The following is a 56,788-nucleotide window of genomic DNA, read 5'->3' on the forward strand; positions in this document are numbered from 1 at the left end:
CGACCGACCCTCTTGACCATCCGGCAACATTACGTTGCATATGCGTAGCGAATTTGAGCGGGTGAAGGTCACACTAGTCGGGCTATTTCGCCCTCACCATAGGACTCTCGTCCCATACGGAAAAGGACGGGGTGTCCGAATCGACACCCCGTCCCCACCCCGCCCCACGATCAGGCGGGTTCCACGACGAGGCGTGCCTCGATTTCCTTTACGCGGGCCGTGTCCGCGTCAACGGATTCCTGACTCGGGCCGCCGAGAACGACCCAACCCAGGCTGGTGAACAGGTCCTCCGTGCAAGGCACCCGCTCGCCGTCGCGGTACGGCAGGCCCAGCCGGTGGAAGGTGGGCAGTTCACGGACCGCGTCCAGGGCCCCGACGTTGCGCAGGATCCCCTCGCGCGGGCTGGACAGCCACACCACGCGCACGGGCCGCACGATCTCGTACCCGGGGGTGAACGTGCCGTCCAGGTGGTGGCGCACCGTGCGGTCGATCTGGCAGTCCCCGGTGGCCAGCCGCGCCGACCACTGCAGACAGCTTCCGGCCAGCCGCGCGGCCGTCTCGATCAGCCGCGGGCCGTCGACCGTCAGCATGACCTCCGTGTGCGTGCAGCCGTTGCGGACGCCCACCGCCTCCGCCACCTGATGGGTGTACTCGCCCAGCAGCGTCGCGATCGGGTCCTGTGGGGCCAGGTAGTCGACCGCGTCGTAGATGCCGATCCGGTCGTTCTTGGCCGACTTGCTGTAACGGCTGACGGATACCAGACCGAAGTTCCCGTCGACGGAGTACGTGTCGACGATGTACTCCGTCCCTTCCGCGAACTCCTGCACCAGGACGGTGTCGTTGCGGATGTCGAATCGGTTGACCGAGCCGAGGAGGCGGTCGAAGTAGGGTCGCCAGTCCTCTCCCGTACCGACCTTGTGCACGTCGTCCGTCCCGCCGCTGCGCCGGGGCTTGAGCACCAGCGGCCGGCCGTCGAGCCCGTTGTCCCGGATCCACGCGGCGACTTCTTCCGGGTCGGCGGTGGCGATCTGGCGCAGGTGCGGGATTCCGGCGGCCGCGACCGCCTCGCCCATGGGCCATTTGTCCCGGCGGGCCTCGGACAGGTCGAACACGTTGCCCGTGCCCGGCATCAGTTCCTCGATCAGCGCGTCGACCAGCATCACCGCGGACTCGTTGCCCGGGACGATGGCGACCGGGTCGTAGCCCTTCACCGTCCGGACGAGCTCCTGGAAGTCCCCGTCGTGGTGGTGCGTCCGGAAGAAGGCATCCGGATTCCACGTCCGCCGGTAGGAGTTCAGCGGACCCGGCGTGCTCAGTACGGCCACCGGTTCGACGTCTCGTTCGCGGAAGGCGTTCGCGTACTCGGCCGCGCCGGAGTACGGGTCGACGAGGATCGCGTAGCGGGGCATTGGTTTCCTCCAAAGTAGTGCGGGGGCGCCGCGTGCCTCACGTGGCGACGGTGGTCTGCGCGCCGAGGTCCTCGGCGGACCCCGCGCCGCTGTCCGGACCCTTTCGCGGCGGCGTGCGGTCGGCGGCGCCGACGGGGCGCACGCCCAGCCACGCCGCGCCGACCGCGAGCAGGCCGAGGGCCCCGCACCCGAGCCACAGGCCGTCTCCGAACCGGTTCCAGAGCATGACGCCGAGGAACGGCCCCACCGCGGTGCCGAGTCCGTACAGGGAGTTCGACGCGCCCAGGTAGCGGCCGCGCAGCTCCGGCGGTCCGGCCTGGGCCGGGTAGGCGAAGAAGAGGGTCGGATAGCCCACTATCTCGCCGAGCGACCAGACGAGGGTCGCGATCACCAGCGCCGTGATGCCCCAGGGCAGTGCGTACAGGCTCATCCCGATGCCGGTGAGGGCCACACCGGCGATCACCGCGATCCTGGCCGGCCAGCGCTGCACCACCTTGGCGATCAGCAGCTCGCACGTGATGACGAGAGCGCCGTTGAGCGCGACCATCGCCGCGTACACGCCGGTGTTCAGCCCGAGGTGCTTGACCGTCAGCGGGAGGGTCGACACGTACTGGATGTAGATCACGGAGCTCACGAACATCGCGAGCAGGAACAACAGGTAGCGGCCGTCCGTCAGCACCGCGCGGTAGCTCGGTTTGCGCCCCGCGCCGCCGGCTCCCGGGGCGTCCGTCGTGCCCTCGTGCCCGGCCGTCTCCGCCGCCTGGTGGCGGGGCAGCGTCACCCCGGCCACCGTCGCGAAGACCAGGATCGCCGCGGCCTCGCCCCAGAACAGGAAGTCCCACGACACCTGGACCAGGGCCGCACCCAGCAGCGGGGCCGCCGTCGTGCCGAGGTTGATCGCCAGCCTGACCATGGCAAAGATCATGACCTGGCGTTCGGCCGGGATGAGCTGGCTGATCATGCTGGTGGACGCGGGACGGTACGCCTGGCTCAGCGCGCCGCCCACGCCGATGATCGCCAGGATCGCCGGGTAGCTGTCCAGGTAGAGGACCGCGGGGAGCAGCACCGCCGAGCTGACCAGCGTCGACATGATGGTCAGCCGGGGACCGACCCGGTCGGACATCCAGCCGCCGGTCAGCACGCCCAGTACCGTCCCCGCGCCGTAGACGCCGAGGGCGAGGCCGGCCTCGGTGGCGGAGAAGCCGCGCTGCGTCATGTACAGCACCATGAAAACCTGGATGAAACCGCCGAGTCTGTTCACCGCGGTGCCGACGAGCAGGGACTTCACCGCTGTCGGTGACTCCCGCCAGACCGTCTTGACGCCGACGTGCACGGGCTTCGCCTCCGGCCCCGGCTTCGGCTCGGTCTCGTCCACCGCGGGGGGAGAATCGCTGCTTGCCATGGGAATCACTCTGCGGCGGGGCGGCCGGGCGCGACAGTGGCCAGACTGACGTCCGTCCACGAATTCCTGCCACGTGCCGTCATCCGGCATCTCCCGGCTTCGCGTCGGCGAGTCCGGTGAGCGCCTGGCCGAAGACCTCGCGCGCCCGTCGGGTGACCTGCCCGCGCCACGTCGCGTCGTCCGCCGGGCAGAACGCCGCGCGCATGAGCTGCTTCAGCTCGGAGCGGACCGCTTCGGCGGGGGCGTGGTGCCGGTGCAGCCAGGCGTCCGCGCACAGCGCGAGCAGCACTTCCGGGCCCGGCCGGGTGCCGAACTCCAAGGTGATGGCCGTCAGCCGCCCGGTGGGCCCCAGGCCGTCGGCGACCGCGCTCGCGGTGTTGCCCACGATGGGCGTGGACGAGGAGGTGCCCAGCTCGGAGGCGGTGAGCGCGTCCCCGTACCAGCGCCGGGCGCGCTGGTACGCGTCGGCGTCCCGGCCGCCGCGGAAGATGGGCTCGCCGACCCCGCGCTCACCGAGCCCGGTGTGCAGGTCGATGTAGGCGACGTGCGCGGCGCCGGCGATCTGTTCGGCGACGACCGCCTCGAACACCCGGCGGGACCAGGTGGGCCGCGAGCCGCCGTAGAACAGGCCGTCGGGGTGCCGGTACTGGCCCCGGGTCACGGCCTCCTGGAGGGTCTGCGGGCCGAGCCGGTCGCGAAGGGCCGTCAGGTTCGCCACCGACTCGCGCGGGGAGAAGGCGGCGGGCTCGGGCGGCACCAGGGTGGTGTGGACGGCGTCGTAGGCGTCGTTGTGCGGCGGGGCCCCGTGGTCGACGAAGTTCCGGTTGAGGTCGACCTCGTCCTCGTTGACGCGGCGCAGGTACGCGAAGCCGTAGGGATTGAGGGCGTGGACGAGCAGCACACCGGTCCCGGGCCCGGCCGCCCGCGCCAACCCCTCGCGCAGCAGGATTCCGGTCTGACAGGCGGAGCCGCAGAAGCCCTCGACGCCGTGCGTCCCGGAGACGGTCACCAACAGCTTCCCCGGGGCGGCCGGACCCACGTAGGCGGTGTCGACACAGAGGTCACCGCCGTCGGGCCCGCGGTGGCCGGCCAGGGTGTACGTCTTCAGCCGGGCGCCGGCCGCTTCGGCGGCACGCAGGAAGTCGGCGCGGGCCCGCGCGTAGTCGGCGGGAAAGGCGTCTGTCATGGCGGTCTCGCGTTCCTGGAGTGCCGATACGGGGTACGGGCTCGGAGCCGCGAGCCGCGAGCCGCGAGCCGCGAGCCGCGAGCTGCGAGCCACGGGCAGCGCGCGGCGGGAGGGGCGGCGGGTGAGGGGCGGCGCCCGGCGGGGCTCAGTCGCGTCCCGAGGGAAGCGGCAGGCCCAGGGCCGTGAGGATCGCGTGCGCCCCGTCCCGCGTCGGGGCGTGCAGCAGGCACAGCACCCGGTCGCCCGGGGCCGCGTGCCGCTCGAAGTAGGCGTTCGCCTCGGGAACGTAGCTGGTGGGTCGTTCCCGATAGAGGTCGCGCGGCCGGCCGATGCCCCGGATGACGCCTCGGGCGACGTCGAAGGGGGCGCCGGGCGCGAGCACCGCGGCGACCTCGGCCGCGAGCGCCGCCTGGCTGTCGTCCTCGCCGGCCAGGTCCGGGTACATGTCGATGTCCGGGTGCCCGCTGAACGCCGACATCGCGCAGTGCACCACGGGGTTGTACGTCTTGAGCGCGATCACTTCGGGGAACGGGCGGCCCTCGGCCAGCAGCCGGGCGAAGTGGACCGACCAACTCTGGCCGAAGACGGGGCCGTTGCGGTACGCGTCGCCAACGAACTGGATCATGACGTGCAGGCACGAGCGCCCCGAAGGGATCTCCGCCCAGTGGGAGGTCAGCAGGGAGACGACGCGATCGCGCTCCCGATCCACGCCGACCACTATGTAGTCGGCCTCGGTCAACATGTCACGGCGGAAGGTGAACAGCTGACGGGCCTGCAGGCCGGGCATCGTCTCCACCAGGCCGTCCACGATCCACTTCTCGGTCTCGCCCGGCAGTTCCCGGCCGGGCGGCAGGGCCGTCACCTCGACTCCCCGTCGCCCGTCCCGCCGGGCGGCCCCGTCGTCGTCCGGCACGGACGTCCCCGCTCAGACGTCGGCCGAGGTGGGCAGCGGGATCTGGTCCTCCGTACGGCCGAGCACGGTGAGCTGGTGCAACTCGACGAAGTACAGCTTCCAGAGCCAGTACACGTGGTTGAGGTGCTCGACCACCTTCTGCTCGTCCGCGTCCGTGGTGACCAGGGTGGACATCACCCGCCACACGAAGTCGTCGTGGTCGTCGTCGAGGTCGGTGTTGACGTGGGCGCGGGCGCCCTTGACGTTCTCCTGGCCGAGGACGCTCTCCAGGTTGTCCAGCCATTCGGGCTGGGTGCGCGTGGTCACGTACTCCACGAAGTAGACGCTGGTGATCAGCGCGAGCGGGCTGTCCTCGAACTCCATGCCGTACTGGAGGTATCCGGTGAGCAGCTTGGTGGAGAGCATCGGCTCGGTGGAGTAGATCTGGTCCTTGGTGACGCCGACCTTGGCGAGGTCCGCGGCGAACAGCCGGTCGTGCAGCATCTCGTCGTCGGTGTAGTGGGCCCACGCCTTGGCCTGCACCGGGTCGACCTTGGTGAAGTACTTGATGGCCAGCGCGTCGATGGTCCGCTTGCGGCGCAGCCGCAGGATGGTCTCGATGTTGTGGCGCTTGTAGTAGTCCAGGTTGAGTTCGGCGGCGCTCTTCTGGTGTTGGGCGAAGGGCACCGTCTCGTAGAAGTCCTTGATGAAGGTGTCGAGGATCGCGTCGACCCGCTTGCGCAGTTCGGGGTTGACCGTCATGGCTTTCTTCCCTCCTGTGGGGTCAGTGACAGCCGCAACTCGCGCTGGACACGCGCCGCATCCGGCCGCGGCGCACCGCTTTGCGGGCGCCGAGTACGGCGGTTCCGTCCGATGTGAGCAGTGAGCTGCGGGGACAGAGGAAGGCCAGGGCGAAGCGGGTGGCCGGGGTGATCCCCAGCCCGAGGTTGACCACGCCGGCCGTGGCTCCGTACACCTCGTTGGGTCCGCAGTTCGCCGGGACGACCTCTGTGGTGGTGTTGATCCCGAAGCCGAGTTCCCAGATGACGCGGTAACGCGGATCGTCGGTGAGGAGCCTGTCCAGCTCCGCGGCGGCCGGCGCGGCCCCCGGGGTCTGCGGGGTGACGCCCTCGATGCTCCCGGCGGTGACGTGGAGCGTCACGGGGTGCGAGACGAGGGGGGAGAGCGCTTCGAACAGCCGCTGCTGCTCGGGGCCGTCGGCGGGATCCGCGTGCCGGTGGACGATCGGCCACCCGCGGAGCGTCAGGTCCCCGTGGAGACCGAGCAGCCGGGCGTCCGGCTCGAAGGTGGTGATCTCCGCGGCGGTCACGCTCAGTTTGCCGGACGGGAAGATCTGTTGGTCGCCCGGCTCCAGGACGCCCGCCTGCTGGTTCCAGACGCACTCGCCGACCGTGTGGTCGAACTCGGCTTCCGTGCCCGCGGCGTCGTCGACGATCGTCAGCCGCTCGCTGTCACCGACGAGGTCGAAGAACTCCTCCGCCACCGCCGCCTGTCGGGCGATGTCGGTCGTGGCCGCCGTGCGCAGGAAGGTGCGGACGTGCTCGTCACTGAGCGGGGTGGATCCGGCGGGCAGCACGGCCAGCTTGCGCGCTCCCAGCTCCCCCGGTGTCGGCGAGTCCAGGAAGCGGCCCGGGCAGACGGCCAGGACGTGCGCGTCCGGCGGGACGTTGTCGGCCATCAGGGCGCCCAGGCGCGTCCCGCGCGGCAGGGTGAGCCGGTCCACGCGGGCGTACCCGTCGCCGGGGAGCAGCGAGACGGGCTCGCCGCCGTCCTCGCCCGTGATCAGACAGAACGTCTCGACCGGCTCGCCGAATTGACCGAAGTCGGTTGTGGTGGGATTCAGCGGTGACACGGGCGCACTCCCTGGTGAAAGACGACGAGAACCCCGTGGCGGGGCATTCGCGTGCCCCGCCACGGGTCGGTACTCAGCCCAGGAGCGTGCCCAGGTAGTTGCGGTTCTTCTGCACCTTGATCTTCTTCATGACAGTCACCTCCTGTTGAATGGATTTCTTGTGTTCACCCCGTACGGTCCGACGGTCGAAGCCGCTGCTCTGCGGTGACGACCCTCTCCACCGTGGGGTGGTCCGGGTGGCCGATCAGCGCCAGTCCATTGCTGGTGAGGACGCGCGTGTCGGGCGAAATGATGTCCAGGTGGTATTGGGTGTACGGGGTGAGCCCGAGGCCGTAGTGGAGACAGCCTTCCGTGCCGCCGTACACCTCGTTCATGGCGTGGTTGCCGGGCAGGATGTCGAGGGAGGTGTTGAGGGCGTGGCCGATCTCCCACACGATCCGGTAGCGGGAGTCCACCGCGAACATCTGCTCCAGCATGTCCACGGCCGGTGCGGCTCCGGCGTCCAGCGCCTCCAGGCGCGTGATCCTGCCGTCCTCGACCGTGGCCTTGATGGCGTGGTCACGCATGGTCCAGAGCCGCGCGTGGATGCGGGCCTGGTCGGCCCGCGAGAAGGACGGGGTGCCGTTGTGCAGGATCGGGTAGCCGCGTAGCGTGATCTCGCCTTCCAGCGGGAGTTTGAGGGCCTCGTCGAACTCCCTGATCTCCACCGGCAGCACGCTGATCTCGCCGGACGGCACGATCTGCTGGTCGCCCCAATCGAGCGGGCCGGCCTGCTGGTTCCACACGAGACCGTCGCGGAGGTGATCGAGCACGGCGCGGGTACCGTGGACGGGGTCGGCGTACACGAGGTGCTCGGCCTCTTCGGCGAGCTCGAAGAACGTGTCGCAGAAGGCCGCCTGATCGACCGACGAGGTGCGCTCCATGACACCGAGGAAGTGCCGGATCTCGTCGAGGGTGGTGGGCGTCGAGTTGCAGGCCATGCCCATGATCTTCCGCTGTCCGACGAGTTCGGGATCCGGGGACGCGAAGAACCTGTGGGGCGAGACGACCAGGATGTGGGCGGGTTCCGGGATTCGCTTTTCGAGGAGGTCCTCGAAACGGTCGCCCTGGCCCATCGGAATCGTGAGGTAATTCTTGTACGCAGCGGATTCCACTATCTCGAACCGGTCCACCAACTCCGGGTTCGTGACCAGACAGAACGTGCTTCCGGCGGCCTCGCCGAACTGGCTGAAGCGCCCGGGATCTATGGAAATCCGTGTCACGATCACTCCCGTCATGGCCTGTGCGACTTTCCCTCGCCGTGGTCACCACTGTGGCTTTCGGGAGCTACCGCGCGCCATAGGACCTTTGTCCCTGGGAAATCCGCCGCGGCGATCGGGATCTCCGGACACGACCGAGTGAGCACGACACCCACCGCCCCGCGACGACCGCGACGATCTCCGAGGACAAGGAAGTGGCCGACCACATGCCCCGTCCCAGGTCCGGCCCCGTGCCCGATCCCGTACCCGGGTCCGTCCCCGCCGGGCCGATCCTGATGGCCGACCCCCGCGTGGCGGCGATCCGGTCACCTCATCCGACGAGGTACTCGTCGACCTGCGCCACCGGCCGCCCGACTTCCGGCAGCGCTACTTCACCGCCTACCGCGACCGGCTGCGGGACCTGCGTCCCGATCTGGACGAGACCGCACTGCACTTGCCGCCAGTCGGTGGACGGTGACCGCTACCGGGCCCCGCGCACGGGCCGCGGCAGCGCCCCGTAACGGGCCGGTCCACCGCCCGCCGGACCCCGCCGCCCGCACCGCGCGCCCAGGAACATGACGGGACGGTCTGCGGGGCGCTGCCCCGCAGACCGTCCTGGCTGTCCCGGTTGTGGCGGGGCGGGAGGGGCCGTGCCCGACGGTACGGGCGTCACGAAACCCGCCGGCCACGTCACGTGAACCCCTTTGGCTGCGGCGGACGTACGTCGGAGCGGCAGGCTTGCCGTCCTTCGGGGGACGATCAGCTGTTGAGCACCGGAATGATCTGCTCGCCGTACGTGTCGATGACGTGCTCCCTGGCGTCGTGCATGGCGTAGACGGCGAACTGGTCGACGCCCAGGCTTCGGAGGGCGCGGAGTTTGTCGATGTGGGCCTCCACGGGGCCCAACAGGCAGAAGCGGTCGACGATCTCGTCCGGGACGAAGTCGGTGGACGGGTTGCCGGCGCGGCCGTGGTGGCTGTAGTCGTAGCCGCCCCGGGCCTTGATGTACTCGGTGAGGGCGTCCGGGACCATCGAGGAGTGTTCGCCGTAGCGGGTGACGAGGTCCGCGACGTGGTTGCCGACCATGCCGCCGAACCAGCGGCACTGGTCGCGGGCGTGGGCCAGGTCGTCGCCGACGTACGCCGGCGCCGCCACGCAGATGGTGATCGAATCCGGGTCGCGGCCCGCCCGGGCGGCGGCCTCCCGGACCGCCTTGACCATCCACTCGGTGAGGTAGGGGTCCGCCAGCTGAAGGATGAAGCCGTCGGCCTTCTCGCCCGCCAGCGCCAGGGCCTTCGGCCCGTACGCCGCCATCCAGACGGGGAGCTTCCCGTCGCGGATCCACGGGATGCGGAGGGGGTTGCCGTCCACCTCGGCCTCGCGGCCCTCCGCGAGGTCGCGGATCACCTCGATGGCTTCCCCCAGCCGGGCCAGGGTGTTGGGCTTGCGACCCGCGACGCGCATCGCCGAGTCACCGCGCCCGATCCCGCACACGGTGCGATTGCCGTACATGTCGTTGAGGGTGGCGAAGGTGGAAGCGGTCACCTCCCAGGTTCGGGTGCCCGGGTTGGTGACCATCGGGCCCACGTGGAGCTTCTGCGTGTTGGCGAGGATCTGGCTGTAGATGACGAACGGCTCCTGCCACAGCACGGCGGAGTCGAAGGTCCAGCCGTAGCGGAAGCCGCCCCGTTCGGCCCGTTTCATCAGGCTGATGACCTGGGAGGCGGGCGGGTCTGTTTGCAGGACGAGGCCGAAGTCCATCACGGCTCCTTACAGGTACTGGCAGGTCGAGCGGGGGACGAAGGCCCCGTGACCGGCCCGGCCGGTGTACTCGCGCCGGTCGATGACGAGTTCGCCGCGCGAGAGGACCGTGTCGACGCGTCCGGTGATCCGCTTGCCCTCGTACGCCGAGTAGTCCACGTTCATGTGGTGCGTCTCGGCGGAGATGACCTGCTCGGCCTGCGGATCGTAGAGGACGATGTCGGCGTCGGAGCCCGGCGCGATGGTGCCCTTCTGGGGGTAGAGGCCGAACATCCGGGCCGGGGTCGCGCAGGCGATCTCGATCCAGCGGCGGCGGGTGATGTGCCCGTCGAGGACGGCCTGGTGGAGGAGGTCCATCCGGTTCTCCACACCGGGCAGACCGTTGGGGATCTTCGAGAAGTCACCGCGGCCGAGCTCCTTCTGGCCGCGGAAGCAGAACGGGCAGTGGTCGGTGGAGACCACCTGGAGGTCGTTGGTCCGCAGGCCCCGCCACAGCGCCGCCTGGTGTTCGCGCGGTCGCAGGGGGGTGGAGCAGACGTATTTGGCGCCCTGGAAGTCGGGCTCCGCGAGGTTGTCGGTGGACAGGAACAGGTACTGCGGGCAGGTCTCCCCGAAGACCGGCAGGCCCTTGTCGCGGGCCGCGGCGAGTTCGGCGACCGCCTCCTGTGCCGAGACGTGGACGACGTACAGCGGGGAGCCGGCCACCCGGGCGAGCTGGATGGCGCGGTGGGTGGCCTCGGCTTCGAGGAGCACCTTGCGGACCTCGCCGTGGTGGCGGGGGTCCGTCTCACCGCGCGCCAGCGCCTGTTCGACGAGGACGTCGATCGCGATGCCGTTCTCCGCGTGCATCATGATCAGGCCGCCGTTTCCGGAGGCCCGCTGCATCGCGCGCAGGATCTGCCCGTCGTCGCTGTAGAAGACGCCCGGGTAGGCCATGAACAGCTTGAAGGAGGTGACGCCCTCGCCGACGAGGTGGTCCATCTCCTTGAGGGTGCCCTCGTTGACGTCGGAGAGGATCATGTGGAAGGCGTAGTCGATCGCGCACCGGCCGTCGGCCTTGTCGTACCAGGTGTCGAGCCCGGCGCGCAGGGAGCGGCCCACGTTCTGCACGGCGAAGTCGACGATGGTGGTGGTGCCGCCCCACGCGGCCGCCCGGGTGCCCGTCTCGAAGGTGTCCGAGGCGGCGGTGCCGCCGAAGGGCAGCTCCATGTGGGTATGGGCGTCGACACCGCCGGGAATGACGTACTTCCCGCTCGCGTCGATCGTGGTGTCCGCGGTCCAGGCGTCGGCGACCTGCGAACCGTGCGCCGCGAGGGCGACGACCCGGCCGTTCTCGATCAGGACGTCCGCGTGCAGTTCGTCGGCGGCCGTGACGACGAGTCCGCCGCGGATCAGGGTGCGGGTGCTCATGTACGTGTCCCTCGCTACTGGTTCAGGCCGCGCAGGGCCTGTTCGAGGATCTCGGCGCCCTCTTCCGCCTCCGCGACGGTGAGGGAGAGCGGCGGCGCGATGCGCAGCACGCTGGTGTTGTGGCCGCCGCCCTTGCCGAGCAGCAGACCTCCGGCGCGGGCGGCCTCCAGGACGGCGGCGGCCGCTTCGGGGTCGGCCTGGTCGGTGCCGGGTCTGGTCAGCTCCAGCCCGGCCATCAGGCCCCGACCGCGTACCTCCCGTACGGCGGGCACTCCGGCGGCGATGGCCCGCAACCGCTCCAGGAGCAGACCCCCGACGCGGCGGGCGTTGCCCTGGAGGTCGTGCTCCAGCAGGTAGCCGAGGTTCGCGACGCCGGCCGCCATGGTGACCGGGGAGCCGCCGAAGGTGGAGATGGAGTTCGAGTCGAGGCAGTTCATCACCTCGGAGCGGGCCACGACCCCGCCGATGGACATGCCGTTGCCGATGCCCTTGGCGAAGGTCAGGATGTCCGGCGGGCCGTTCTGGGCGTGGGCCTGCCAGCCCCAGAAGTGCTCGCCGGTGCGGCCCCAGCCGGTCTGCACCTCGTCGCTGATCCAGAGGATGCCGTGCCGGTCCAGGACCTCGCGGAACTCGCCGTAGAGGCCGTCGGGCGGGGAGGTGAACCCGCCGACGCCCTGGATGGGTTCGGCGATGAGCGCGGCCACCCCGCCGCGGGCCTGGCCCAGTACGTCTTCCAGGTCGGCGACGGCCGCCGCGGTGAACTCGGCGTCGCCGAGGTGGGCGAAGGGGCCTCGGGTGCGGACCGCGCCGTGGACGTAGTAGGTCTGGAGCGGCGAGAGGCTGGTCGGGGACCAGCCGCGGTTGCCGGTGATGGAGACGGTGGAGAACGACCTGCCGTGGTAGCTGTTGCGCATCGCCAGGATCTGGTTGGAGCGGCGGTACGTCGTCGCGAGCAGCAGGGCGGTGTCGTTGGCCTCGGTGCCCGAGGTGGTGAAGAAGACCCGGGCGTCGGGGATGCCGGAGAGGGCGGCGACCCGCTCGGCCAGCTCGACCATCGGCCGGTTCAGGTACAGGGTGGAGGAGTGGATGATCCGCCCGGCCTGTTCGGAGACGGCCTTGGTGACCTCGGGCAGGGCGTGGGCGGTCATCGTGGTGAGGATGCCGCCGAAGAAGTCCAGGTAGCGGTTGCCGTCGGCGTCCCAGACGTGGCGGCCCTCGCCATGGGTGAGCTCGATGGGCCGCTCGTAGTAGAGGGTGAGCCAGTCCGGCAGGACGGCGTGGTGGCGACTGTGCAGGGGGATCGGGTTGCTCACGGCTGTACGAGTCCTCCGTAGGCGTCGGGGCGGCGGTCGCGGTAGAAGGCCCACTGGTCGCGGACTTCCTTGATCAGGTCGAAGTCGAGGTCTCGGATGAGGAGTTCCTCCTCCTTGTCGCTCGCGGGCTCTCCGACGAACTGGCCGCGGGGATCGACGAAGTAGCTGCTGCCGTAGAAGTCGTTGTCCCCGTACTCCTCCTGGCCGATGCGGTTGATGGCCGCGATGAAGTACTCGTTCGCGACGGCCGCGGCGGGTTGTTCCAACTGCCAGAGGTAGGCGGAGAGGCCGCGGTGGGTGGCGGACGGGTTGTAGACCAACTGGGCTCCGGCGAGACCGAGTTGACGCCATCCCTCGGGGAAGTGCCGGTCGTAGCAGATGTAGACGCCGACGCGGCCGACCGCGGTGTCGAAGACGGGCCAGCCGAGGTTGCCCGGCCGGAAGTAGTACTTCTCCCAGAAGCCCTTGACCTGCGGGATGTGGTGCTTGCGGTACTTGCCGAGGTAACTGCCGTCGGCGTCGATGACGGCGGCGGTGTTGTAGTAGAAGCCCTCGGACTCCAGCTCGAAGACCGGGACGACGATCACCATGCCGGTCTCGCGGGCCAGGTCCCGCATCCTGCTGACGGTGGGGCCGTCGGGGACCGCCTCGGCCCAGCGGTAGTGCTCGGGGTCCTGGACCTGACAGAAGTAGGGGGCGTTGAAGACTTCCTGGAAGCCGATGATCTTCGCGCCCTCGGCGGCGGCCCGCCGGGCGTGTTCCTCGTGCTTGGCGATCATCGACTCGGTGTCTCCGGTCCAGGTGGCCTGGACCAGCGCGGCGCGGACGACTTGGGCCATGAGCTGCCTCCTCGCGACGGGACGCCGACTTCTACGCACGTAGACGGTGTCCGTAGGGACTAGAACGTAGGCCTCGTCACAGCGTGGGGCAAGAGCGCCGTGCGCTGTTGGAGTAGTCGATCACGTTACGTCGATACGTGATCGTTTGCGATCAGGAAGCGGGCGGGTTCAGGGCAGGGGGATCCCCGCGACGCGAAGGGCGTGGGACAGGTCCCGGTGTTTGCCCCCGGCGAGCGCGGAGGCCGCGCGGAGCAGGCGCGGGGCGAACCAGTGCGGGTCCCGCCGGGCCAGGCCGGCGGCCTCCTCGGCGGTGCGCAGTCGGACGAAGGCGGCGAGCAGCGCGTCGGCCTCCCGGTCGCGGCCGGCGGCGCCGAGGAGGAGGGCCGCCTCGGCGATCTCGGCGGTGGGGCGGCCGGCGCCTTGGCGCAGCAACGCGTCGCAGTCGCCGTCCCGCCCGGCCTCCCCGAGGGCGGCCGCGGCGGCGGCCAGCCGGTCGGGCGGGAGCGAGGCCGCCTCCCACAGCAGGGTCGCCCAGTCCGCGCCGAGCCCGGCGCGGCCCAGCTCGGCGGCGAACTCCGGCAGCAGCGGGGCGGGCCACCCGGCGGCCTCGCAGAGCAGCGCGTGCGCCTCTCCCCCGCGCCCCTGGGCCCTCAGCCCGAGGAGCCGGGCCACGGTCCGGGGCACCTCCGGGGCCGGGCCGGCGGCCCCACCCCGGGCCGGGGCCGCCGCGCCCGAACCCGCCGCGGGGCCCGAGGCCGCAGGGTCGGCGCCGGGGGGCTCGGGCGGCCCGGCCTCCGGGGTCGCGCCGGCGGGGACGAGGTGGGCGAAGCGGGCGCCACGGGGCGACGTCTCAGGGGCCCGGGGCGCCGCGTCCGGCAGCGACGGCGGCGCTTCCCCGGCCGGCGCCCCCGCGTACCGGGCGCCCCCGGCGCGGCGCCCCCCGCGCAGCCACCGCCCCTCGGGCCGCCCGACCGGATCCCCGACCGGCTCCTCGGCCCTCGGCCCCGCCACCCGGGCCCCGTCAGGCGGCTCGGCCTGCTTCGCCGCCGGTTCGGCCGTCGCGTCCCCGTACCCGTGCTCCGGCATCCCCGACGACCGGGAGGGCCGATCCACCGGCTCCCCGCGCCGGGGTGCACGCACCCCCGACGCCGAGCCGGCCGCCGCGCCCCCGTATCCGGCCCCTGGCGGCTCCGGCCGTTCCGGCACCGGCAGCGCCGAGAGGCGGGTCGTCAGGTCCTGGTGGCGGGCCGCCGCGCGGGCCGTGTCGTCCTGAAGCCACGACAGCTCCGCCGCGAGCGCGTCCGCCTCCGCCGCGTCCCGGGCCCCGTCCAGCCGCTCCGTGAGCCTCTCCAGGGCCGCCTCCGACGCCGCCCGCTGCTCGGCGGCCCGGACCAGCAGGTCCCGTAGCTCCCGCGCACCGCCCGGCGACCGGTCCCACGCGGCGGCGGCCGCGGCCCGCAGCCGGGCCGCGTACTCCACCTCACCCGGCACTGCCGCCGCGTCCAGCAGCAGCGACGCCAGCACGTCCCAGGGCGGGATCGCGGCGCCGTCCAGGCAGGCCCGCATCCCCTCGGGGTCCCGCCGCAGGAACTCCCCGTACCAACCCGATCCGGGATCCAGTCTGCGCGTCAACCCACGTAAGTATTCCGCGAGTCGTCCGATCAGCAGCGAAGTCGCCGTGTCCATGCCCGCATTGGACCGCACCCGTGTTACGGGCGGGCTACGGGAATCTCAAAGCTTGACGGCGATGCCGGTGTGCGGCCGCTTGCCGCGCCGCACCAGCGCGGCCGGCAGGTCCACCAGCCGGAACTGCCAGCCGTACTTGCGCGACATCAGCGAGCGGACCCGCCGCAGCCCCGTCTCGTCCAGCAGCCGCGCCTGCCCCTCGACCGCGACCGCGCCCTCCGGTATGCGACCGCGCACGTCGCAGACGGACACGGTGACCCGCGCGTTGCCGCGGATCCGCTTGACCTTCCACGAATCGCTGCGCGTCCACACGTACAGCTCGCCCCCGTCGGCCACCGCCCACACGGGGGTGGCGACGGGGGTGCCGTCCTTGCGGAAGGTGGTCAGACTGACGTACTTGCCCCGGCCGAGCTCCTCAACGGTCATGCCCCGACCCTAAGGCCCCTACGGACGCCCGTGCGGGTATACGACCATCGCCGAGCCCCCGCCCCGGCGGCTGGGCTCGGCCGCCGCCAGCCAGCGGCCGTCCGGGAGCCGCTGGACTCCGGTGGCGGCGCCGATCTCCGGGTTCTGCCGGAAGGTGTGACCGAGGGCCTCCAGTTGCGCGCGGACCGGACTGTTCCACAGGCCCGGTTCCAACTCGGTGGCGCTCTGGTTGCGCTGGCTGGCGCGCGGCGCGGCGATGGCGTCCTCCAGCGGCAGACCCCGGTCCAGGTGACCGAGAAGGGTCTGGAGCACGGTGGTGATGATGGTGGCGCCGCCCGGGGAGCCCACGGCGAGGACCGGCTTCCCGTCCCGCAGGACGATGGTCGGTGCGATGGACGAGCGCGGACGCTTTCCGGGGCCGGGCAGATTCGGGTCCGGGATGCCGGGGGCGGCGGGCGCGAAGGAGAAGTCGGTCAGTTCGTTGTTGAGCAGGAAGCCGCGACCCGGGACGGTGATGGCGCTGCCGCCGGTGGATTCGATGGTCAGGGTGTAGGAGACCACGTTGCCCCAGCGGTCGGCGACCGTCAGGTGGGTGGTGTTCTCGCCCTCGTACGTGGTGGGCGCGGCCTGGCCGGAGCCGCCGCACGTCGCCGGATGGCGCGGGTCGCCGGGGGCCAGGGGGCTGGTCAGGGCCCGGTCCGGCCTGATCAGGCAGGCGCGGCTGTCGGCGTACCGCTGGGAGAGCAGCTCGCGGGTGGGGACCCGCTCGGCGGCCGGGTCACCGACCCAGCGGCCCCGGTCGGCGAAGGAGATCCGGGACGCCTCGATGTAGCGGTGCAGGTACTGCGCCTCGGAGAGGCCGCGCAGGTCGGTGCCCTCCAGGATGTTCAGCGCCTCGCCGACGGTGGTCCCTCCGGAGGAGGAGGGGGCGATGCTGTAGACGTCGAGGCCCCGGTAGCGCACCTGGGTCGGGGCCTGGCGTTTGGTCGCATAGGCCCCCAGGTCCCCGGTGGTCAGGTCGCCGGGGCGGACGGTGCGGGTGGCGGTCGGGCTCACGGGGGGCTTGCGGACCGTGCGGACGATGTCCTCGGCGAGCGGGCCCCGGTAGACGGCGTCGACACCCTTGCGGCCGAGTTCGGCGTACGTGGCGGCCAGGTCCGGGTTCTTGAAGGTCGAGCCGACCACCGGCAGCGCCCCGCCGGGCAGGAACAGCTTCGCGGTGTCCGGGAAGTCCTTGAAGCGGTCCTGGTTGAGTTCGGTCTGGGCCCGGAACGTGGCGTCGACGGTGAAGCCGTCCCGGGCCAGCTTCTCGGCGGGTTTCAGGAGCTGCCCGAGCGGCCGGGTGCCCCAGGCGTCGAGTGCGCTCTTCCAGGTCGCCGGGGTGCCGGGGACGCCGACGCCCCGGCCGCTGGTCTGGCCCTCGGCGAAGGGGATGGGGACGCCGTTCTCCTGGAAGAGGGTGGCGGTCGCGGTGGCCGGGGCGGTCTCGCGGCCGTCGATGGTCTCCACCCGGTGGGAGGCGGCGTCGTAGTGGACGAAGTAACCCCCACCGCCGATCCCGGCGGAGTACGGCTCGGTGACCCCGAGCGCGGCGGCGGTGGCGACCGCCGCGTCCACCGCGTTGCCGCCCGCGCGGAGCACCGCGATACCGGCCGCCGAGGCGTCGGCGTCGACGCTGGCGACGGCCCCGCCGTAACCGACGGCGACCGGGACCTTCGCGGGGGCGCCGGCCGCCGCCGAGGGTGGCGCGGCGGCTCCGGTGGACACCAGCGCCCCGGCGAGGGCGACGAGCGCGAACTGACGTGCGGCGGGACGACGCATCCGTACCTCCAGTCGACAGCCCGTCAGATCCCCTGTGACGGGCCCGGTCCGGCACTGTAGCCTCACCGGACCCCCCACGTCAGGACCGCCCGGGGCGGGTTAACATCCGCGCCATGAACGACGACGTGCGCAACATCGTGCTCGGAGTGGTGGCCACCGCCATCAGCGGCGGCTTCGGCTGGTTCTCCCGGACGTACCTGTGGCGGCGCACGTTGCGCCGCAAACAGGCGTTCTTCGGGCTGCCCACCGGTTCGGACTGCGTGTTCGTGGTCAACCGGCAGATGGGTGGCACGGAGGGGTCGGTGCACCGCAACGACGCCTTCGCCCTGCTGGAGATATCCGCGCTGATCAAGGACTGCGCGGCGAACCTGCGGATCGTCTCCCACGACTCGGCCCGCCAGGGCTTCGGGGAGCGGGCCGAGTTCTGTGTGGGCGGCCCCGTCTCCAACGTGCGGACGGCGGCGCACCTGGCGTCCATGCTGCCGGGCGTGCGGGTGGACGTCTCCACCGAGCCGGGCCCCGACCGGGGGGTGATCCGGGTCGGCGAGGAGACGTTCCGGTGGGAGAGGGGCCAGGTGGACCACGTGCTGTTGGCCCGGCTGACGACCGGACCGGGGACCCGGCCGGTGTTCCTGATCTCCGGTCAGACCGCGATCAGCAACCAGGCGGGCGCCCGGTACCTGGCCCGCCACCACCAGGCGTTGGCGCGGAAGTACGGCAACGACTCCTTCTGCGTGGTACTGAAGGTGATCAACTCGGAGGCCTACGGCCCGGACGTGGTCGAGTTGGCGGCCGACGTCACGCGCGCGGCGCGGACACCCGCAGCGGCAGTCGCGTGATCCCGTTGATGAAGTTGGACACCAACCGGCGCGGCGGACCCGCCGGTTCGGGAGCGGGCATGAGGTCGCGCCACTCCTCGTAGAAGGTCCGCAGTTGGAGCCGGGCGAAGTGGGCGCCGAGGCAGACGTGCGGGCCGTCGCCGAAGGAGACGTGCGGATTGGGTGCCCGGCCGAGGTCGAGGCGGTCGGGGGCGGCGAAGGCGCGCTCGTCGTGGTTGGCGGAGGCGTGGAAGACCACCACCTTGTCGCCGGCGCGGATCGGCTGCCCGGCGAGTACGGTGTCGACGGCCGCGGTGCGACGGAAGCTGAGCACCGGCGGGTGGACCCGCAGGAGTTCCTCCACCGCGCGCTCGACGGGCACGTCGCCTCGGGCCAGTCGCCGGTAGGCGTCCGGGGAGCCGGCCAGGGCGAGCAGGCCGCCGGGAGCGGCGGCGCGTACGGTGTCGTTGCCGGCGACGGTCAGCAGGAAGAAGAACATCTCCAGCTCGCCGGGGGCCAATCCCGCCTCGGCGAGGGCCGTCATCACGTCGTCGCCCGGATGCGCCCTCTTGTGCGCGGCCAGTTCGCGGGCGTAGTCGAACATCTCGCCGAGCAGCGCCGGCGATCGGGGATTGAGCGGTGTCCCGTCCGGGCCGAGCGGCGGCGCGGGCACGTCTTCGGGGTCCTGGTAGCCGATGACGCGTACGGTCCACTCCAGCAGCAGGCCCCGGTCGGCGGCGGGGACGCCCAGCAGGTCGGTCAGGTTGAGCAGGGCGTACTCGTCGGTGACGGCGGTGACGAGGTCGGCGGCCCCGTCCACGGCCGCGTCGCGGGCGGCGCGCAGCAGCGTACGGGCGCGTCCGCGCACCCGGGCGGCGAAGGCGTCGACGCGGGTGGGGGTGAAGGCACGGGCGACGAGCCGGCGCAGCCTCCCGTGCTCGGGCACGTCCTGGTTGAGCATGGTGCGCCGCACGAACGGCAGGTCGGCCGGGTCGGGGTCGCGGATCTGGGTTGCGCCCAGCCAGGAGGAGTACGTGGTGTGCTCGCGCAGGACCCGTAGGGTGTCGGCGTGTCGGGTGACGGCCCAGAATCCGGGGCCGGCGGGCCAGCCGAGCACCTCCGGTTCGGGTTGCCACGCCACCGGGTGCCGCTCGCGCAGGAGCCGGTAGCGCTCGTGCGGGATGCCCGCTGCGTACAGGCGGGGGTCGAAGACGTCGGGGACGTGATCGGCGCCGCGCGCGGGTGCGTCGGTCATGGGGGCCACGGTGGCGCCCTGGGCTCCCTCCGCGCAAGGGGGCGCGGTCAGCCGCCCGGCAGTCTGCGGCGCAGGGACGCCGTCAGGTCGGTGATCTCCGTCAGGCGCATCGGCTTGGCCAGGAGGAGTACGACGAGGACGAGCACCGCGGTCCCGGCGCCGGTGGCGGCGAACCGGCCGGCCGCCTCGCAGGAGCGGGCGGCGGCGTATCCGGCGGCCGCCGCGGGCAGGCAGGCGGCCAGCAGCCGCAGGTGGGTGCCCGCGGCGGTGGCGCCGGGCCCGGTACGGCCCGGGGTGCGGGGGCCGAGCCGTCGGGCGAGGGCGAAGGCGGTGACCGCGGCGCCCGCGGTGAAGGCGACCGAGGAGGCGGCGGCCATGCCCGTCACGACCCAGCGCAGGGGCAGCACTTCGTAGGCGGCGTAGGAGAGACCCGCGTTGAGGGCGACGATGACGAGGTTGAGGAGGAACGGGGTCCGGGTGTCGGAGAGCGCGTAGAAGCCGCGCGAGAGCACGTACTGGGCGCAGAAGGCGATCAGGCCGGGTGCGAACGCGACGAGTATCCCCGCCATCACCTCGGCGTCGGCGGCCTTCACCTCGCCGTACTGGAAGACGCAGGCCGTGAGCCAGGGCGCGAGGGCCGCGAACAGGGCGGCGGCGGGCACGATGAGCGCGGCGCCGGTGCGCAGGGCGTAGGACACGTCGCGGCGGACGGCGCCGAGGTCGTCCGAGGAAGCGGCGGCGCTCATCCGGGGCATGAGCGCGGTGATCAGGGAGACGGTGACGATACCCTGCGGGACGATCCACAGCTGATAGGCGTTGGTGTAGGCGACGTAGCCCACGCCGCCGGCGATCCCCGCCCGGTCGGCGAGTTTCCCGGCGGTGGTGGAGAGCCGGGTCACGACCCAGTAGGCGAACTGGTTGCTGAGTACCAGCAGGACCAGCCAGCCGGCGTTGCGCAGCGGGCGGGCGAGGCCGCTGCCGCGCCAGTCGAACCGCGGGTGCCAGCGGAAGCCGGCGGAGCGCAGGGACGGGATCAGGGCGAGGGCCTGGATGACGATGCCCGCGGTGGTACCGATGCCGAACAGCCGGGTCTCGCCGGAGGTGAAGGCCGTGCTTCCGCCGTGCGAGAGGGCGAGGAAGAGCCCGAACACGGCGATGATCACGATGTTGTTCAGGACCGGGGTCCACATCATCGCCCCGAACCTGCCCCGGGCGTTGAGGACCTGTCCGAGCAGGGTGAAGAGGCCGTAGAAGAATATCTGCGGGAGGCAAAACCGGGCCAGGGCCACGGTGGCGTCCACCTCGGCCGGGGTGTATTCCGCGGGCGTGTACGCCGAGACGATCAGCGGGGCGGCCAGGACGGCCACGGCGGTCAGCGCGAGGAGCGCGACGGTGCAGGCGGTGAGCAGCCGGTCGGTGTACGCGACGCCGGCGTCCGGATGTTCACGGGCGGCCCGGACCAGCTCGGGCACGAAGACGGCGTTGAGCGCGCCCCCGATCAGGAGCATGTAGATGATGTTGGGGACGGTGTTGGCGACGGCGTAGCTGTCGCCGCGCACCTGGGTGCCCAGGGCCGCGAGGACGACGGCCGAGCGGACGAAGCCGGTGGCGCGGGAGACGATCGAGCCGGCCGCCATCAACGCGCCGCTGCGCTGTACCGAGGTGCTGCGCGGCGAGGTGTCACGGTCCGTTGCGTCGGTGCGTTCGGTGGGCGGCGCCGCCCCGGGGGCCGTCACCGGCCACTCGTATCGGTGTACCGGTCCATCTGGGGTTCCCCGCTCCGTAGTCGATCGGGGACGAGGTTAACCCGGACCCGCTGTTGACACGAAGTCAATCGTTACCCGTACGTAACTTACCCACGGGTTACCCACGGTAAGCCGCTCCCGTTACCGTCGGCACACTTTGTCACCGGCGCACGCGAGGAGCATCGATGCCCCGCACCACCAGCACCGCAGCAGCCGTGGCGGCCCTGCTGGCCGCAGCCGCCCTGGGCCTGTCCCCCCACCAGGCCCAGGCGGCGGCCATGGACGCAGCCACCACCCACGCCTCCGACACCTCGTCCCCGACCCCGTCCTCGTCCTCGTCCACGTCGGAGCTGCGCTTCCACGACATCCCCGGCTCCGGCGGGATCACCCTCAAGGGCAACGTCTTCACCCCGGCCGGCGCCCGGAGCGGCCGGAGCTACCCGCTGATCGTGCTGCCCACCAGCTGGGGCCTGCCGCAGATCGAATACATCGCCCAGGCCAAGCAACTGGCCGACTCCGGCTACGTCGTGGTCAGTTACACCTCCCGCGGCTTCTGGCTCTCCGGCGGGCAGATCGAGGTCGCGGGCCCGCCCGACGTCGCCGACGTCTCCGCCGTCATCGACTGGGCCCTGGCGAACACCCCCGCCGATGCCCGGCACATCGGCCTGGGCGGGGTCTCGTACGGGGCGGGCATCAGCCTGCTGGCCTCGGCCCACGACCCCCGGATCAAGGCGGTGGTCGCGCTCAGCGGCTGGGCCGACATCATCGACTCCATCTACTCCGGCCGCACCCAGCACCTCCAGGCCGCCGCTCTCCTCGGCGGCGCCGGTTACCTCACCGGCCGCCCCGGACCCGAACTCCAGGGAATCCTCGGCGACTTCCTCGGCTCGCGGCTGGACCGCGAGCCACAGATGATCGAGTGGGGCAAGGCCCGCTCGGCGACCTACCAGGTCGACCGGATCAACGCGAACGGCCCGGCCGTGATGATGGGCAACGCCTGGGGCGACACCATCTTCCCGCCCAACCAGTACGCGGACTTCTTCGAGAAGCTGACCGGCCCCAAGCGCCTGGAGTTCCGCCCGGGCGACCACGCCACCGCCGAGGCCACCGGTCTGCTCGGCCTGCCCAACGACACCTGGACCAACGCCCACCGCTGGTTCGACCGTTACCTCAAGGGCGAGCGCAACGGCGTCGACTCCGAGGCGCCCGTACAGATCAAGTCCCGCAGCGACAGCGGCTACGAGGGCTACGCCGACTGGAAGTCGGTCGGCTCGGGCGGCTCCGAGAAGCTCGCCCTCTCCGACAGCGAGCACGTGTGGGCGAACGTCGACTCCGGCGCCGACGGCGGGATCGTCTTCCTCTCCAGCGCCCTCGACCAGCTCGCCCAGGCGCCCCCGGTTGCCTCCGTCCCGCTCCTCCCCCGCGCCTTCGCCGCCGTCTGGCAGTCCCAGCGCTACGACGCCGACCGGCGCGTGCGCGGCACCGTGAAGCTGCACACCACCGTCACCCCGACCGCCGGGGACGGCACCTTCGTCGCGTACCTGTACGACGTGGGCCCGCTCGGCGTCGGCAAACTGGTCACCAACGCCCCCTACACCTTCCACGGGAAGACCCCCGGCCAGGCGTTCGGGGTGGACCTGGACCTCTTCTCCACCGCATACGACGTGCCCGCCGGGCACCGGCTCGCCGTCGTCGTCGACACCGTGGACCCGCTCTACATCGAACACAACCCGGCCGGCGCGCAGCTGACCTTCTCCTCGCCGCGCACCGATCCCTCGTACGTCTCGGTGCCGCTGCGCGAGCAGTGATCCACGGCTGCTGCCGGCCGGGCCGGTTCCGGGGGGGGTTACCGGAGCGGCGCGCCCGGCAGCAGGGTGCCCGGGTCGGCCGGGGCCACATCGACCGCCTCGGTCTTCGGGTTGCGGCTCTGTCGTCTGGCCACCCAGGTGGCGAACCAGGACAGCACCATGCACATCCCGATGTAGACCGGTGAGATGACCATCACCACCGGGATGAAGGGCAGGTCGTAGTCCAGGTTCGAGGCGATCAGCTTCCCGGCGTGCAGGAACTCCTCGTAGGTGATCAGGAAGCCGAGCGAGGTGTCCTTGAGTGCCACCACCAACTGGCTGATGATCGCCGGCAACATCGCCCGCACCGCCTGCGGCGCGAGCACGTAGCTCATCACCTGCGTCTTGCGCATGCCGAGGGCGTACGCGGCCTCCCGCTGGCCCCGCTCCACCGCGTTGACCCCCGTACGGAACACCTCGGCCAGCACCGAGCCGTTGTAGAGGGTCAGCCCGGCCACCAGCGCGGGAAGGGGCTGCACCTTGAGGGCGACGAAGATGAAGAAGATCATCACGAGTACGGGCATGGCCCGGAAGAACTCCACGAACACGGTGGCCGACCAGCGCACCGGGCGGTGCGCGGAGAGCCGTCCGGTGGCGAGCACGGCGCCCAGCGCGAGCGAGAGCACCGCGGCGTAGGCGAATGCCTTGAGGGTGTTGCCGAGGCCGGTGAGCAGCAGGTCCTGGATGCCCTCGTACTCGAAGGGCGTCCACTTGGCGGCGGTGAACTGGTGCGTGTCGAACAGCAGGTGGACGATCCAGCCGAGCAGGGCCAGGATCAGCGCGGTCGAGACCATCCCGTACAGGAGGTGTCGGCGGCGGGCCCGCGGGCCGGGGATGTCGTAGAGGGCGGTGGACTGCGTGTCCCTGTGCAGCGCGTGCGCGGTCATCGGGCGACTCCCCAGCGCTTCTCCAGCACGTTGAACAGCGCGCTGATGGACAGGGTGATGATCAGGTAGCCGACGGCGATCCAGACGAAGGTCCAGATGATGTTGTAGCCCAACTCGTTGAGGGTCTTGTAGGTGCCCAGCAGTTCGGTGACGCTGAACGCGCCGGCGATGGCGGAGTTCTTGGCGAGGGCGATCAGGGTGGAACCGATCGGCGGGATGACGGAACGGAACGCCTGGGGCAGCACCACGCCGCCCAGGGTCTGGGCGAAGGACATCCCGAGGCTGCGGGCCGCCTCGCCCTGGCCCTTGGGCACGGTGTTGATGCCCGAGCGCAGCACCTCGCAGATGAAGGCGGAGGTGTAGCAGCCGAGTGCGAGCACGGCGAACACCTGGAAGGGCAGGACCAGCCCGAAGCGGGGCAGACCCAGCAGGACGGCGAAGAACAGCAGGGTGAGCGGGGTGTTGCGCAGCACGGTCACCCAGACCGTGCCGAGGACGCGCAGGGAGCCGATGGGGGCGACCCGGAAGGAGGCCATCACGAAGCCGAGCGCGAGGGCGAGGAGGGAGGCGTAGACGGTGAGTTGCAGGGTCCCGAGGAAGCCTTCGCGGTAGACCGAGAAGTTCTGGGTCAGTACGTACATGGCGGTGCGCTCTCCCCTCAGCCCGCCGGGTAGCGGTCGATGGCGGGTGGTCGGGGGGCCGGGACGCCGGAGAGGCCGAGGGTGGCCTCGTACGCCTTCTTCCAGTTCCCGTTCTGCTCGTTCCGCGCGAGGGCGTCGTCGAGGGCGAAGCGCAGCGCGTTGTCGGAGCGCGGGACTCCGATGCCGTAGGGCTCTTCGGAGAAGGGCTTGCCGACGACCTTGAGTTCCTCGGGGACCTTGGCGGCGTAGCCGAGGAGGATCGAGTCGTCGGTGGAGACGGCGTCGACCTGGTAGGTGAGCAGGTTGTCGACGCACACCGAGTACGTGTCGTAGGCGACGAGCACCGCCTGGGGGTACTCGCGCTGGAGGCGCTGGTAGGGGGTGGAGCCGGCGGCGGAGCAGACCTTCTTGCCCGCGAGGTCGCCGGGGCCCTTGATGGCCTTCTCCTTCTTGCGGACGAGGAGCGACTGGCCGGCCATGAAGTAGGGGCCGGCGAAGCCGACCTGCTTCTTGCGGTTGGCGTTGATGGTGTAGGTGCCGACGTAGAAGTCGATCTGGCCGTTCTGGAGGGCGGTCTCGCGGTTGGCGGAGGCGATGGTCTTGAACTCGATGGTCTTGGGGTCGAAACCGAGGGAGGCCGACATCATCTTGGCGATCTCGATGTCGAATCCGGAGTAGCGACCGCTGGAGGGGTCCTTCTCCCCGAGGTACGGCTGGTCCTCCTTGGCTCCGACGACGAGGTGGCCGCGGCGCCGGGCGTCCTCCCAGGTGGGGGAATCGGGCAGCGTGAAGCCGGTGGCGACCTGGTAGACGGGCAGGGCCTCCGGTGGCGGCCCCTTCACCGGGGGGCTGCCGGACTTGCCGCAGCCGGTGGCGGCGCCGAGCAGGGCGAGCAGGGCGAGCAGGCAGGCGGGCAGGCGGGAGCCGATGAGGCGTTTCACGGGCCGTCCCCCTCAGTGCTTGAGGATCTTGGAGAGGAAGTCACGGGCCCGGTCGCTCTCGGGGGCCGTGAAGAACGCCTCCGGGGTCCGGTCCTCGATGATCTTCCCGTCGGCCATGAACACGACCCGGTTGGCCGCGGAGCGGGCGAAGCCCATCTCGTGGGTCACCACGACCATCGTCATGCCCTCGGCGGCGAGCCGGCGCATGACCTCCAGCACCTCGTTGATCATCTCGGGGTCGAGGGCGGAGGTGGGCTCGTCGAAGAGGAGGGCCTTCGGGCTCATCGCGAGGGCGCGGGCGATCGCGACCCGCTGCTGCTGGCCGCCGGACAGCTGGGCGGGGTACTTGTCGGCCTGGTCGGCGAGGCCCACCCGCTCCAGCAGTTCGCGGGAGCGTTTGTCCGCCTCCTCCCTCTTGCGCCTCCTGACCTTGATCTGCGCGAGGGACACGTTGGCGAGGACGGTTTTGTGGGCGAAGAGGTTGAAGGACTGGAAGACCATGCCGACCTCGGCCCGCAGCCCGGCGAGGTCCTTTCCCTCGGCGGGCAGCGGATGCCCGTCCAGGACGATCGTGCCCGACTCGATGGTCTCCAGCCGGTTGACGACCCGGCAGAGCGTCGACTTCCCGGAGCCGGAGGGGCCGATGACGACCACCACCTCCCCGCGGCCGACGGTGAGGTTGATGTCCCGGAGGACGTGCAGTTGCCCGTAGTACTTGTTGACGTCCCGCAGCTCGATCAAAGGATCGACGGCCATACGCTGCCCTGCCCACTTGTCGGTGTCGAGGTCAGCGCAAACTATCCAGCCTCGGAAGGGCACTTCGCCTCGACACGCCTAAAGCTGACATAAAGGGCTCCGAGATCAGCCCTCCGATGCCTCGGCGTACGCCTGGGACAGCTCCGGCGATCCCGTCACGGCCCAGGACACGCCCGACTCGACGACGTTCAGCTCCCGGCCGGATGCGAGCCGGATCACGGGCTGGCCGTTCGGCCACACCTGCCAGCGGGCCCCCGGGATGGTCCGGACGATCAGGGTCCCGAGATAGAAACCGGCGTCGTTCCCCAGCCACGGCACGGCCTCCGGGTCCCGTCGCCACCGGGGCATCAGCTGGTCCAGCGCCTCCAACGACGCCGGGCTCCCGTCGAGTTCGAGCCCGGCGGACCTCGCCTGGGCGCGCAGCATCTGGCACTCCGAGAACAGCTCGGCGACGCCCTCGGGATCGTCCGCGAGGGCGGCGGCGAGTCCCGCACCCTGTTCCGTTTCGTGCCGGCTGCGCCAGTTGGCCAGGAAAGGGATGTTCATACCGACCAGCCTCGCACCGCCGCCCCCGCCTGGCCACAGGGCGCGCAGGACCGGAATTCCGGCCGGCCGGTCAGAGCTCCAGGTCGACGACGACCGGGGCGTGGTCCGAGGCGCCCTTGCCCTTGCGCTCCTCGCGGTCGACGTAGGCGTCCTTGACGGCCTTCGTGAAGGGTTCGTTGGCGTAGACCAGGTCGATGCGCATGCCGCGGTTCTTGGGGAAGGCGAGCTGGCGGTAGTCCCAGTACGTGTACGGCCGGTCGTACTTGAGCGGTCGGGGCACCACGTCGGAGAGCCCGGCGGCCCGCAGCGCCTCCAGGGCGGCCCGCTCGGCGGGGGTGACGTGGGTCATGCCCTCGAACAGGGCCGGGTCGAACACGTCGTCGTCGGTCGGCGCCACGTTGTAGTCGCCGAGGACGGCGAACGGGCGCGGGCCCGCCGCGTCTTCCGCGACGGCCGCCGCGAGCGCGCGGAACCAGTCCAGCTTGTAGCCGTAGTGGTCGTGGGCGACCTCACGGCCGTTCGGCACGTATACCGACCACACGCGCACGCCGTCACAGGTCGCGGAGATCGCGCGGGGCTCCTCGACGCCCTCGTAGGCGGGACCGTCGGGCAGGCCCACGACCACCTCGTCCAGCCCGACCCGGGAGATCACCGCGACGCCGTTCCACCGCCCGGTGGCGTTGACCACGGCCTTGTAGCCCAGCTCGCGCAGCTCGTCGTGCGGGAACTGCTCCGCTGAGCACTTGGTCTCCTGGACGCAGAGGACGTCCGTCCCGGAGCTCTCCAGCCAGGCCAGCAGGCGCGGCAGCCGGGCGGTGATGGAGTTGACGTTGTATGTGGCGATACGCATGCCGACCAACCTACCGCCCGGCACCGACAGTCACAGGTGGGTGGCGTCCCCGGCGCCGAGCCGCCCGTGGTCGGTGCCGCCGAGGGCGCCCAGGAGGCCGTCGTAGACGGGTCGGGCCAGGTCGGCGAGGTAGGCGTCGTGGATGTCGAGGGCCCGGCGGGGCTTCACCTCGCGCAGGTAGTCGATCACCTCGCCGATCTTGTTCCAGGGCGCGTGCACCGGGAGCATCAGGGTCTCGACGGGCACCCCGGGCACGGTCAGCGCGTCCCCCGGGTGGAACAGGGAACCGTCCACGAGGTAGCCGACATTGGTGACCCGGGGGAGGTCCGGGTGGATCTCGGCGTGCAGTTCGCCGTGCACCCGGACGTCGAACCCGGCGGCTTCGAAGGCGTCACCGTGTCCGATGGTGTGCACCCGGCCCGGGTAGGCGCCGGCCAGCTTCTCCGCGACGCTGCGCAGGGTCCACAGGCCGGCCTCCGGGTTCGCGTCGAGCGCGGCGCGCAGCCGACCCTCCTCGAAGTGGTCGGGGTGCTCGTGGGTGACCAGAAGGACGTCCGCCCCCAGCCCCGCGTCGGGCTCACTGAAGACGCCCGGGTCGATGACGAGCACGCGCCCGTCCTTCTCCAGCTGGACGCACGAGTGCAGGCGCTTGGTGAGTTTCATGATCCCAGGCTATCGCCCGACGGTCCGCCGCCCCGGCTGCGGACCGGCCTACGGGACGGCGGTGGAGACGACGTACACCCGCGGGTTCCCGGGCTTGGTGAAGTCGACCGTGACGTCCCGGGTGGGGCGGGGGTCCTTTGCGTCGAGGGTGATCCCGTACCAGGTGTGCTTGGGGCTCCAGCTCCAGCCGGCCACGCGTGCGTCGCGCTCCGAGATGGACACGCCGGGCGTCAGCTTGTCCTTGCTGGTGCCGATGTCGGCGAGGAAGGTGTCGAGTTCCTGCGGGGTCAGCGAGAACTGGGTGTAGAGCCGGCTGGTGTGCCAGTTGTTGGTCTCCAGGTAGCCGACGAGCGAGGCCATCATCGGGATCGGGACCTCGTAGACGCTGCGCTGCACCGCGGACGGCCAGGCCGTGCGCACCTTGGCCGCGCCGACCGTGGCCGCCTTGTCCCGGCCGCTCTCGCGGCTCTGGTGGGCGGAGATCGCGAGGTAGCCCGCAGGGACCCCGACGAGCAGCAGGATGATGATCGCGGTGATCCAGCGGCGCCGGACCACGTGCCGGCGGTCCTCGGCCGGGTGCGCGGACGCGCCGCCCTCGTCGGGGGCGGCGGCCTGGCGGGGCAGCAGCGGTGGTGGGTTCACGACGTGGGGTCCTGCTTCTCGGGGTCCGTGGGACCGGTGACGTCGCGCAGGCCCAGCCGCGCGTAGCGCTCGTACCGCTCGACGCGCCGGCGCGTGGCCCGGCGGAAGCGGCGGGCGACGAGCCGGGCGAGGTCGGCGGCGCCGACCATGCCCGCCTCCGGGCCGAGCTGGGCCTTGGCGATCCGGGCCTCGGGGCGGTAGCCGCGGCCGGTGAGGTGGCGCCGGAAGGCGTCGCGGGCGGGGCCGATCAGCAGGTCGTCGGCGGCGCTGACGCCGCCGCCGATGACGAAGCAGGACGGGTCGAGCGCGGCGGCGAGGTTGGCGATGCCGACGCCCAGCCACTGGCCGATGTCCTGGAGCAGCTCGACGCACATGGCGTCGCCCTCGCGGGCCAGCTCGGTGATGAGCGGCCCGGTGATCTCCTGGACGTTGCCGCCGACCTTCGCGATGATGTTGTACGCGACCGGTGAGTCGGCCGCCGCCAGCTCGCGGGCCTCGCGGACCAGGGCGTTGCCGGAGCTGTACTGCTCCCAGCAGCCGCGGTTGCCGCAGGGGCAGCGGTGGCCGCCGGGTACGACCTGCATGTGCCCGAACTCGCCGGCCACCCCGTAGCGGCCGCGCTTGACCTGACCGCCTTCGAGGATGGCGCCGCCGATGCCGGTGCCCAACGTGATCATGACCAGGTGGTCCTCGCCGCGGCCGGCGCCGAAGCGCCACTCGGCCCAGGCCGCGGTGTTGGCATCGTTGTCGACCATGACCGGTACCGCGAGCCGGGACTGGAGCGCGTCGCGCAGCGGCTCGTCGCGCCAGGCCAGGTGCGGGGCGAAGAGCACACGGGAGCGGTCCGCGTCGACCCAGCCGGCCGCGCCGATGCCCACGGCGTGCACGTCGTGCCGGTCGGAGAGGTCCAGCACCAGTTCGACGATGGTGTCCTCGACGACCTTGGGGCTCTTCGACTTGTCCGGGGTCTCCGCGCGGATCTTCTCCAGGATGGCGCCGTCGGCGTCCACGACGCCTGCCATCACCTTCGTGCCGCCGATGTCGATGCCGACGGTCGGGACGCGCGGGGCGGTCAGCAGCGACCGGCGCTCACGCGTCCCGACGGTCCGCAGGACGGTGCCCCGCGCCGACCCCCGGTGGGTGAGCGTGAAGTCCCGGTACGTGCTCATCGAGTCGTGTCGTCCCTCGGGGTGCGGGTGGTGCCGGACGTGTGGTCTGGGCCTGATTCTGCCACCCGCTCCAGTTCGTGGCTCAGCTCGTCCAGCTCGGAGCCGCCCGCCATCTGCCGGGTGAGCTCGTCCAGCGTGATCGAGTCGCGGGTGTGGCTGCCCGCCATGGCTCCTCGTTTGAGGAGCACGAAACGGTCCCCGACGAGGTGGGCGTGGTGCGGGTTGTGGGTGATCAGGACCACGCCGAGACCCGCGTCACGGGCCGCGGCGACGTACTTGAGGACGACACCGGACTGTTTGACGCCGAGCGCCGCGGTGGGCTCGTCCAGGACGAGGACCTTCGCCCCGAAGTACACGGCCCGGGCGATGGCCACGCACTGGCGCTCGCCGCCGGACAGGGTGCCGATCGGCTGGTCCACGTCCCGTAGGTCGATGCCCATGCGCAGCAGCTCCGCGCGGGTGGTCTCGCGCATGAGGTCCACGTCGAGGCGGCGGAAGGGGCCGCGGCCGCGGGTGGGCTCGGAGCCGAGGAAGAAGTTCCGCCAGACGGGCATGAGCGGGACGACGGCGAGGTCCTGGTAGACGGTGGCGATGCCGCGGTCGAGGGCGGCGCGCGGGTTGGCGAGTACGGCCTCCTCACCCTCGATCTCGAAGCTGCCCGCATCGTGCCGGTGCAGCCCGGCGATGATCTTGATCAGGGTGGACTTGCCGGCGCCGTTGTCACCGAGGACACAGGTGATCTCGCCGGCGGAGACCTCCAGGGAGACGCCCTGGAGGGCGCGGATGTTGCCGTAGAACTTGCTGACGTCGGTCAGCTTCACGAGAGCGGCCACGGTCACTTCGCCTCCGCCCGCTTGCGGACCCATGCGTTGAGCAGCGTCGCGAGCAGCAGCATCGCGCCGAGGAAGAACTTGAACCAGTCGGGGTTCCACTGGGCGTAGACGATGCCGTTGCTGGTCATCCCGAAGATGAAGGCGCCGACGGCCGATCCGATGGCGGAGCCGTAACCGCCGGTCATCAGACAGCCGCCGATGACCGCCGCGATGATGTAGAGGAACTCGTTGCCGACGCCTTCGCCCGACTGGACGACGTCGAAGGAGAAGAGGATGTGCTGCCCGGAGATCCAGGCACACAGGGCGACCCCCATGTAGAGGCCGATGCGCGTCTTGACGACCGGGACGCCGGTGGCGCGGGCCGCGTCCGCCCCGCCGCCGACCGCGAAGATCCAGTTGCCGGCGCGGGTGCGCAGCAGGATCCAGGTGGCCAGCGCGACCAGGGCCAGCCACCACAGGATGGTGACCTTCAAGGTGACCGAGCCGACGTTCCACTGGGAGGCGAACAGGGCCCGGGCGGAGGGGAAGCCCTCCATGTCGGCGATGGTCTTGGTGGAGACCGAGCCGCTGATCAGTTTGGTGAAGCCGAGGTTCAGGCCGGTCAGCATCAGGAAGGTGCCCAGCGTGATGATGAAGCTGGGCAGTTTCGTGCGGGTCAGCATGAACCCGTTGAAGAAGCCGATCGCCAGGGTGACCAGCAGGGACACCAGGACGCCGACCCAGACGTTGGCGGTCATCTGGTAGCTGAACATCGAGCTGATCAGCGCCGAGGTGGTGACCATGACGCCGGCGGACAGGTCGAACTCGCCGCCGATCATCAGCAGCGCGACCGGCACGGCCATGATCCCGATGGTGGAGGCCGAGTAGAGGATCGTGCTCAGGCTGGAGGCCCGCAGGAAGCTGTCGGCGGCGAAGGAGAAGAAGAGGAAGACGGCGGCGGCGCCGACGACCGCGCCCAGCTCCGGGCGGCCGAGGAGGCGGCGCACCAGGGAGGTGGGCGCGAGCCGTTCGTCGGCGAGGGCCGGTGCGCTCATCGGGTGCCCCGCTTGATGTACTGCTCCAGCTTGGCCGCCTCGGCGCCGGTGACGATCTGCGGGCCGGTGAGCACGGGGCGTCCGCCGCCGAGAACGTCGGCGTTGTAGCGGCTGAGCCACAGCAGGTCGACGGCCTCGTACCCCTGGAGGTAGGGCTGCTGGTCGACGGCGAAGCCGAGGGCGCCGGACTTCAGGTCGCGGGCCACGGACTCGTTGAGGTCGAAGGTGTCCACCTCGGCCTTGCTGCCCGCCGCGTCCTTGGCCTTGATCGCGGTGGGGGCGAAGGGGGCGCCGAGGGTGACGATCGAGTCGACGGACGGGTCGGCCTGGAGCTTGGCCTGGATGGCCGCCTGTACGGAGGGCATGTTGGTGCCCTCGACGTACAGGTTCTCCATGACCCCGCCGGATTCACCGAAGGTCTTCTTCGCACCGGCGCAGCGCTGCTCGTGGCCGACGTTGCCCTGCTCGTGCAGGACGCAGACGGCCTTCTTCTTGCCGCGCCTGGTCAGCTCGGTGCCGACGGCCTCGCCGGCGATCTGTTCGTCCTGGCCGATGTGGGTGAGGGCCCCGTACGCGGCGGACTGGGCGGAGCCGGAGTTGACGGTCACCACCGGGATGCCGGCCTTGACGGCCTTGGCGATGACGTCCTTGAGGGCCTCGGGCTTGGCGAGGCTGACGATGATGCCGTCCGCCTTCTGGTCGATGGCGTTCTGCACGAACTGGGCCTGCTGCTGGGCCTGGTCGTCGTGGGCGTAGACGAAGTTGATGTTGTCCTTCGCCGCGGCCTCCTTGGCGCCCTTCTGGACGATGTCCCAGAAGGTGTCGCCGTCGCCCGCGTGGGTGATCATGGCGAAGGTCCAGCGCGGGGTGTTCACCGCGGGCCGACCCGCCTGGGCGCTCTTGGCCCGCTCCTCGGCGCGCTTGCCGCCCGTACTGCTGCAGCCCACGAGGGAGGCGCCCAGTACCGCCGCGAGCACGGCGCCCACGACGCGCGCCCCTGTCCGAACCCTAGCCACGTCGCCGCGCCCTTCCCTTGTCGTGCGTCTCGTCGAGCGCATCGTCGTGCATCTCGTCGCCGTCACAGCCGATCGTTGTCAAAGCGGTCCATTCCGGTTCCAGCCGCCCAGTATCCGCCACAGTGGACCTTGGGAGCCCATCGGGGCACTCTCGGGCAGATTGACAGGTCCCCGGTACGGGGTCACGTTGAGTGCATGCGCATCGGGATCATCGGGACGGGCCGGATCGGCTCGTTCCACGCGGCGGTCCTGGCCCGCCGGCCGGACGCCGGCTCGCTGCTGCTGGCCGACGCCGTTCCCGAGCGGGCCGCGCGGCTCGCGGACCGGCTCGGGGCCACCGCCGCGCCGGGCGTGGACCAGGTCTTCAGCTGGGGGGTGGACGCCCTCGTCGTGGCCTGCGCGACGGAAGGACACGCGGAGCTCGTCGTCCGGGCGGTGCGCGGCGGCCTGCCGGTGTTCTGCGAGAAGCCCGTCGCCCCCGATCTGGAGCGGACCCTGTCCGTGCTGCGCGAGGTCGGCGCGGTGGGTGGCGTACTGCAGGTGGGCTTCATGCGCCGGTTCGACGCGGGGTACGCCGCCTCGCGGGCGCTCGTGCGCTCGGGCGCGCTGGGGCGGCTGCACACCGTACGGACGACCACGGCCGATCCCGCGCCGCCGCCGGCCGGGTACCTGCCCACCTCCGGGGGCCTGTACCGGGACTGCCTGGTGCACGACTTCGACATGGTCCGCTGGGTGACCGGGCGCGAGGTGGCCGAGGTGTACGCGGCGGGGTCCGACACCGGCCTGCCGGCGTTCCGGGAGGCGGGCGACGTGCACACCGGCGCGGCCCTGCTCACCCTGGACGACGGCACCCTCGTCAGCAGCACCGGCACCCGGTGCAACGGCGCCGGCTACGACGTGCGCATGGAGCTGGCCGGGGAGCTGGACCAGGTGTCCACCGGACTGGACGACCGCACGCCCATCGCCTCGACCGAGCCGCACGGGCCGCCCCCGGCGAGCAAGCCGTGGACCGGCTTCCTGGAGCGGTTCGCCCCGGCCTACGAGGCGGAGCTGGCGGCCTTCGTACGGCTGGTGCGCGGCGAGGGCCCCAACCCGTGCGACGGCGGGGAGGCGCTCGCCGCGTTCCGGATCGCGGAGGCGTGCGAACGCTCGCGCCGGGAGCGGCGCCCGGTACGGCTGGAGGAACTGCCCGACATGTGACCGCGTGAGGGCCTGCCGGGCCTTGTCGTGGCCGGCGGTCAGCCAGACCTCTCGGTGGTCCGGAATCGGCATGGGGTCACCCTAGACCGGCAGTTGACGTCGGGTGGGGCGGCTTTCGGCCATTCGATCAGGCCGCGGCGCGCCGGCCCCAGGCGGTGCCGGCGAGAACCAGCACGGCGCCTACGAGACCGGCGGGCCCCGGGCGGTCGCCGCCGAGGGCGATACCGGCGGCGGCCGCCCACAGGGGCTCGGTGCCGAGCAGGAGGCTGACGCGGGAGGGGGAGGTGGCGCGTACGGCCCACATCTGCACGAAGAAGGCGAACAGGGTGCACAGCACGGACAGGAAGACGAGTCCGGCCCATGCGGCGGGACCGAAGCCCGCGGCGGCCTCCCACGGGCTCGCGCCGGTGCCCGGCAGCGCGGCCAGGACGGCGAAGACCGCGACGGCGCTCGTCAGTTGCACGGTGGTGAGGGACAGCGAGTCGGCGTCCTGGACGGCCTTGATCCGGGCCATCAGCAGGACGTGCGCGGTCCGCGCGAGGGCGGCGCCGAGGATGAGCAGGTCGCCGGCTCCGGGCGCGGTGAACCCCGCGCCCTGGGTCAGCAACACCACCCCGGCGACCGACAGGGCCGCGGCGCCGAGGAAGCCGCGGGAGGGGCGCCTGCGGCGTACGGCGGCCTCCGCGAGCGGGGTGAAGATCATGGTCAGGCTGATGATCAGCCCGGCGTTGGTGGCGGAGGTGTGGACGACCCCGTAGGTCTCCAGCAGGAAGATGCCGCCCAGTACGAGCCCCAGGGCGCCCGCGCCGCGTACTTGCGCCCCGGTGAGGGCCCGCAACCGCCGCCGACCGGCGAGGGCCAGGACCGGCAGCACGAGCGCGAACCGCAGCACGAGCACGGCGACGACGGTGTGCGGGACGGTGATCCCCTTCGCCGCGAGGTAACTGCCGCCCCAGACGACGGCCACGAGCAGCACCGGCAGATCGGTGAGCCAGGCCCGGCGGGGTGCGGTGGCGGGAACGGGGGCGGCGAGCGCGGACACGGGGTCTCCTGCGGCGGGAGGCGGGCGGAGACTTCGGCGGCTCCCACGGGACGCCGTTCACCGTACCGGAGTGGATCACGACCGGGCGACGGGTTTGCACCCCCGGGGGGGCGCCCGGTCAGTCCGCGAAGGAGCCGAAGCTCGCACGGCCGGTCGGCCGGTAGGTGTGGAGGGCGATGCCGTTGGCGGTGGTGCGGTGGTCGGTCAGGGTGTAGGAGGTAGGGAGGCCGCCCGTCGGGAACAGCCGGCGGCCCGCGCCGAGGAACACCGGGAACACCAGCAGGTTGAGCTCGTCCACCAGGTCGCGGGCGAGCAGCCACTGCGCCAGCCGGCCGCTGCCGTGCAATTGGAACTCCCCCTCCAGCTTGTCCTTGATCCGTACCACCTCGGCCTGGAGGTGTTCGCCGTCGATGACGGTGGTGTGCTCCCACGCCGGGTCGCGCAGGGTCGTGGAGGCGACGTACTTCGGCAGGTGGTTGAGCCTGCTCGCGACCGGGTCCGCCGGGTCGTCGTGGTGCGGCCAGTGGCTCGCGAAGATCTCGTAGGTGCGCCGTCCGAGGAGGAACGCCTCGGCCCGGTCGAAGATCTCCGTCACGAAGCCGCCCATGCCCTCGTCGGCCAAAGGCACGAGCCAGCCGCCGTAGCGGAAGCCGTCGCTGGGGTCCTCCTCGGGCGCTCCCGGGGCCTGCATCACTCCGTCGAGGGTGAGGAAGGTGGTGAGGGTCAGCTTGCCCATGGCTCGGCGCTCCTTGCTCCGTCCGGTCAGGTCGTCACCGTTCAGACTCCCCGGCGGCGCGGGACTCATCGGCGCGGCGCGCGCGAACACCGGGTCCGATTTCCGCCGGCCTCCGACCCCTACGCCGCATTTCATTGAAAGCGCAACGAGTTGGGAACGCACGACCCTACGGAAGGACACGCATGAACGGCACTGTGGCTCTTGTGACGGGCGGCAGCCGGTCGTTCCTCGCGGGCGAGGACGCCAGGTACGTCACGGGAACGGAGTTCTCGGTGGACGGCGGCTACGCCGCGTAGCCCCATGACGGGGCCGGGCACGCCGAAGGGGCGCACCGGCGGGCGGTGCGCCCCTTCGGGCCGTGGCGCCCCGCGGGCATCGGCCCCCGGGGTGCGTCGTCGTCAGCCGCCGAGTTCCCGGTGGCGGGCGGCGTGCGCGGCCGCGCCGGCCTCCGTCAGCGAGCCGAACAGACGCAGGCGGGAGAAACCGCCGTCCGGGAAGATGTCGATGCGGACGTGCGTGCCGACCGCCGGGGTGTCCAGCACGAAGCGGTGGTTGGTGTCGGGCTGCAGGCGGGTGCGCGGCAGGAACTCCGTCCACTCGCCTTCCTGGCCGGACTTGACGGACAGCGAGGCCCAGCCGGCCGAGTTGCCCTTGAGGTAGGCGGTGTCGATCTCGACGGCGCGGATCTCGGAGTCGGCGACCAGCTGGTAGCGGATCCAGTCGTTGCCGTTGTCCCGACGGCGGGCGGTCTCCCAGCCGTCGTCCATCTTGCGGGACCGGCCCGGGTTGATGGTGTTGGTCGGCGGGGAGTAGAAGCGGTTGGACGCGTCCTCGACCGAGCCGCCGTTCTCCAGGGCGACGACGTCGAACGTACCGAGCGCGGCGAGCCACTTGGGGTCCGGGCGGACCTCTCCGTAGACGCGCAGGCGGGCCACGCCGCCGTCCGGGTGCTGGTTCAGGCGCAGGTGCGTGAAGCGCTGCTCGACGTCGACCTCGAAGCCGTTGGCCGCGTGGCCGCCGACCGGGGTGCGCTCGACGAGGGTCGTCCACTTGACGTCGTCCGAGAGCAGTTCCTCCGCGGTCGGGGAGCCCTCGACCGCGGTGGCCTGTACGGAGACGGCCTGCGGCATGTTGCCGCGGAAGTGGGCGGTGTCGACGACGATGCCGCGGATGACGCCGGGGGCACCGAGGCGGATCAGGGCGTAGTCGTGGTCCTCGGCGGTCGGCCACGGGTGCTCGGCCGAGACGCCGCGGCGGCGGCGGGTCTCCCAGCCGTCCATGACCTTGCCCTTGTGCCCGAAGTGCTCGGGGTCGAAGTGCGCGGGCTCCTCGATGAGCAGATTCTCGCGCTCGGCGAAGAACTCGTCGTTGGCGGCGATGACACCGGCGCCGAGCGCACGGGCCGCGAGGTTCGCGTACTGGGTGAACGGGAAGTCCGCGGTGCGGTAGTCCGCGTACGGGTCGCCGCCTCCGTACGGGTTCGCGTTACCGGTGAACGAGGCCGGAGGAGTGGAGCGCTGCGCCGTCACAGTCAGTTCTGCCTTTCGAGAAGTCGGCCCGTGGGCTCGGTCGGTGTGCCGTGGTCGGCGATCTGCGTGCCGCGCAGCCAGGTGGACTTCACGACGCCGTGCAGGGTCTTGCCCGCGTACGCCGTGACCTGGTTGCGGTGGTGCAGGTGGGCCGGGTCCACGGTGAAGGTCTCTTCGGGGGCCAGGACCGCGAAGTCGGCGTCGCGGCCGGCCTCGATGGCGCCCTTGGCGGCCAGTCCGGCCAGGGCGGCCGGCGCGGTGGACATCCAGCGCACGACCTCTTCGAGGGTGCGGCCGCGCTTCCTCGCCTCGGTCCAGATCGCCGGGAGGCCCAGCTGGAGGGAGGAGATGCCGCCCCACGCGGTGGCGAAGTCACCGGTCTTGAGGTCGGCGGTGGAGGGGGAGTGGTCGGAGACGACGCAGTCGATGGTGCCGTCGGCCAGCGCGTCCCACAGCAGGTCCTGGTTGGCGGCCTCGCGGATGGGCGGGCAGCACTTGAACTCGCTGGCGCCGTCGGGCACTTCCTCGGCGGTGAGGGTCAGGTAGTGCGGGCAGGACTCGACGGTGATCCGTACGCCCTCGGCCTTGGCGGCGGCGATCAGCGGCAGCGCGTCGGAGGAGGACAGGTGCAGGACGTGGACGCGCGCGTTCAGCCGCCTCGCCTGGGCGATGAGGTTCTCGATCGCGGTGTTCTCGGCGTCGCGCGGACGGGAGGCGAGGAAGTCCGCGTACTTGGGGCCGCTCTTCTGCGGCGCGGACTCCAGGTGGTGCGGGTCCTCGGCGTGCACGATCATCAGGCCGCCGAAGCCGGTGATCTCGGCGAGGGAGGTGGCCAGCTGTTCCTGGTCGAGCTGCGGGAACTCGTCCACGCCGGAGGGCGACAGGAAGCACTTGAAGCCGTAGACGCCGGCGTCGTGCAGCGGGCGCAGGTCCTTGACGTTGTCGGGCAGCGCGCCGCCCCAGAAGCCGACGTCGACGTGCGCCTTGCTGCGGGCGACGTCCTGCTTGATCCGCAGGTGGTCGACGGTGGTGGTCGGCGGCAGGGAGTTCAGCGGCATGTCGAGGATCGTGGTGATGCCTCCGGCCGCGGCGGCGCGGGTGGCCGTCCAGAAGCCCTCCCACTCGGTGCGGCCCGGGTCGTTCACGTGGACGTGGGTGTCCACCAGGCCGGGGAGCAGGACGTCGTCGCCGAAGTCCTCCAGGCGGGCACCGGCCGGTACTTCGGCCTCGTGCGGCAGTACGGCGACGATCTTCCCGGCGGCGACGGCTACCGAAGCGGCGCGCGTCCCCTCGGGGGTGATGACGCGAGTCGAGCGCAGTACCAGTTCCACGTCGTCGGACACGCCGGAACCTCCCCATCTACTTCCACAGAGCGAAATTCAACGTTCTGTTGACGGAGTCTTCACCGCGATCCGGAGCCAGTCAAGAGTGTCCGGACGGACCGCTGACATGCCCGCGAGCCACTTGGACGTTTCCACAAGATGGAATTAAGATTTCACTATACAGAATGTAGCTATCACCACCCTGAAGCGCCAGGTACCTTCGGGGCACCCTCCGTCTCCAGGACAAACCGCCTCTGACCGGCGGGGAAGGCGTCGCCCGGCCCTAGGGCCGACGCCGACCGACCGGTAGGCTGCTTCCTTGCCTGCCAGCACCGAAAGGACCGCGCCCGTGCCGACGTCCAGCGCCAGCACCACCGACGCTTCCGCCAAGCCCACCGCCGGCGGCGGTGGCGTCCAGTCCCTGGAGCGCGCCTTCGACCTGCTCGAACGCATGGCCGACGCGGGGGGCGAGGTCGGCCTCAGTGAGCTCTCCGCCGCCAGCGGGCTGCCGCTGCCGACCATCCACCGCCTCATGCGCACCCTCGTCGCCTGCGGATACGTCCGCCAGCAGCCCAACCGACGCTACTCGCTCGGCCCCCGACTGATCCGCCTCGGCGAGTCGGCCGCCCGACTGCTCGGCACCTGGGCCCGCCCCTACCTGGCGCGCCTGGTCGAGGAGACCGGTGAGACGGCCAACATGGCCCTGTTGGACGGGGACGAGATCGTCTACGTCGCCCAGGTGCCGTCCAAGCACTCCATGCGCATGTTCACCGAGGTCGGCCGCCGGGTGCTGCCGCACTCCACCGGCGTGGGCAAGGCGCTGCTCGCCTACACCCCCGCCGACGAGGTCCGCGCCCTGCTGGCGCGCACCGGGATGCCCGCCGCGACCGAGAAGACCATCACCACGCCCGAGGGCTTCCTGGACGCCCTGGAGCAGGTGCGCAAGGTCGGCTACGCGGTCGACGACAACGAGCAGGAAATAGGGGTCCGCTGCCTCGCGGTGTCGGTGCCGAACTCACCGACCGCCGCGGCGATCTCCATCTCGGGTCCGGCGGGCCGGGTGACGGAGGCCGTGGCCGAGTCCTTCGTGCCAATCCTGCAGGGCGTCGCGACCGAGCTGTCGGTGGCCCTGCAGAGCCAGAGCCCGGCGTAGGCCCGTACGTCCCGTAGGCCCGGTACGCACGACGGCCCCGGCCCCGCCCGAAAGGGCGTGGCCGGGGCTTTCGCGTCCGCTCAGCCGGTCGGGACCGCCTGGGTGAGGCGGCCGTCCGCCATCCGCGCCGTGCGGTCCATCCGCTCCAGGTGGGCGTGGTCGTGGGTGACCAGCACGGTGGCCGTGGAGCGCTCGCGGGTCAGGGTGACCAGCAGGTCGAGCACCGCCGCGCCGCGCTCGTGGTCCAGCGCGCTGGTGGGCTCGTCGACCAGCAGCACGGCGGGCTCGTTCATCAGCGCGCGGGCGATGTTCACGCGCTGGCGCTGGCCCCCGGAGAGCTGGTGCGGTCGCTTGTCGGCCTTGTCGGCCAGGCCCACCGCGTCCAGCAGCTCCAGCGCGCGCCCGCGCAGCCGCCGGACGGAGCGCCCGGACAGATGGGCCATCACCTGGAGCTGCTCGACGGCGGTCAGGGACGCGGGCAGGTTGGGCTGCTGGAACACGATCCCGATCGCCTCCCGGCGCAGCCTCGACTTCTCGGCCGCGCCCAGGTCGGCGGTGTCCCGCCCCGCGACGACCACCCGCCCGGAGTCGGGGGTGACGAGGGTCGCGGCGACGGCGAGCAGGCTGGACTTGCCGGAACCGGAGGGCCCGATCACGGCGGTGAGGGTGCCGCCGGGCACCTCCAGACAGACGCCGTCCAGCGCGGTGAGCCGACTGTCGCCGTCGGGGTAGGTGAGGGTGACGTCATGGAGGTGCAGGGTCATCGGGCGCTCCCGAGGGCGGTCAGCGGGTCGACGGCGGTGATCCGCCGGATGGACAGGGCCGCGCCCAGCGCGCCGAGGACGATCATGACCACGGCGGGGAGGAGGACGGTGGCCGCGTCGAGTACGAAGGGCACCGCGCCACCGCTGATCAGCGCGCCGATACCGGCCGCGAGCGCGGTGCCGAGCCCGGTGCCCAGGCCCAGCATCACCACGGCCTGGCCGAGGGCGTCGCGGAGCAGGTAGCCGGTGGAGGCCCCCAGCGCTTTCAGGACCGCGATGTCGCCGCTGCGCTGGATCGTCCACACCGTGAAGAAGGCCCCTATGACGAGCGCCGAAATGGCGAACAGGAAGCCGCGCATCAGCTGGAGCGAGCCGTTCTCGGAGGAGTAGGAGCCGATGGCGCCCAAGGCGTCGTCGACCGTTTCCGTCTTGGTCCCGGCGGCCTCGTCGCCGGCGGTGAGGTCGGCGCCCGGGGCATCCAGGGCGACGACGGTGGCGACGGTGGCGCCGACCCCGCCCGGGTTCCCGACGCGTTGCCAGTCCCCCAGGTCCGCCCAGACCACGGGCGTGTGGCTGAACGCGGTCGTGCCGGACACCGCGGTCACGGTCAGGTCGAGCGGGCCGACCCTCAGCCGGGCTCCGGGCTTCAGCCCGCCGAGTTCCTCGGCGGCCTTCTCGGTGAGGACCACCCTCCCCGGGGCCAGGCCGGAGCCGCGGGGCGCGAGCCGGCCGACCGGGTCGACGCCGAAGAGGGACACGGCGGCGGCGCGCCCGCCGGAGACCGCGTTGGTCGTACGGATGGCCAGGGGCTCCGCCGCGCGGACCCCCGGCCGGGCGCGCCAGGTCCTCCAGGCGCTTTCCGGTACCTGCGAGTTGGTGAAGGACACCTTCTGATCGCCGGCGGGCGCGGAGAAGGACAGGTGGGTGGCGGGCAGTGCGGTGACGGCCGAGATGTTCTCCCGGGCCAGTCCGGCGGTGAGTCCGGACAACAGGCCGACCAACAGCGTGATCAGCAGGACGACCGCCCCCATCAGGGCGAAGCGGCCCTTGGCGAACCGTAGATCTCTCCATGCGACGAACATGGTCCCCACCCTGCTGTCGGCGGCGGGCCCGGGGCATCGCGCGGCGGTTCGGTTCCCGGTATCGAAGGACGGAGCCGGACATCGAACTTTCGGTTGACCGGGCGCCGTCGGGCCGCGCTTACGCTGGTCCGGCCATGCCTGTACCTCCCCGCTCCCCCGCCTCCCGCCCGCTGACGCCCGTGTCGCGCGTCCTGCGGCTGTGCCTGCACGCGCTGTTCCTCGCACTGCTCGCCCTGGCCGCCGGGCGGGCCGTCACGGACGGCGCGACCCGCGCCGGGTGGGTGGTGGCCGTCTGCGCGCTGCTCGCCGCGCTCTACGCGGGCGGGGCGCTGACGCCCGCGGTGCACCGGTCGCCGCGGGCCGGGGCGGTGTGGCTGGGGGCGCTGGGCTGCGCGTGGGCGGCGCTGCTCGTCATCTCCTCCGACGGGTTGTGGATCGCCTTCCCGCTGTACTTCCTGGAGCTGCACCTGCTGCGGCTGCGCTGGGGGATCGCGGCCGTCGCGGTGACGGCGTGCGCGGCAATCGGCGGCTTCCTCGGGCACAGAAGCACGGCGGACGGCCCGGTGGTGACGCCGGGGGCGTTCCTCGGTCCGCTGCTGGGCGGCGCCGTGGCGGTGGCGACCGTACTGGGCTACCAGGCGCTGTACCGCGAGAGCGAGCGCCGGCGGCAGCTGATCGAGGAGCTCATGGCGACGCGGGCGGAACTGGCCGACGCCGAGCGGAGCGCGGGCATCCTGGCCGAGCGGGAACGGCTCGCGCGGGAGATCCACGACACCCTGGCGCAGGGGCTGTCGTCCATCCAGTTGCTGCTGCGGGCCGCCGAGCGGTCGCTCCCCGAGGACGCGGCGGCGCTGGAGCACATCGGCCGGGCCCGTGAGACCGCCCAGGAGAACCTTTCCGAGGCGCGCCGGTTCGTGCGCGCCCTGACCCCGCCGGATCTGGAACACGGGTCGCTCGCCGCCGCGCTGGAGCGGCTGTGCTCGGCGGTACCCGGGCCCCGGGTTCGGTTCTCCCTCAGCGGCGCGCCCCGGGCGCTGCCCACCCCGTACGAGGTGGCGCTGCTGCGGATCGCCCAGTCGGCGCTGGCCAATGTGGTGCGGCACGCGCGGGCCGGGCGCGCCGAGATCACCCTCACCTTCATGGACGCCTCCGTCACGTTGGACGTCGTCGACGACGGTCATGGCTTCGATGTCGGCTCGGCGCCCTCGGGCGACGGCGGCTTCGGCCTGCCGGCGATGCGCTCGCGGGCCGAGACGCTGGGCGGGCTGTTCAGCGTGGAGTCCGCCCCGGGCCAGGGCACCGCCGTGGCCGTCACCCTGCCGCTGCCCCTGGAGGCACCCTGATGACGATCCGGCTGTTGCTGGCCGACGACCACCCTGTGGTGCGGGCCGGGCTGCGGGCCGTGCTGGAGGCCGAGCCGGACTTCGCGGTGGCGGCGGAGGCGGCGACGGCGGAGCGGGCGGTGGAGCTGGCCGCCTCGGCCGAGGTCGACGTGGTGCTGATGGACCTCCAGTTCGGGTCCGGGATGCACGGCGCGGCGGCGACGGCCCTGATCACGGCGCGTCCGGCGGCCCCGAGAGTGCTGGTGCTGACCACGTACGACACGGACGCGGACATCCTGGCGGCGGTGGAGGCCGGCGCCTCGGGCTACCTGCTGAAGGACGCCCCGCCGGAGGAACTGGCGGCGGCGGTCCGCACGGCGGCGGCCGGCCAGTCGGCGCTGGCCCCGGCGGTGGCGCTCCGGCTGATGGACCGGATGCGGACGCCCGCGGAGGCGTTGACGAAGCGGGAGCTGGAGGTGCTCCAGCTGGTCGCGGACGGGCTGTCGAACCAGCAGATCTCGAAGCGGCTCTTCCTCAGCCAGGCCACGGTCAAGTCCCACCTGGTCCACGTGTACGCGAAGCTCGGCGTCGACTCCCGCACGGCGGCGGTGGCCGCCGCCGCCGGCCGCCGTCTGATCCGCACCCGGTAGCCGTGTCGGCCGGCCCTATGCGACCCAGTGCGGGCGCTGCACCGCCGGGGTGAGCGGGACGCCGTCGTGGAGGGCGGCCGCGAGGCGGCGTACGGCCTCTTCCAGCCGGTCGACGGGGAGGGTGTACGGGATCCGCAGCCGGTGTTCGAAGGTGCCGGGGTCCACCCCGAAGCGGGCTCCCCGCCCGATGTGGACTCCGGCGGCGGCGGCCCGCTCGGACAGCGCGGAGCTGACCGGCTCGCCGAGGTCCACCCAGAGGGAGAGCCCGCCCGGCGGCAGTTGCCACGACCACTCGGGGGTGTGCCGCTGGAGCGCGCGCACCAGGACCTCGCGCCGTACGCGCAGCTCCGCGAGCCGGTCGGGCAGCGCCCGGTCCAGCCTTTCCAGCAGCGGGAGCGCGACGAGCTGGTCCAGTACGGAACCGGTCATGTCGGCCGCGACCCGGACCGTGGTCAGCTCGGTGATCATCTTGGCGGTGGCGCGGATCCAGCCGACCCGCAGTCCGCCCCAGTACGTCTTGCTGAGCGAGCCGATGGTCACGATGTGGTCGGCTCCCCCGGGCGGCGCCAGGGACGCCAGCGGCGCGGGGGCCGGTACGTCGAGCGCGATGTCGGCGATGGTCTCGTCCACCACCAGCCAGGTGCCGGTCCGCCGGGTGGCCGACAGCAGGCGCAGCCGCTGATCCGGCGGCATCAGGGCGCCGGTGGGGTTGTGGAAGTCCGGGATCACGTAGGCCAGTCGCGGGACGGTCTGGCGCAGGGTGGATTCGGCGATCTCCATGTCCCAGCCCGTGTCGGAGACCGCGATCGACCCGGTGCGCACCCGGGCGTGGCGGAGCGCGTCCAGGGCGTTGGCGTAGGTGGGGCTCTCGGCGACGACCCGGTCCCCGGACCGGCAGAGCAGGCTCACGACCAGCGCGAACGCCTGTTGGGCGCCGGCCGTCACGAGGATCTGTTCCGGGCGGGTCGGCAGCCCGCGCCGGGTGAACCGCTCGGCCACGGCCGTCCGCAGGGCGGGCAGTCCGAACGGATGGTAGCCGGGGGTGCGCGCGGCCTCGGGGAGCCTGGACGCGGCCCAGGTCAGTGCCTCGGTCAGGGCCCCTTCGGGGGCGCTCATGGCGGCGATGGCGAGGTCCGTGCCGGGGTCGTCGTCGGGCCTGTGGCCACCGGCGCCGAGGAGCGTGGGGGCGCCGACGGGGCGGTGTCCGTCGGGGAGGTCGGTCCAGGTGCCCGAGCCGCGGCGGCTGCGGGCGTAACCGCTCTCGCGGAGCAGATCGTAGGCGCCGGTGACGGTGGCCCGGCCGGCGCCGACCGCCTCGGCCAATTCGCGTTCGGCGGGCAGCCGCACGTGCAGGGCGATCCGGCCGTCCAGGATCAGGGTCCGCACGGCGTCGGCGAGCGCCCGGTAGCCGGGCCGGGCAAGAACCCCCGGCGGGAGGAGCGCCGCCAACTGGCGGCTGCCGATGGTCCTGTCCGCGGTCTGGACGATTCGCCCATTCGCCATGCCAACCTCCCCTGATTGGCTCTGCCTGCCAGGCCAATCGAGGGACCACACTCGCCGTACTGGCCCCCGATTGGCAAGGAGACGCCGGTCATGTCGACCACCCGTGACGCCTGGATGCTGACTGATCGTGACGAGCGGGCCCTGGTGGCCGCTGCCGAGCGGCGGATCTCGGAGCCCCTGCGACTCGCGGCGGCGGCGACCGCCCTGCGCGCACTGGGCCGGTTCCTGCTGAGCCCGTTCCCCCGGGACGGGTTCGGACGGGGCCGCCCGCGCGGGTCCGCGCAGGGACGAGAATCGCTGACATGTCAGCCGACACCGCACACTCCGACCGGTCCGGCGCCGACCGGCCCCGCGCCGACCGATCCGGCCCCGATCCTTCCGGCTCCGACCCTTCCGGCTCCGACCGCCCGGTGATCGCCGGCCTGCTCCTCGCGGCGGGCGGCGGCCGTCGCCTTGGCGGCCGGCCCAAGGCCCTGCTGCCCTACCGCGGCCGCCCGCTCGTCGAGAACGCGGTGCGGGTGCTGCGGGAGGCGGGCTGCGACCCGGTGCACGTGGTGCTGGGCGCGTCGGCTGCGGAGGTCCGTGAGCGCGCCGACCTGACGGGCTGCGTCGTCGTGGACAACCCCGGCTGGGCGGAGGGCATGGGTTCCTCGCTGCGGCTGGGCCTGCGCTCGCTGGCCGGCACGGGCGCCGTCGCCGCCCTGGTGTCGCTCGTGGACCAGCCGGGGATCGGGGCGCGGGCGGTGGCCCGCGTCCTGGCCGCGTACCGCTCCCCCGCCAGTCTCGTGGCGGCGGCCTATGACGGCGAGCGTGGCCACCCGGTGCTGTTCGGGTCCGCCCGCTGGAGCGACATCGAGCAGACGGCGACCGGCGACCGGGGCGCGCGGGAGCACCTGAGGGAGCACGCGGACGAACTCACGCTGGTGGAGTGCGCGGACATCGCCGATGCGTTCGACGTCGACACCCCGCCCGACCTGGCGCGGCTCGGGTGACGGGCTGTGCGCGGGGTGATCGGTATGGCACTGAGGGCCACCGATCGGCGGAATATGTCGAGCAGGAGAATCTCGACATCAACAAACCATTGAACTTCCACCATGAGGAAATTACTATCCACTGGTCAGAAGCGCCCTGAACCACAGACGGCGCCCGCGACCGTATTCCGGAACTCTCCACACCCGACGACACTGCGTGCCGTCTCGCGCGAGCATTCCCCGCGGCCGCCAGGCACCGCCGCTGAAGGAGTGACAGATATGTCCGCACCAGCGCCGTCCCCGCTGGCCATCGTCGACGCCGAGCCCCTGCCCCGGCAGGACGAGGTCCTCACCGAAGCGGCCCTGGCCTTCGTGGCCGAGCTGCACCGGCGGTTCGCCCCCCGCCGCGCCGAGCTACTCGCCCGGCGCGCCGAACGGCGCTCCGAGATCGCCCGCACCTCCAGCCTCGACTTCCTCCCGGACACCGCACAGGTCCGCGAGGGCGACTGGAAGGTGGCGCCCGCGCCTGCCGCGCTGAACGACCGCCGGGTGGAGATCACCGGTCCGACGGACCGAAAGATGACCATCAACGCCCTGAATTCAGGCGCCAAGGTCTGGCTCGCCGACTTCGAGGACGCTTCGGCTCCCACCTGGGAGAACGTCGTCCTCGGCCAGCTCAACCTGATCGACGCCTACGAGCGGCGGATCGACTTCACCGACCCGCGCACCGGCAAGTCGTACGCCCTGAAGCCGGCCGACCGGCTCGCCACCGTCGTGATGCGACCGCGCGGCTGGCACCTGGAGGAGCGCCACCTCACCATCGACGGCGCTCCGGCCTCCGGCTCGCTCGTGGACTTCGGCCTGTACTTCTTCCACAACGCGCAGCGCCTGATCGACCTCGGCAAGGGCCCGTACTTCTACCTGCCGAAGACGGAGTCGCACCTGGAGGCGCGCCTCTGGAACGACATCTTCGTCTTCGCCCAGGACTACGTCGGCATCCCGCAGGGCACCGTCCGCGCGACCGTCCTGATCGAGACCATCACCGCGGCGTACGAGATGGAGGAGATCCTCTACGAGCTGCGCGACCACGCCGCGGGCCTGAACGCGGGGCGCTGGGACTACCTCTTCTCGATCGTGAAGAACTTCCGCGACGGCGGCGAGAAGTTCGTCCTGCCGGACCGCAACGCGGTGACGATGACCGCCCCGTTCATGCGGGCGTACACCGAACTCCTCGTCCGTACCTGCCACAAGCGCGGCGCGCACGCGATCGGCGGCATGGCGGCCTTCATCCCGTCCCGCAAGGACGCGGAGGTCAACCGAATCGCGTTCGAGAAGGTGCGGGCCGACAAGGACCGCGAGGCGGCCGACGGCTTCGACGGCTCCTGGGTCGCCCACCCCGACCTCGTCCCGATCGCGATGGCTTCCTTCGACGCGGTGCTCGGCGAGAAGCCGAACCAGAAGGACCGGCTGCGCGAGGACGTCTCGGTGGCCCCGGGCGACCTGATCGCGATCGACTCCCTGGACGCGAAGCCGACGTACGAGGGCCTGCGCAACGCGGTCCAGGTGGGCATCCGTTACATCGAGGCATGGCTGCGGGGCCTCGGCGCCGTCGGCATCTTCGGCCTGATGGAGGACGCCGCCACCGCCGAGATCTCGCGCTCGCAGATCTGGCAGTGGATCAACGCGGGCGTGGTGTTCGAGCACGACGGCGCGCTGGTGCCGGCCACGGCCGAGCTGACCCGTGAGCTCGCCGCCGGGGAACTCGCCGCGATCCGCGCCGAGGTCGGCGAAGACGCCTTCGCCGCCGGCAAGTGGCAGCAGGCCCACGATCTCCTGCTCCAGGTCGCCCTCGACGCCGACTACGCGGACTTCCTCACCCTCCCGGCGTACGAGCAGCTCCTCGGCTGACCTCCCCGCACTTCGGCTGAAACGCACAGCAGCCGAACGCACCGACTCCGCCCCCGTCGCCCCCAACGCGCCGGGGGCGGAGCCGTGTTCGGCTCGGGGTGGACTCACGGCGGGCTCGATTCCCGACCGACTGGTCGGTCGTTACGTCATCGTAATCTGCGTGTACCTAGCGGTAACATCCGGGCGCGTGTCACCTTTCCGATGCCACCGGCGCCGGCGGTAACCCCCACTTCCCAGCCATGCGACGCCAGTTGTCCTGGCCTTCGCGTGGCCGACCGCAGGAGTTCCGCAGTGATCGGATTCCGCAACGTCAGCAAAGACCGGACCCGCCGTCGCGTGCGACGACTCGCCGGTGTCGGGATGGCCCTCCCGCTCGCCGTCACGGCGCTGCTGGGCGGCGGCGCCGGCCCGGCCGCGGCGAGTCCCGGCAACGGGCCCACCGCGATCGTGTCCATGGGCGACAGCTACATCTCGGGCGAGGCCGGCCGCTGGAAGGGCAACAGCCTCACCAACAGCGGCAGTCGCACCGGCACCGACCGGGCCTGGATCAGCGGCAGCACGTACGACCCGTCGAAGGTATACGGGACCACCGCCGGCGGATGCGACCGCTCGGACGCGGCCGAGGTGCTGAGCGCGGGCGCGGTGGCCGCCGTCGCCGTGAACCTGGCCTGCTCCGGGGCCGTCTCGGACAACGTGTTCCGAGCCTCCAACGGCGGCGTCCCCTTCAAGGGCGAGGCGCCGCAGGCGGATCAACTGGCGGCGGTGGCCGCGGCCGACGACGTCAAGGTGATCGCGCTGTCCATCGGCGGCAACGACCTCGGCTTCGCCGACATCATCAAGGAGTGCGCCTACGACTTCGTCCTCTGGAACTCCTACTGCTACGACGACCAGCAGGCGGGCGTGGACCAGAAGATCGACGGGGTCATGGCCAAGGTCGGCAAGTCGGTCGACGAGATCCGGGCCGTGATGCGCGGCGCCGGATACGCCGACTCCTCCTACCGGATCGTGCTCCAGTCCTACCCGTCGCCGATCCCGCGCGGCGCGGAGAACCGGTACACCCAGAGCGACTGGAGCCGGCTCAACACCGGCGGCTGCCCGTTCTGGAACCGGGACTCCGACTGGGCGCGGGACTCGCTCGTGCCGCAGATCGCGAACGGCATCAAGGCGGTCGCCGCGGCCAAGGGCGTGCAGTTCCTGGACCTGCGGGACATGATGCAGGGGCGCGAGGTGTGCGCCAAGGCCAGCACGCAGGTGACCGCGACCTCGGCGGCATCGGCGAAGACGAGCGAGTGGGCACGCTGGATCGACAACAACGCGTCGCAGGGCCTGGTCCAGGAGTCCATGCACCCGAACTACTTCGGTCAGCTGGCCGTCGGGCGCTGCCTCGCGCTGGCCGTGGCGCAGCCGGCGAACGCGTCGTCGGGCTGCAAGAACACACCCGGCGGGGACCAGAGCGGCATGTACCTGAGCCCCGCCTCCTGAGCCCCGGCTCCTGAACCGGACCCCTGAACTCAGGCCCCTGACCGCCGCCGGACCGCTCCCTGGCCCCTCCCCGAACCCTGCCCGACCCGGCCGCCTTGCCCCCGCCCCGGCGGTCCGCCGCGTCACGGGGCGGTCCGCCCGTCACGGCATGGGCGTGCCCGTCCGTCGACTCCGCCGATCGGCGGAGCGGCTGACTCCCGCCACCGCCCTGGTGAAGGCCGCCCGGCAGCGCGACCAGTCCGGGTCCGGGGTCCCCGTCCCCAGGGCCAGCAGCTTGGGGAGGAGGTCCGCCGAGAAGGAGCGGGCCGCCTCCGCGGGGACCAGGGACGGCAGGTTGTCGATGGCGATCACGTCCAGCGGACGGGGGCCCGCGCGCAGCCGGCGGACCGGGACCTCCCAGTCCGTGAGCCGGTCGTAGACGGGCAAAAGGTGCAGCGGGGAGCCGGTGTCACAGGTGATGTCGGCGATCACCGTGAGCCGCCGTTCCCGGTCGGGGTCGAGGTCGGCGGGGGTGAGGAACGGTGGTACCGGGCGTGTGGTGAGCACCGCGTTGACCAGGATGTCGTGTCCGAGCAGGGCGGGCCGGTCCAGCCGGACGGTGTCACCCCGGTCCCACCGGGTCACCCGTACCCCGGCGGTCGCCAGGGCGTCCGCGGCGCCCCGGGCGCTGCGGCCGTGGCCACCGATGACCAGGGCCCGCAGTTCCCTCGGCTCCCGGTCTCCGGCCGGGACGGTGTAGGAGTCCCGTAATCGCGCGTCGAGTTCCTCGCGCGCGAGGGGCACCAGCGGGGCGGCGAGCCGGCCCCGGGCATGCAGGACGGCCAGGGCGGCGCCCGCGTACCCGGCCCAGTAACCGAAGGCCGCGAGCCTGCGCCCGTGCTCGTCGGCCAGGTACTCCAGGTCGAACAGGGTCCCGCCGCCCGCCGCGAACCTCCGCAGCAGCGCGCGGGCCTGCGTCTGGCCCTTGTAGGCGTGCCCGAAGTACACGTGCCTGTGCCGTAAACGTTCCGGCGTGGGCGGGAGTTCCTTCAGGCCCAGGACGAACGCGGAGCCGGGCGCGGAGGTGGCCCAGGCACCGGCGGGCGCGGTCGCACAGCCGGCGTCCGCGTAGTCGGTGAGCGGGAAGACCCGGTGTGCGGATTCCTCCACGGTGATCCGTACGCCCTTCCGGACGAGTTGCTCGGCGTCGTGCGGGGTGAGGGGGGCGCGGCGTTCGGTGGGCCGTGTCTCGGTGCGCATCCACAACTGCGGTGACTCTGGCATCGGCGGTACCACCTGTCTGCTCAGGGACGCCCTCGGGGCGTCCGCGTGCACCATGTGACCGGGCCCCAAGGATCAGTTCGCCGCCCGCGTTCGGCAAGGAGTACGACAGCGCGAACGGGAGCTCACAGTTCGGGCAGCAGCGCACGCAGCCCCGTCCGTGCGCCCTGCGCGTACGCGGTCCGCAGCGCCTGCGGGGTCATCCGCTCGCGTACGGTCCGCAGGGCGCGCGGCGCGCGGGCGCCCGCGGGCCGGGTGCGACCGACCGCCCCCAGCAGGAGCGCGGACCGTTCGTAGTGGCCCCGGGCCGCCTCCAGTTCGGCCAGCAGCGCGGCCGAGAAGGACTGTCCCAGCCGGTCGTCCAGGGCGAGCTGGGTCTCCAACGCCCGCAGCACTTCGGTACGGGCCCGTGCCGGGCGGCCCGCCCCCAGGGCGGCGACGGCCCGGGCGTACCGCTCCCAGGCGCGGGCCCACGGATCGGCTGCCGCGCCCGGACCGTCCCCCGCCTCCTCCCCCGTGGGCGGGTCCGGTGCGCCGGTGTGGGCGAGGGCCAGCGTCCGGGCGGCGCGCAGCGCTCCCCGTCCGGGCCCGAAACCCGGTTCGGGGGGCAGGAGTTCCAGCGCTTCGCGGTATTCGGCGGCGGCGTCCTCGTACCGCTCCTGCCACAGTGCGACCGTGCCGCGCACGTGGGCGAGGTAGGCGAGGCAGGCGTCCTCGCCCTCTTGTACGGCGGTGCTCCACGCCTCCACGAGCAGCGGATCGCGGGTGTCCGCCTCGCCGAAGCCCGCCACCAGCCAGGCCGCCAGCCACAGCGCCCGGGCCGGCCGGGGCGCCGGGTGCAGGGCCAGGGCCCGTTCCAGGTGGCGCCGGCCCTCCTCCGCCCGCCCGCAGGCCGACCACAGGAACCACAGGTCGACGGCGATCTCCAGCGCGGCCCCGGGACCCGCGGCGGACAGCGGATTCATCGCGGTCCGCAGCTCCGCGAGCTCCCGCAGGGCCAGTTCGCGCGCCGCCGTCTGCGCCCCCCGTTGCCAGAGCCCGGCGGCCTGCCCGGCGAGTCTGCGCGAACGCGCGTGGTGGCGCAGGGCGGTGGTGTGCCCGTCGCCGTCCGGGTCGTGTGCCAGGCGTCGGGCGGCGTACGCGCGCACCGCCAGCGGGAGCCGGTACCGGCCCGGCCGCTCGTCGTCGGCCAGCAGGGCGGGAGCCAGTCGGGCCAGCAGCCGGGCGGCGGAGTCCGCGGTGAGCTCCCCGAAGCCGCAGACCTCGGCGACGGCGGCCGCGTCGAAGGGGCCGGCGAAGACGGAGAGGCGCTCCCACAGCAGCCGCTCGGCGGGCGGGGAGAGCCGCAGCGAGCGCTCGGCGTCGACCGGCGTGGAGCGGCCCGCGCCGCCCGCGAGGAAGTTCAGGGGCTCCGCGGTCAGCCGACGCAGCGCCTGGAGCGGCGCGTACTGGTGCGCGCGCCCCGCCACGAGCTCCAGCGCGCCGGGGATGCCGTCGAGCGCCCGACACAGGGCCGCGACCGCGGCGGCGTTGCGATCGGTCAGCTCGAAGAAGGGATCGGCGCCACGGGCCCGCTCCTCGTACAGCCGCACGGCCGCCGACCCGGCGATCGCGGCCGGCGCGAGCGGGGCGGCCGGGTCCGGTGGCGCGGGCGGCAACGACAGGGGTGGTACGGCGAGTTCCGCCTCAACGGGGAGCGCGAGGCGGCGCTGGGAGGTGACCAACACGCGCAGCCGGGGCAGCCACCCGAGCAGGTTCTCCACCAGGCGGCCGGCGGCTTCCCCCAGTTGTTCGCACCCGTCGAGCACCAGCAGCACGTCCCGCCCCGCGAGCCCATGGATCAGCCGATGCTCCACCACCGCCCGGCGGAAGCCCGGCAGCGCCGAGACGTCCACCCAGACGGTGTCGAGGCCGGTGGTCGCCGTCACGGTACGGACCGCGCGCACGGCGAGCCGGGTCTTGCCGATGCCCGCCGGTCCCGTGAGGGTGACCAGGCGCTCGGTGGCGAGCAGTGACGCGACGCGGGTCAGTTCCCGGCGACGGCCGACGAAGCTCGACAGCTCGACGGGCACCGCCTGACCCACGCCCGGTACGGGATCCCCCACACGTCCTCCCGCGAAGTGCCGAACGTGCGCCCGCCCGACTGATTCACCGATGGGGCGCACAAAGAGAGATGATCGGCCGAAGGCCCGGTTGACAAGCCGCTGACCGGGAGATCCGCCAGGGGGAGGACATGAATTCGGCCGTTTCCGCCGTGGACGACACCGACCGGGCGCTCGTCCACGCACTCCAGCTCGCACCCCGCGCGAGCTGGGAGCGACTGGCCCCGGTGCTCGGCACGCGCCCCGACACCCTCGCGCGCCGCTGGGAGCGGCTCACCGGCGCCGGAGAGGCATGGATCTCGGGTCTCGGCCTGCGTACGGGGACCAGCGCGCCCTGTATGGCGTGGGTGGAGGTCATGTGCGACGCGGGGGCCTCCCCGACCGTGGGCGCGACCCTGGTGGCCGATCCACAGTCCCTGGGCCTGGAGCACACCACCGGCGGCCGGGACCTGCTGGCCTTCGTGGCCGTACCGGACCTCCCCGCGCTGTACCGGTACCTGTCCTTCCGGGTGCAGCGGATTCCAGGGGTGGTCGGCACCCGCTCGTCGATGGTGACGGCGGTGCACTACGCCCCCGACCGGTGGCGGCTGGATCAGCTGACACCGGTGCAGATCGGCCTGCTGACCGGGCGCGGCCGGCGCTCCTCGGCCCCCGGCGCGGTGGTGGCGCCCCCGCTCACCGCGATGACGGAGGAGGACCGGCCACTGGCCTTGGCGTTGGCCGCCGACGGCCGCCGCAGCGTGGCCTCGCTGGCCCGCGAGTGCGGGATGAGCGAGTCGACCGTACGACGCCGGCTGGGTCGGCTGGAGGCGGGACAGAGCCTGCGCTACAGCTGCGCCATGGCGTCGGCGCTGTCGGGGTGGCCGGTGGCGGCGACGCTGTGGGCGGAGGTGCCGGAGTACGACGTGGGGGAATGCGCGGCGGTCGCGGTGGGGCTGCGCGAGACGCGGACCTGCATGTCCGTCAGCGGGCGCTGGAACGTCATGATCACGGCGCGGTTGCGCACGGTCGAAGGGCTGTCCCGCTACACCTCGGAGCTGTCCCGGCGGCTGCCGGGGATGCGGATCACGGACTCGGCGGTGGCGCTGCACGTGCGCAAGTCGGAGGCGCAGGTCCTGGACGAGCGGGGCCGGCGGACCCGGACGGTCACGCCGGACATCTGGGCGGAGCTCGTCCCGCCCGCGGGGCCAGAGCGGGCGGGCCCCGGGGTCTGATCCGGACACGCCGTGGCACATACGCGTGCGGCGGTACGGACGTCACCCCCGCAGTGGGTGACGTCCGTACCGCCTGGTGAGCGGGCGTGTCAGTGCACGAACACCGGTTCCGCCGCCGCCTCCGCGGCCGGATCCTTCTTGGCGCCGAGGTGGTTGAAGGCGAGGTTGAGCACGATGGCCACCACGCAGCCCGTGCTGATGCCCGAGTCGAGGACGACCAGCAGGTCCTTGGGGAAGGCGTGGTAGAAACCGGGCGCCGCGATCGGGATCAGGCCGATGCCGACCGAGGCCGCCACGATCAGGGCGTTCTCGCCCTTCTCCATGGCCGCGCCCGCCAGCGTCTGGATGCCGCTGGCCGCGACCGAGCCGAACAGGACGATGCCGGCGCCGCCGAGGACGGGCAGCGGGACCACGCCGATGATGGAGGCGGCCACCGGACAGAGCCCCAGCAGGATCAGGATGCCGCCGCCGGCCGCGACGACGAACCGGCTGCGCACCTTGGTCATCGCGACGAGCCCGATGTTCTGGGCGAAGGCACTGCACATGAAGCCGTTGAACAGCGGGCTGAGCGCGCTGCCGAGGGTGTCGGCGCGCAGGCCGCCCTCGATGGTCTTCGCGTCCGCCGGGCGTCCGACGATCTTGCCGAGGGCCAGGATGTCGGCGGTGGACTCCGTCATGCAGACGAGCATCACGATGCACATCGAGATGATGGCCGCGACCTGGAACTGCGGCGCGCCGAAGTGGAACGGCGTGGGGAAGCCGACGATGTCCGCGTTTCGGATGGCGTCGAAGTTGGTCATGTTCAGCGGGATGGCGACCAGGGTTCCGGCGACCAGGCCTAGCAGGATGGATATCTGCTGGAGGAACCCGCGCAGGAACTTGCGCATCAGCAGCACGATCACCAGGGTCAGGGCGGCCATGCCGATGTTCTTCATCGAGCCGTAGTCGGTGGCGGTGCGGTTGCCGCCCTGCGACCAGTTGAAGGCCACCGGGAGCAGCGAGACACCGATCAGGGTGATGACCGTGCCGGTGACGACGGGCGGGAAGAAGCGGACGAGTTTGCCGAAGTACGGCGCGGCGAGGAAGCCGACGAGTCCGGCGACGATGATCGCGCCGAAGATGACGGGGATGGCGTTCACGCCCTCGCCCTTGCCGATGGCGATCATCGGGGTCACTCCGGCGAAGGAGACGCCGTTGACGAAGGGGAGTTTGGCACCGATCTTCCAGACCCCGAGCGTCTGGAGGAGGGTGGCGAGACCCGCGGTGAAGAGCGAGGCGCCCATCAGGAAGGCGGTCTCGGTGGCGGAGAGACCGACGGCGGGGCCGACGATCATCGGCGGGGCGACGACACCCGCGTACATGGCGGCGACGTGCTGTAGACCGCTCGTGAACATTTTCAGCGGAGGCAAGGTCTCGTCGACCGGGTGCTTCTCCTCCGGTACTGCGCCTGCGTCTTTGCGAAACCTGGGCGTTGCGGCCACGGCTTCCTCCGGTCGGTTAAACACGTCGGCAGGGACGTGGGTGTCAGGGAGTGCGAAAGCTGTGCGGGTCAAGCCTGTTCGGTGGTGCTGGTGCTGCGTGCTGCCCTGCCCGTGCAGATGCGGAAACGATTCGCCCGAGTCGTTCCCGCGCGGGGAGGTACGGCGGTGCTGTGGCGGAGGCGCAGTGGCGCAATGGGTTTCAGTGCGGTGCGGTGTCACGTTTCACCGCGCCCGGGAGCGCCGTCGGAATGTTCCTCGGGCGCTTCCCGGGGGCGGCTGCCGCGGACCCCGCTCGGGTCCGCGGCCGCCGGCCGGGGGCCGTCCCCCCCGACCGGACTCCTGGGGATACCTCCCGGCGGTGGCCGGGTGGTGTTCCCCGGCGCAGGCCGGGGGGATCAGCCCTGGGCGGAGATGCGCGCCAGGCGCTGGGCCTCTTCCCGCGTGGACACGGCGATCGCGTCCTCGTCGGCGAAGAGGAGTCGGTTGTTCTCGACGATCTGCTTGCCGTTGACCAGCGAGAGGGTCACCGGGGCGGCCGCGCCGAACACGAGCGCGGTGACCGGGTCGGCGATCGAGGAGTGGGCCAGCGTGCCCAGGTTCCACATCACCAGGTCGGCGAGCTTGCCGGCTTCCAGGGAACCGATGTTGTCGGCGCGGCCGAGGACCTGGGCGCCACCGTACGTACCCAGGCGCAGGGCCTGGCGCGCGTTGAGGGCGCGCTCGCGGTGGACGGGGTTCAGGCGGTTGATGAGCAGCGCGTTGCGCAGCTCGGTGTGCAGCTCACCGGACTCGTTGGAGGCGGTGCCGTCCACGCCGAGACCGACCGGTACACCGGCGGCGAGCATGTCCGGGACGCGGGCGATGCCGGCGGCCAGCCGGGCGTTGGAGGACGGGCAGTGCGCGACACCGGTCTTGGTGCGGGCGAACGCGGCGATGTCGGAGTCGTTCATGTGGACGCTGTGCGCCATCCACACGTCCTCGCCGAGCCAGCCGGTCGACTCGAAGTAGTCGGTCGGTCCCATGCCGAACAGTTCCTTGCAGAACTGCTCCTCCTCGACGGTCTCGCTGCCGTGCGTGTGCATGCGCACGCCCAGCCGGCGGGCCAACTCGGCGCCCTGCCTGAGCAGCTCGGTGGAGACGGAGAACGGGGAGCACGGCGCGACGGCGA

The 56,788-nt window shown here is 72.0% G+C and carries 49 protein-coding genes (1 of these 49 cut by a window edge); 10 read left to right on the forward strand and 39 right to left on the reverse strand.

Translation table 11 applies throughout. The features are described from left to right. Positions 1 to 170: 170 nt before the first annotated feature. From ABZ934_RS03545 to ggt, 14 genes are all read right to left on the reverse strand, one after another. Positions 171 to 1,409, reverse strand: a complete 1,239-nt coding sequence (locus ABZ934_RS03545; RefSeq protein WP_361308028.1) for an ATP-grasp domain-containing protein — start codon at positions 1,407 to 1,409, stop codon at positions 171 to 173. 37 nt (positions 1,410 to 1,446) lie between these two features. Then, positions 1,447 to 2,811, reverse strand: coding sequence for an MFS transporter (locus ABZ934_RS03550; protein ID WP_361308030.1), 1,365 nt, complete (start codon positions 2,809 to 2,811; stop codon positions 1,447 to 1,449). Between the two features lie 79 nt (positions 2,812 to 2,890). Next, a complete protein-coding gene (locus tag ABZ934_RS03555; protein WP_361308032.1) occupies positions 2,891 to 3,997 on the reverse strand; it encodes a M14 family metallopeptidase in 1,107 nt (368 codons plus the stop codon). A gap of 145 nt (positions 3,998 to 4,142) precedes the next feature. After that, positions 4,143 to 4,910, reverse strand: coding sequence for a hypothetical protein (locus tag ABZ934_RS03560; protein ID WP_361308034.1), 768 nt, complete (start codon positions 4,908 to 4,910; stop codon positions 4,143 to 4,145). A 12-nt stretch (positions 4,911 to 4,922) separates the two neighbouring features. Continuing rightward, positions 4,923 to 5,651 (reverse strand): hypothetical protein, encoded by a 729-nt coding sequence (locus ABZ934_RS03565; RefSeq protein WP_361308036.1) that lies wholly within the window; start codon positions 5,649 to 5,651, stop codon positions 4,923 to 4,925. A gap of 22 nt (positions 5,652 to 5,673) precedes the next feature. Beyond that, positions 5,674 to 6,762: a hypothetical protein gene (locus tag ABZ934_RS03570; protein WP_361308038.1), complete on the reverse strand. Its 1,089-nt coding sequence runs from the start codon at positions 6,760 to 6,762 to the stop codon at positions 5,674 to 5,676. Positions 6,763 to 6,926: 164 nt separating this feature from the next. Next, complete coding sequence (locus ABZ934_RS03575) at positions 6,927 to 8,024, reverse strand: hypothetical protein (protein ID WP_361308040.1); 1,098 nt, start codon at positions 8,022 to 8,024, stop codon at positions 6,927 to 6,929. A 735-nt stretch (positions 8,025 to 8,759) separates the two neighbouring features. Then, positions 8,760 to 9,761: a TIGR03842 family LLM class F420-dependent oxidoreductase gene (locus tag ABZ934_RS03580; RefSeq protein WP_361308042.1), complete on the reverse strand. Its 1,002-nt coding sequence runs from the start codon at positions 9,759 to 9,761 to the stop codon at positions 8,760 to 8,762. 9 nt (positions 9,762 to 9,770) lie between these two features. Continuing rightward, on the reverse strand, positions 9,771 to 11,171 hold the full coding sequence (gene hydA / locus ABZ934_RS03585; protein ID WP_361308044.1) for a dihydropyrimidinase: 1,401 nt from the start codon (positions 11,169 to 11,171) through the stop codon (positions 9,771 to 9,773). A gap of 14 nt (positions 11,172 to 11,185) precedes the next feature. Next, positions 11,186 to 12,484: an aspartate aminotransferase family protein gene (locus ABZ934_RS03590; RefSeq protein ID WP_361308046.1), complete on the reverse strand. Its 1,299-nt coding sequence runs from the start codon at positions 12,482 to 12,484 to the stop codon at positions 11,186 to 11,188. Continuing rightward, positions 12,481 to 13,323 (reverse strand): nitrilase-related carbon-nitrogen hydrolase, encoded by an 843-nt coding sequence (locus ABZ934_RS03595; RefSeq protein ID WP_361308048.1) that lies wholly within the window; start codon positions 13,321 to 13,323, stop codon positions 12,481 to 12,483. The genes ABZ934_RS03590 and ABZ934_RS03595 overlap by 4 nt, the downstream gene beginning before the upstream one ends. A gap of 168 nt (positions 13,324 to 13,491) precedes the next feature. Continuing rightward, positions 13,492 to 15,009: a hypothetical protein gene (locus tag ABZ934_RS03600; RefSeq protein WP_361308050.1), complete on the reverse strand. Its 1,518-nt coding sequence runs from the start codon at positions 15,007 to 15,009 to the stop codon at positions 13,492 to 13,494. Between the two features lie 45 nt (positions 15,010 to 15,054). After that, positions 15,055 to 15,435, reverse strand: coding sequence for a PPOX class F420-dependent oxidoreductase (locus ABZ934_RS03605; protein ID WP_361308052.1), 381 nt, complete (start codon positions 15,433 to 15,435; stop codon positions 15,055 to 15,057). 18 nt (positions 15,436 to 15,453) lie between these two features. Next, a complete protein-coding gene (gene ggt / locus ABZ934_RS03610; RefSeq protein WP_361308054.1) occupies positions 15,454 to 17,256 on the reverse strand; it encodes a gamma-glutamyltransferase in 1,803 nt (600 codons plus the stop codon). 113 nt (positions 17,257 to 17,369) lie between these two features. On the opposite strand from ggt, the gene ABZ934_RS03615 reads away from it, so the two are divergent. After that, positions 17,370 to 18,095: a hypothetical protein gene (locus ABZ934_RS03615; protein WP_361308056.1), complete on the forward strand. Its 726-nt coding sequence runs from the start codon at positions 17,370 to 17,372 to the stop codon at positions 18,093 to 18,095. Here ABZ934_RS03615 and ABZ934_RS03620 read toward each other — a convergent pair. Both ABZ934_RS03620 and murJ read right to left on the reverse strand, forming a co-directional pair. After that, on the reverse strand, positions 18,055 to 19,329 hold the full coding sequence (locus tag ABZ934_RS03620; protein ID WP_361308058.1) for a cytochrome P450: 1,275 nt from the start codon (positions 19,327 to 19,329) through the stop codon (positions 18,055 to 18,057). The genes ABZ934_RS03615 and ABZ934_RS03620 overlap by 41 nt on opposite strands. Positions 19,330 to 19,376: 47 nt before the next feature. Continuing rightward, positions 19,377 to 21,065, reverse strand: a complete 1,689-nt coding sequence (gene murJ, locus ABZ934_RS03625; RefSeq protein WP_361308060.1) for a murein biosynthesis integral membrane protein MurJ — start codon at positions 21,063 to 21,065, stop codon at positions 19,377 to 19,379. Between the two features lie 194 nt (positions 21,066 to 21,259). On the opposite strand from murJ, the gene ABZ934_RS03630 reads away from it, so the two are divergent. Further along, positions 21,260 to 22,882 carry a CocE/NonD family hydrolase gene (locus ABZ934_RS03630; protein WP_361308062.1) on the forward strand — a complete coding sequence of 541 codons (1,623 nt, stop codon included), beginning with the start codon at positions 21,260 to 21,262 and terminating at the stop codon, positions 22,880 to 22,882. Between the two features lie 38 nt (positions 22,883 to 22,920). On the opposite strand, the gene ABZ934_RS03635 is transcribed toward ABZ934_RS03630, so the two are convergent. The 12 genes from ABZ934_RS03635 to ABZ934_RS03690 all read right to left on the reverse strand — a co-directional run bounded on the left by ABZ934_RS03635 (position 22,921) and on the right by ABZ934_RS03690 (position 32,899). Then, positions 22,921 to 23,808, reverse strand: a complete 888-nt coding sequence (locus ABZ934_RS03635; protein ID WP_361308064.1) for an amino acid ABC transporter permease — start codon at positions 23,806 to 23,808, stop codon at positions 22,921 to 22,923. Next, the gene (locus ABZ934_RS03640; protein ID WP_361308066.1) at positions 23,805 to 24,449 is read right to left on the reverse strand and encodes an amino acid ABC transporter permease; all 645 of its coding nucleotides are present in this window, start codon (positions 24,447 to 24,449) and stop codon (positions 23,805 to 23,807) included. The genes ABZ934_RS03635 and ABZ934_RS03640 overlap by 4 nt, the downstream gene beginning before the upstream one ends. Positions 24,450 to 24,466: 17 nt before the next feature. Then, positions 24,467 to 25,366 (reverse strand): glutamate ABC transporter substrate-binding protein, encoded by a 900-nt coding sequence (locus ABZ934_RS03645; RefSeq protein WP_361308711.1) that lies wholly within the window; start codon positions 25,364 to 25,366, stop codon positions 24,467 to 24,469. A gap of 36 nt (positions 25,367 to 25,402) precedes the next feature. Further along, entirely contained in the window at positions 25,403 to 26,146 is a 744-nt protein-coding gene (locus ABZ934_RS03650; protein ID WP_361308068.1) for an amino acid ABC transporter ATP-binding protein, read from the reverse strand. Positions 26,147 to 26,251: 105 nt separating this feature from the next. Next, on the reverse strand, positions 26,252 to 26,692 hold the full coding sequence (locus tag ABZ934_RS03655; protein WP_361308070.1) for a DUF6278 family protein: 441 nt from the start codon (positions 26,690 to 26,692) through the stop codon (positions 26,252 to 26,254). A gap of 70 nt (positions 26,693 to 26,762) precedes the next feature. Beyond that, complete coding sequence (locus tag ABZ934_RS03660; RefSeq protein ID WP_361308072.1) at positions 26,763 to 27,542, reverse strand: exodeoxyribonuclease III; 780 nt, start codon at positions 27,540 to 27,542, stop codon at positions 26,763 to 26,765. A gap of 30 nt (positions 27,543 to 27,572) precedes the next feature. Then, complete coding sequence (locus tag ABZ934_RS03665) at positions 27,573 to 28,205, reverse strand: MBL fold metallo-hydrolase (protein WP_361308074.1); 633 nt, start codon at positions 28,203 to 28,205, stop codon at positions 27,573 to 27,575. Positions 28,206 to 28,253: 48 nt separating this feature from the next. Next, positions 28,254 to 28,847: a hypothetical protein gene (locus ABZ934_RS03670; RefSeq protein WP_361308076.1), complete on the reverse strand. Its 594-nt coding sequence runs from the start codon at positions 28,845 to 28,847 to the stop codon at positions 28,254 to 28,256. Then, entirely contained in the window at positions 28,844 to 30,016 is a 1,173-nt protein-coding gene (locus tag ABZ934_RS03675; RefSeq protein WP_361308078.1) for an ROK family glucokinase, read from the reverse strand. The genes ABZ934_RS03670 and ABZ934_RS03675 overlap by 4 nt, the downstream gene beginning before the upstream one ends. After that, positions 30,013 to 30,849: an ATP-binding cassette domain-containing protein gene (locus ABZ934_RS03680; RefSeq protein WP_361308080.1), complete on the reverse strand. Its 837-nt coding sequence runs from the start codon at positions 30,847 to 30,849 to the stop codon at positions 30,013 to 30,015. The genes ABZ934_RS03675 and ABZ934_RS03680 overlap by 4 nt, the downstream gene beginning before the upstream one ends. A 2-nt stretch (positions 30,850 to 30,851) precedes the next feature. After that, complete coding sequence (locus tag ABZ934_RS03685; protein WP_361308082.1) at positions 30,852 to 31,883, reverse strand: ABC transporter permease; 1,032 nt, start codon at positions 31,881 to 31,883, stop codon at positions 30,852 to 30,854. Further along, positions 31,880 to 32,899, reverse strand: a complete 1,020-nt coding sequence (locus ABZ934_RS03690; RefSeq protein ID WP_361308084.1) for a sugar ABC transporter substrate-binding protein — start codon at positions 32,897 to 32,899, stop codon at positions 31,880 to 31,882. The genes ABZ934_RS03685 and ABZ934_RS03690 overlap by 4 nt, the downstream gene beginning before the upstream one ends. A 195-nt stretch (positions 32,900 to 33,094) precedes the next feature. Here ABZ934_RS03690 and ABZ934_RS03695 point away from each other — a divergent pair, with 195 nt between their 5' ends. Next, a complete protein-coding gene (locus ABZ934_RS03695; RefSeq protein ID WP_361308086.1) occupies positions 33,095 to 34,099 on the forward strand; it encodes a Gfo/Idh/MocA family oxidoreductase in 1,005 nt (334 codons plus the stop codon). A 127-nt stretch (positions 34,100 to 34,226) separates the two neighbouring features. Here the strand turns inward: ABZ934_RS03695 and ABZ934_RS03700 are convergent, their stop codons facing one another. The 4 genes from ABZ934_RS03700 to allB form a co-directional block, all read right to left on the reverse strand. Beyond that, complete coding sequence (locus ABZ934_RS03700; RefSeq protein WP_361308088.1) at positions 34,227 to 35,141, reverse strand: DMT family transporter; 915 nt, start codon at positions 35,139 to 35,141, stop codon at positions 34,227 to 34,229. A gap of 118 nt (positions 35,142 to 35,259) precedes the next feature. Next, complete coding sequence (locus ABZ934_RS03705; protein ID WP_361308090.1) at positions 35,260 to 35,877, reverse strand: dihydrofolate reductase family protein; 618 nt, start codon at positions 35,875 to 35,877, stop codon at positions 35,260 to 35,262. A 398-nt stretch (positions 35,878 to 36,275) separates the two neighbouring features. Further along, positions 36,276 to 37,406, reverse strand: coding sequence for an allantoicase (gene alc, locus ABZ934_RS03710; RefSeq protein ID WP_361308092.1), 1,131 nt, complete (start codon positions 37,404 to 37,406; stop codon positions 36,276 to 36,278). A gap of 2 nt (positions 37,407 to 37,408) precedes the next feature. Further along, positions 37,409 to 38,749 carry an allantoinase AllB gene (allB, locus tag ABZ934_RS03715; protein WP_361308094.1) on the reverse strand — a complete coding sequence of 447 codons (1,341 nt, stop codon included), beginning with the start codon at positions 38,747 to 38,749 and terminating at the stop codon, positions 37,409 to 37,411. A gap of 328 nt (positions 38,750 to 39,077) precedes the next feature. Here allB and ABZ934_RS03720 point away from each other — a divergent pair, with 328 nt between their 5' ends. Beyond that, positions 39,078 to 39,881: an IclR family transcriptional regulator gene (locus tag ABZ934_RS03720; RefSeq protein ID WP_361308096.1), complete on the forward strand. Its 804-nt coding sequence runs from the start codon at positions 39,078 to 39,080 to the stop codon at positions 39,879 to 39,881. 80 nt (positions 39,882 to 39,961) lie between these two features. On the opposite strand, the gene ABZ934_RS03725 is transcribed toward ABZ934_RS03720, so the two are convergent. Further along, complete coding sequence (locus ABZ934_RS03725; RefSeq protein WP_361308098.1) at positions 39,962 to 40,645, reverse strand: ABC transporter ATP-binding protein; 684 nt, start codon at positions 40,643 to 40,645, stop codon at positions 39,962 to 39,964. Then, positions 40,642 to 41,727 (reverse strand): ABC transporter permease, encoded by a 1,086-nt coding sequence (locus tag ABZ934_RS03730; protein WP_361308100.1) that lies wholly within the window; start codon positions 41,725 to 41,727, stop codon positions 40,642 to 40,644. The genes ABZ934_RS03725 and ABZ934_RS03730 overlap by 4 nt, the downstream gene beginning before the upstream one ends. Before the next feature lie 134 nt (positions 41,728 to 41,861). Between ABZ934_RS03730 and ABZ934_RS03735 the strand changes: the two genes are divergently transcribed. Both ABZ934_RS03735 and ABZ934_RS03740 read left to right on the forward strand, forming a co-directional pair. Beyond that, entirely contained in the window at positions 41,862 to 43,070 is a 1,209-nt protein-coding gene (locus tag ABZ934_RS03735) for a sensor histidine kinase (protein ID WP_361308102.1), read from the forward strand. Then, positions 43,070 to 43,699: a response regulator transcription factor gene (locus ABZ934_RS03740; RefSeq protein WP_361308104.1), complete on the forward strand. Its 630-nt coding sequence runs from the start codon at positions 43,070 to 43,072 to the stop codon at positions 43,697 to 43,699. Before ABZ934_RS03735 ends, ABZ934_RS03740 begins: the two co-directional genes overlap by 1 nt. A 15-nt stretch (positions 43,700 to 43,714) precedes the next feature. Here the strand turns inward: ABZ934_RS03740 and ABZ934_RS03745 are convergent, their stop codons facing one another. Then, positions 43,715 to 45,202: a PLP-dependent aminotransferase family protein gene (locus ABZ934_RS03745; protein ID WP_361308106.1), complete on the reverse strand. Its 1,488-nt coding sequence runs from the start codon at positions 45,200 to 45,202 to the stop codon at positions 43,715 to 43,717. A gap of 302 nt (positions 45,203 to 45,504) precedes the next feature. Here ABZ934_RS03745 and ABZ934_RS03750 point away from each other — a divergent pair, with 302 nt between their 5' ends. The 3 genes from ABZ934_RS03750 to ABZ934_RS03760 all read left to right on the forward strand — a co-directional run bounded on the left by ABZ934_RS03750 (position 45,505) and on the right by ABZ934_RS03760 (position 49,563). After that, entirely contained in the window at positions 45,505 to 46,194 is a 690-nt protein-coding gene (locus tag ABZ934_RS03750) for a nucleotidyltransferase family protein (RefSeq protein WP_361308108.1), read from the forward strand. A 258-nt stretch (positions 46,195 to 46,452) separates the two neighbouring features. Further along, positions 46,453 to 48,081: a malate synthase A gene (gene aceB, locus ABZ934_RS03755; protein WP_361308110.1), complete on the forward strand. Its 1,629-nt coding sequence runs from the start codon at positions 46,453 to 46,455 to the stop codon at positions 48,079 to 48,081. Between the two features lie 291 nt (positions 48,082 to 48,372). Further along, a complete protein-coding gene (locus tag ABZ934_RS03760; RefSeq protein ID WP_361308112.1) occupies positions 48,373 to 49,563 on the forward strand; it encodes a GDSL-type esterase/lipase family protein in 1,191 nt (396 codons plus the stop codon). 141 nt (positions 49,564 to 49,704) lie between these two features. Here ABZ934_RS03760 and ABZ934_RS03765 read toward each other — a convergent pair whose 3' ends face one another. Next, the gene (locus ABZ934_RS03765) at positions 49,705 to 50,826 is read right to left on the reverse strand and encodes a saccharopine dehydrogenase (RefSeq protein ID WP_361308114.1); all 1,122 of its coding nucleotides are present in this window, start codon (positions 50,824 to 50,826) and stop codon (positions 49,705 to 49,707) included. Between the two features lie 122 nt (positions 50,827 to 50,948). After that, positions 50,949 to 52,928, reverse strand: a complete 1,980-nt coding sequence (locus tag ABZ934_RS03770; RefSeq protein WP_361308116.1) for a hypothetical protein — start codon at positions 52,926 to 52,928, stop codon at positions 50,949 to 50,951. Positions 52,929 to 53,056: 128 nt separating this feature from the next. Between ABZ934_RS03770 and ABZ934_RS03775 the strand changes: the two genes are divergently transcribed. Then, complete coding sequence (locus ABZ934_RS03775) at positions 53,057 to 54,139, forward strand: Lrp/AsnC family transcriptional regulator (protein WP_361308118.1); 1,083 nt, start codon at positions 53,057 to 53,059, stop codon at positions 54,137 to 54,139. A gap of 89 nt (positions 54,140 to 54,228) precedes the next feature. On the opposite strand, the gene ABZ934_RS03780 is transcribed toward ABZ934_RS03775, so the two are convergent. Together ABZ934_RS03780 and ABZ934_RS03785 are read right to left on the reverse strand one after the other, a co-directional pair. Further along, on the reverse strand, positions 54,229 to 55,620 hold the full coding sequence (locus ABZ934_RS03780) for a nucleobase:cation symporter-2 family protein (protein ID WP_361308120.1): 1,392 nt from the start codon (positions 55,618 to 55,620) through the stop codon (positions 54,229 to 54,231). A 395-nt stretch (positions 55,621 to 56,015) separates the two neighbouring features. Further along, positions 56,016 to 56,788: the 3' portion of an 8-oxoguanine deaminase gene (locus tag ABZ934_RS03785; protein WP_361308122.1), read on the reverse strand. Its footprint extends 631 nt past the window's final position; 773 of the gene's 1,404 nt are visible here — the last part of the coding sequence; the start codon falls outside the window, past its right edge; its stop codon occupies positions 56,016 to 56,018.

Source organism: Streptomyces sp. NPDC046557 (assembly GCF_040645975.1).
Lineage (GTDB): Bacteria > Actinomycetota > Actinomycetes > Streptomycetales > Streptomycetaceae > Streptomyces.

Excerpts from the sequence above, each read along its gene's own strand:
- ABZ934_RS03580 (WP_361308042.1), bottom strand. The coding sequence starts at position 9,761 with ATGGACTTCGGCCTCGTCCTGCAAACAGACCCGCCCGCCTCCCAGGTC.
- ABZ934_RS03635 (WP_361308064.1), bottom strand. The coding sequence starts at position 23,808 with ATGACCGCGCACGCGCTGCACAGGGACACGCAGTCCACCGCCCTCTAC.
- ABZ934_RS03660 (WP_361308072.1), bottom strand. The coding sequence starts at position 27,542 with ATGCGTATCGCCACATACAACGTCAACTCCATCACCGCCCGGCTGCCG.
- ABZ934_RS03555 (WP_361308032.1), bottom strand. The coding sequence starts at position 3,997 with ATGACAGACGCCTTTCCCGCCGACTACGCGCGGGCCCGCGCCGACTTC.
- ABZ934_RS03655 (WP_361308070.1), bottom strand. The coding sequence starts at position 26,692 with ATGAACATCCCTTTCCTGGCCAACTGGCGCAGCCGGCACGAAACGGAA.
- aceB (WP_361308110.1), top strand. The coding sequence starts at position 46,453 with ATGTCCGCACCAGCGCCGTCCCCGCTGGCCATCGTCGACGCCGAGCCC.
- ABZ934_RS03675 (WP_361308078.1), bottom strand. The coding sequence starts at position 30,016 with ATGAGCACGTACCGGGACTTCACGCTCACCCACCGGGGGTCGGCGCGG.
- ABZ934_RS03640 (WP_361308066.1), bottom strand. The coding sequence starts at position 24,449 with ATGTACGTACTGACCCAGAACTTCTCGGTCTACCGCGAAGGCTTCCTC.
- ABZ934_RS03600 (WP_361308050.1), bottom strand. The coding sequence starts at position 15,009 with ATGGACACGGCGACTTCGCTGCTGATCGGACGACTCGCGGAATACTTA.
- ABZ934_RS03550 (WP_361308030.1), bottom strand. The coding sequence starts at position 2,811 with ATGGCAAGCAGCGATTCTCCCCCCGCGGTGGACGAGACCGAGCCGAAG.
- ABZ934_RS03740 (WP_361308104.1), top strand. The coding sequence starts at position 43,070 with ATGACGATCCGGCTGTTGCTGGCCGACGACCACCCTGTGGTGCGGGCC.
- ABZ934_RS03595 (WP_361308048.1), bottom strand. The coding sequence starts at position 13,323 with ATGGCCCAAGTCGTCCGCGCCGCGCTGGTCCAGGCCACCTGGACCGGA.
- ABZ934_RS03630 (WP_361308062.1), top strand. The coding sequence starts at position 21,260 with ATGCCCCGCACCACCAGCACCGCAGCAGCCGTGGCGGCCCTGCTGGCC.
- ABZ934_RS03615 (WP_361308056.1), top strand. The coding sequence starts at position 17,370 with ATGAACGACGACGTGCGCAACATCGTGCTCGGAGTGGTGGCCACCGCC.
- ABZ934_RS03765 (WP_361308114.1), bottom strand. The coding sequence starts at position 50,826 with ATGCCAGAGTCACCGCAGTTGTGGATGCGCACCGAGACACGGCCCACC.
- ABZ934_RS03650 (WP_361308068.1), bottom strand. The coding sequence starts at position 26,146 with ATGGCCGTCGATCCTTTGATCGAGCTGCGGGACGTCAACAAGTACTAC.
- ABZ934_RS03620 (WP_361308058.1), bottom strand. The coding sequence starts at position 19,329 with ATGACCGACGCACCCGCGCGCGGCGCCGATCACGTCCCCGACGTCTTC.
- ABZ934_RS03605 (WP_361308052.1), bottom strand. The coding sequence starts at position 15,435 with ATGACCGTTGAGGAGCTCGGCCGGGGCAAGTACGTCAGTCTGACCACC.
- hydA (WP_361308044.1), bottom strand. The coding sequence starts at position 11,171 with ATGAGCACCCGCACCCTGATCCGCGGCGGACTCGTCGTCACGGCCGCC.
- ABZ934_RS03775 (WP_361308118.1), top strand. The coding sequence starts at position 53,057 with ATGAATTCGGCCGTTTCCGCCGTGGACGACACCGACCGGGCGCTCGTC.
- ABZ934_RS03725 (WP_361308098.1), bottom strand. The coding sequence starts at position 40,645 with ATGACCCTGCACCTCCATGACGTCACCCTCACCTACCCCGACGGCGAC.
- ABZ934_RS03735 (WP_361308102.1), top strand. The coding sequence starts at position 41,862 with ATGCCTGTACCTCCCCGCTCCCCCGCCTCCCGCCCGCTGACGCCCGTG.
- ABZ934_RS03665 (WP_361308074.1), bottom strand. The coding sequence starts at position 28,205 with ATGAAACTCACCAAGCGCCTGCACTCGTGCGTCCAGCTGGAGAAGGAC.
- ABZ934_RS03745 (WP_361308106.1), bottom strand. The coding sequence starts at position 45,202 with ATGGCGAATGGGCGAATCGTCCAGACCGCGGACAGGACCATCGGCAGC.
- ABZ934_RS03730 (WP_361308100.1), bottom strand. The coding sequence starts at position 41,727 with ATGTTCGTCGCATGGAGAGATCTACGGTTCGCCAAGGGCCGCTTCGCC.
- ABZ934_RS03705 (WP_361308090.1), bottom strand. The coding sequence starts at position 35,877 with ATGGGCAAGCTGACCCTCACCACCTTCCTCACCCTCGACGGAGTGATG.
- ABZ934_RS03545 (WP_361308028.1), bottom strand. The coding sequence starts at position 1,409 with ATGCCCCGCTACGCGATCCTCGTCGACCCGTACTCCGGCGCGGCCGAG.
- ABZ934_RS03565 (WP_361308036.1), bottom strand. The coding sequence starts at position 5,651 with ATGACGGTCAACCCCGAACTGCGCAAGCGGGTCGACGCGATCCTCGAC.
- ggt (WP_361308054.1), bottom strand. The coding sequence starts at position 17,256 with ATGCGTCGTCCCGCCGCACGTCAGTTCGCGCTCGTCGCCCTCGCCGGG.
- ABZ934_RS03750 (WP_361308108.1), top strand. The coding sequence starts at position 45,505 with ATGTCAGCCGACACCGCACACTCCGACCGGTCCGGCGCCGACCGGCCC.
- ABZ934_RS03695 (WP_361308086.1), top strand. The coding sequence starts at position 33,095 with ATGCGCATCGGGATCATCGGGACGGGCCGGATCGGCTCGTTCCACGCG.
- ABZ934_RS03685 (WP_361308082.1), bottom strand. The coding sequence starts at position 31,883 with ATGAGCGCACCGGCCCTCGCCGACGAACGGCTCGCGCCCACCTCCCTG.